Genomic DNA, 57,671 nt, shown 5'->3' on the forward strand with positions numbered 1-57,671 from the left:
AGGGCGACGCGGGGGCCGAGGAAGTGGCGGCTGAGCGCGTAGACGGCGAGCAGGCCTACGGCGCCGATCACGATGTTCGCGCCGAGCACCCCCAGATTCCGCCGACCCATCCGCCCATCGCGATCGTCGCGGGAAGCATCTTGGCTCCCTGCGGCTGGATCATGTCCCCGTTGAGGTTCCAGGCCTGAGAGGCGTCGGCGAGCAGATTCGTCTGGACGGCGGCCGCTTGGTCCGCGCCGAGCACGGGGATGTCGGTTGACGGGTGATCGGTGAGCCAGACGCCGGACAGCGTCAGGAAGCCGGGGTCGCGGACGACGATGAGGTACTCGGACGTGAGCACCCAGTTGAGGACGGTCCAGGCGGCCGCGGCGCCGAGTGCCAACGCGGCGCCGTTGACGTCGGCGCGAGTGACACGGGGCCGGAACGCACGCCACGTGGCCGCGAGCAGCAGCGCGGCCAGTGGCAGCGCCGTCCATGGCCGGAACTGGCCAAAGCTCACCGTGATGCCGGCCGCGAGGGCGAGGGCGACGGCGACGTGCACAATGCGCTCCGGCGCGGCAGCGATCCACACGCGCTCGCGAGTGGGAACGCGCGCCGCAACTTCAGTCACGCTCGCAGAGCCTACCCGGGCGGTGGTCGCGTCCTGGGTCGCGTCCAGCGGAACGCGTCGGATGCCGTCCGGCCACGGCTGGCGCAGCGTCGGCTCTGCGGTACGCACATGAGCGTCGCCCGCAGGCCCCTGTGTCATCCGGTACGCACATGAGCGTCGGAAACACGACCAATTCCGACGCTCATGTGCGTACAGGCACATGGCGGCCGAAAATTCCGACGCTCATGTGCGTACGGGAGGGGTGGACGATGGGCTGGCCTCGCTGGAAGTCACGCCGGACTCGCTGCGGGCGCGCGAGCGCTCGGTCCGGCAAAGTCGGCGGGCACGGGTATCGTGGGCCCATGACCAGAATTGTCTTGGTCGAAGATGACCCGACCATTTCAGAACCCTTGACCCGCGCTTTGGGCAGGGAGGGCTACGACGTCGAGTGGCACGGCACCGGACTAGGCGGTGTCGAGGCCGCCGACTCCGCGGACCTGCTGATCCTTGACCTCGGGCTTCCCGACATCGACGGTGTTGACGTGGCTCGCCGCGTGAGGGACAAGGGACTCCTTGTGCCCATCCTCATGCTCACGGCGCGCGCGGACGAGGTTGACCTCGTCGTGGGGCTCGATGCGGGCGCCGACGACTACGTGACCAAGCCGTTCCGCCTCGCCGAGCTGCTGGCGCGCGTCCGCGCGCTACTTCGCCGCCGCACGGGCGCCGACGGCCACGGCGACGTCGAGGTTGGCGGCGTGCGCGTTGACGTCGCAGGCCACAGGGCGTTCGTCGACGGCAAGGAGCTGCAGCTGAGCGGCAAGGAGTTCGATCTCCTGCACGTGCTGGTGGCGAACGCCGGATCCGTCGTGTCTCGCGAGCAACTGATGCACGAGGTGTGGTCCGCAGAGCCGGGCGCCCCGTCGAAGACGCTCGACATGCACGTGTCGTGGCTGCGCAGAAAGCTCGGCGACGACGCGACCCAGCCCAGGTTCATCACCACGGTGCGCGGCATGGGCTTCCGCTTCGAGAACGACGACTGACCTTGAGACGTCGCGTCCTCATCGCGACCATCTCCGCGGTCGGCGTGGCCGTGGTGCTCTTGGGCATCCCGCTCGCCATTGCCGCGGCACAGTTGGTGCGCGACGACGCGCTCCGCGACCTTGAGGCCCGAGCGGCGACGGCGGGGCGCGCGCTGGAGGTGCGGTACAGCGCCGGTGAGCTGATCTCCGAGCAGACCCTCGAGACGTACGTCGGCTACTCGCCGGACGCGCCCGCGTACATCAAGGTCTCGATGCCGAACGGCGATGTGCTCACCGCCGGGGAGGAACCGTCGCCGTCGTACACCGCGAGCGCCGTCACGGACTCGGGAATCGTCGTGATCATCTACCAGTCGTGGTGGGACATGTTCTGGGAGGCCGCGCGGGCCGTCGGCCTCGTGCTCGCCGTCGGCACGATCGCGGTGCTCGCCGGCATCGCCATGGCGATCTGGCAGGCCAACCGATTGAGCGCTCCGCTCGTCTATCTCGCGGCGAGCGCCGAGCAGATCGGGTCAGGGCAGGTCCGGCCGCGTCTCGAGCACACGGGAATCGAGGAGATCGACCTCGTCGCGGATGAGCTGGCGCGCTCCTCCGACCGCATGGCCGCTCGCCTCGCCACGGAGCGCCAGTTTGCGGCCGACGCTTCCCACCAGCTGCGTACGCCCCTCACCGCTCTGTCCATGCGGCTCGAGGAGATCTCCGCGACGAGCACCCAGGAGGACGTGCGCGACGAGGCCGAGAAGGCGCTCGAGCAGGTGGAGCGCCTCGTAGGTGTCGTTGACGATCTGCTCGGGCGCTCGCGCAAGGCGCTCGGCTCGGGCACGGAGCTCGTGACCCTCGAGGACGTCTTCCAGCAGCAGCGCGAGGAGTGGCAGGGCATCTTCGAGCGCGCCGGTCGGCGGATCGAGATCGTGCCGACGGACGCGATGGCCTTCGCCACGCCGGGAGGCCTAGCCCAGGTGCTCGCCACCCTGATCGAGAACTCCCTGAAGCACGGGGCGGGCACCACGACCGTCTCGGCGCGCGAGTCCAAGGGCAGCCAGGCCGTCGTCATCGAGGTGCGCGACACGGGCGCGGGCGTGCCGGAGATCATCGCGGCGCGCATCTTCGAGAGGGAGGTGACGGGCGGGCGCGGAACCGGCCTGGGCCTCGCCCTCGCCCGCGACCTCGTCACGGCGGACGGCGGCCGCCTCGAACTCGCGCAGCGGGTTCCCGCCGTCTTCGCGGTGTTCCTGCAGGGCGTGCCGCAGATGGTCGATCTCGAGACCGTGGTGCCGCACGGAAAGGCGATCAGGGGGCGTCGGCGCCGCCGCTGACCTCGCCGTCCACCTCGAGCAGCGCCTCGGGCGCGTGATCGACGAACACGAAGACCTTGTACCCCACGTACCGCAGCACGGTGCCGACGCCGATGCCGATCACCGACGCGAGGTTGTCCGCCGCGAGGCTCGTGAAGCCGAGCACGTAGTGGCTCACGGCGAGCGTGCCCGCCTCCGCGACGATCGCCACGAGGTTGACGAGCCCGAACACGACGAGCTCTCGCGCCGGGCGGTGAGTGCGGTGGCCACGGAATGTCCACGAGCGGTGCGCCGCCCACGCGAAGACGATCGACACGAGCGTCGCGATGACCTTCGCCGTGATGACCCTGTCCTGCTCGCCGAGGAAGGTGGCGTCCTCGCTCAGCACGGTCAAGCGCAGCAGGTTGAAGACCCCGAGATTGACGAAGACGCCCGCGATTCCCACTACGCCGAAGCGGCCCAGTTCCCCTGCGTGGGAGCGGATCCAGGCGAGCATCCCCGAAGCCTATCGCCGGTAAGTTGTACGCATGACCGCCCCCATCGTCGCCGTGATCGGCGGCGGCCAGCTTGCCCGAATGATGACCGGTCCCGCCACGGAGTTGGGCGTGACCCTGCGCGTTCTCGTCGAGTCGCCCGACGCTGCGGCGGCCGCGGGAGCCCATCAGGTTGTCGTGGGCTTGCCTGGGGATGCGGACGCCGTGGCCGCCCTGCTGGATGGCGCCACCGTGGTCACATGGGAGCACGAGCACATCCCTCCGGCGGTGTTCGAGGCGGCTGCCGCGCGGGGAATTCGCGCGCTGCCTTCCGCGGAGGCACTCGTGCACGCGCAGGACAAGATCGTGATGCGGGCGCGCATGGACGAGTTGGGGCTGCCGAACCCCGCGTGGCGCGAGGTGCGCACCCACGCCAACGTCGACGCCTTCCTCGCCGAGCACGGCGGCGTGGCGATTCTCAAGACCGCGAAGGGCGGCTACGACGGCAAGGGCGTGCGCGTCATCCGCTCCGCCGCCGAGGCCGACGACTGGCTCGCGGCCCTCGCTGCCGGGGGCCCGCGGCTGCTTGTTGAGGAAAAAGTAGCCTTTACCAGGGAACTGTCCGCGCAAGTGGCGAGAAACCCGTCGGGCGATGTTGTTGCCTACGCCGTTGTCGAGTCCACCCAGCGAGACGGCGTGTGCGCCGAGGTCGCGGCACCCGCGCCCAACCTGGACCCGCTGCTCGCGGCGGCGGCGCAGGGTCTCGCCGTCACGATCGCCATGGAGCTGGACGTGGTCGGGATGCTCGCGGTTGAACTGTTCGAGGTCGGCGGCTCCGTCGTCATCAACGAGCTCGCGATGCGGCCCCACAACTCGGGGCACTGGTCGATGGACGGCGCCGTGACGGGACAGTTCGAGCAGCACCTGCGCGCCGTGCTCGACCTTCCGCTCGGGGATCCACACCCCACCGCTCCGTACTCGATCATGGTGAACGTGCTCGGCGGGCGTCGCACTGACCTCGCCTCCGCGCTGGGCGAGGTGCCCGACGCTGGGGTCAAGCTTCACCTGTACGGCAAGGAGGTGCGGCCGGGCAGGAAGGTTGGGCACGTCACCGTGTCCGGGGACGATGCGACCGAACTGCTCACGCGGGCGCGTACCGCTGCCGATATCGTGAGGGACGGCGCTGTTGTAGTGAGCGCAGAACCGGGAGGCGAGGCATGACCGACGTCGGGATCGTCATGGGCTCCGACTCCGACTGGCCCGTGATGAGCGCGGCAGCGGAGGCGCTCGCCGAGTTCGGCGTGAGCTTCGAGAAGGACGTGGTCTCCGCGCACCGCATGCCCGAGGAGATGATCGCGTACGGGCGCTCCGCTGAGGAGCGGGGACTCAAGGTCATCATCGCCGGCGCCGGCGGGGCCGCGCACCTGCCAGGAATGCTCGCTTCGGTGACGGCGCTGCCGGTCATCGGCGTGCCGGTCCCGCTCAAGCACCTCGACGGGATGGACTCGCTGCTGTCGATCGTGCAGATGCCTGCCGGGGTCCCGGTCGCGACTGTCTCCATAGGGGGAGCGCGAAACGCGGGGCTGCTCGCGGCGCGCATGCTCGGGATCGCGGATCCCGCGCTGCGTGAGGCGATGCGCGCCTTCCAGGAGGACCTGCGCGCCACCGCGCACGCCAAGGGCGAGGCGCTTCGCCAGCAGTAGTCGCTACGCCTTGCAGCTGGCGAGGATCTCCTTCTGCGTCAGGCGCTCCGGAGTGGGAGAGACCGTCGGCGAGGAGCTCACGCTCGGGTTGGGGCTGGCGCTCGTTCCCGTGGACTCCTTGTCCACCATCGGGCGGTCGTCCACGATGCGCTTGAACACCCACTTCGCCGAGTCCAGCGCCAGAACGTCGCCCGACTTGTCGCCCGCGTACTTCCACGGCACCGTCAGGAAGTTGATGTTGTTCTGGTCGATGTTGCGCAGCGAGTACGCGAGGCCAACCAGGTAGGTGAACGAGCCGAGGTCAGGGTCCATCGTCATCGACTGCCCCGCCGACTTCAGCAGCAGCGTGAGCTGCGGCGCGTCCGTGAGGACATTCATCCCAAGGACCTTCTTCGCCAGGTTCGTCATCAGCTCCTGCTGGCGCTCGATGCGCTGCAGGTCCGTGCCGTCGCCGATGTGGCGCACGCGGGCGTAGGCGAGGGCCTTCTTACCCGTGAGGACGTGGGGGCCCGCCTTGATGTGGAGCTTGGACCGGCTGTCGTCGATGTTGTAAGGAACACACATCGGCACCCCGTCGACCGCGTCGATCATCTTCTCGAAGCCCGCGAAGTCAACCACCGCGTAGTGGTCGAACTTGATGCCCATCCAGTTCTGGACGGTCTTCATGGTGCACGCGGCCGCCTCTGCCTCGTTGCCGTTCGAGCCGCCGAGCGAGAACGCGATGTTGAACTTGCCGGTCCAGCCCTTCTTGACCGAGCCGTCGAGCATCTTGCAGTCGCTCACCTTGACGCGCATGTCACGCGGAATGGAGAGGAAGTCGATGCGCGAGCGGTCGGCAGAGATGTGCATGATCATCGTGGTGTCGGAGCGCATGCCCTCGGCCACCTTGCCGCCGATGGACCCGTTAGCGCCCGCGCGGCTGTCTGAGCCGATGAGCAGGATGTTGATGTCGTTGCCGGCCTCGGCGTCGACAGGCGCAGCGTCGGCCGTCACCGAGGCGGTCGGCGTCGCGACGGTCGCGGTCTCCGTCGGATCCCCAACGAGCGCGGAGATGTCCTGCGTGGTGAACGAATGCTGCAGGTTCTCCCAGTACATGGTCCCGCCCACCAGGACGAAGCCCAAGACGCCCGCGATCGTGGCGGCAGTCACGCGCAGCACGGTGTTGCCGGTGCTGGTGGAGCCGTGGCGGATTCGCTTGGCCGCTCGGTCGTTCCTGCTCACACATTCTCCTTGGTCGGGCGCGCCAAAGCGCACGAGGTCTCGTGGCCACAACGTCCGTCGGCGTCTTGAGGTTCCCCTGGATTACGCGTCGCACCCGCTCAGGAGAGCGTCGGTGACGTCCTCGCCGGTCGGCACTGGTTCGGGGAGGCGTCGATCACCTTATCCCACGTGTTGCCCGCGCTCTCCTTGCCGGCCTTGGTGAGCGGCTCGTCCTCGCGCAGCTCCTTCCACATGGTGTCGGCGCTCTTGAGGATGATGACATCCAGATAGTCGTCCGTGAGCTTCCAGGGAACCGTGTAGAAGTTGATGTGCGACGGGTCGATGCTGCGGAGGCTGAAAGCGAGTCCCAGCAGGTACTTGCTGTCCGCGAGCCCCTCGTCCATCGTCAGCGCGGTCGCGGCCGCCTTGAGGAACTGGGTGAGTTCGCCGGCGTCCGTGAGCAGGTTCTTCGAGAGCACCACGCGGCTGACCTGGCGCAGCACCTCGTGTTGTCTGGCGATGCGCTGCAGGTCGGACCCGGAGACGTCGCCGACCTCCGCCGTGCGCATGCGGGCGAGCGCGAGCGCCTGCTTGCCGGTGAGCACTTGAGGCCCCGGGTTCAGCACGAGCTTCGCCTTCTGCGAGCGGATCTTCTCCGGGATGCACATGGGCACGCCGCCGAGAGCGTCAACCATGTCCTCGAATCCGGAGAAGTCGACGACGGCCCAGTGGTCGATCGTCAGGCCCGTGAGCTTCTGGACCGTGTTGATGGTGCAGGCCGCCGCCTCTGCAGCATTGCCGTGGCGGCCGCCGTTTGAGAACGAGATGTTGAAGTCGCCGCTCGTCGCCTTGATCGAGGTCCCGTCGAAGTACTTGCACTTGGGGATCTCCACTTGGGCGTCGCGCGGGATCGAGACCAGGTCCACGCGCGAGCGGTCCGCCGAGATGTGCATGATGATCGTGGTGTCGTTGCGCATGCCGTCAGCGACCTTGCCGCCGATGGCGCCGTTCTCGCCGTCGCGCTCATCGGAGCCCATCAGCAGGAGGTTGATCGCGTCGCCGTCGCTCTCGTCAACGGGAGTGCTCGGCTCGGCGGTCGACGCGCCGTTGGTGGTCACCGGCGCGGGGGCGTCGCTCACGAGGTCCTTGATGTCCGCCGTCTTCGCTGAACTGAAGACTTCGCTCACCACCGTGTTCGCGTAGACGAGCCCAAACCCAACGAGCCCCGCGGTGGCGCACGCGGCCCAGGTCCATACCCGCGACGGTGCACCGCGTCGGGCGTGGGCGGGCGCCGCGGCGCGCTCTCGCTCCGGCTCGGTGGTCATGACACACGAGTGTAAGCATCCGCGCCGCGCCCGCCGCGCAGGCGGGCCGGGGCCGATCGCCGGGCTACCCTCGACCAGTGAGCTCCAGCCTTCCCCCATTCGACTCGCGCGCGAAGGTGCCGGTGAGCGTGATCATGCCGGTGCTCAATGAGGAGCGCTACCTGGAGCAGGCGGTTGGCGCGGTCCTCGACAACGGGTACGAGGGCGACCTCGAACTCGTCATCGCGCTCGGTCCCAGCTCCGACCGCACGGACGAGATCGCGAACGCACTCGCCGCCGACCACCGCGTGAGGCTCGTGGACAACCCAAGCGGCGCCACCCCGTCGGGCCTCAATCTCGCCATCGCCGCCACGCGACACGGCGTCATTGTGCGCGCGGACGGCCACACGCTCCTTCCTCGCGGCTACCTCGCGGAGGCGGTGGGGGCGCTCGCGCGCACGGGGGCGGCGAATGTTGGCGGCCGCATGGTGCCGCGGTCCGACGCTGTGCTCGGCAAGGCGATCGCGGTCGCCATGGCGTCGCCGTGGGGGATCGGCGGTGCCGGCCACCGCGTGGGAGGCGTCGAGGGCAGCGCGGACTCGGTTTTTCTCGGTTCATTCCGGAGGGAGGCTTTGGCGGCAGTTGGCGGCTTCGACGAGCACTTCCGCAGGGCGCAGGACTGGGAGCTCAACTACCGCCTGCGGCACGCGGGGTATGACGTGTGGTTCGTACCGACCATGCAGGTTCCGTACGAGCCGCGGCGCAGCTGGCGGGCGCTGGCGCGGCAGTTCCACGACTCGGGGCGGTGGCGCCGAGAGGTGGTGCGGACACACCCGGATTCCCGGTCTGCCAGGTATCTCGCCGCGCCGGTGGTGACCGTTGGGGTGGCCGCCGGACTCGTGATCGCCCTGTTGGGGCTGGTCACCTCTCTCGCGTGGCTCGCCATTGCGGCACTCGCCCCGCTCGGCTATCTCGCCGGCGTCATCGTCGCGAGCCTCACGCACGCTCGGGACCTTCCGCTGCGCAGTCTGCTGCTCCTCCCGGCCGTCTTCGCCACCATGCATCTCGCGTGGGGTACGGGGTATCTGCGTGGGATCGGCTAGTCTCGACTTGACGTGGAGGGATTACAACGGTGTAATTCCCGTAGGCGGGTTCTCCTGCCTGCGAGAGAGGGAGGGCCTATGTGGGATATCTACGGCGGTTCGGTGCCCTCGGACGCGCGCACTCCCGCACCGACACTGGCGTCGGTGGTGGACATCTTCAGCGGAGTCGACGACGGTCCGCTGGCGTGGCAAGAGCGTGCGCTGTGCGCTCAGACAGACCCTGAGGCGTTCTTCCCCGAAAAGGGAGGATCAACGCGCGAGGCCAAGAAGGTGTGCTCGTCATGCGACGTGCGCGCCGAGTGCCTCGATTACGCGCTCGCCAATGATGAGAGGTTCGGCATCTGGGGTGGCCTGTCCGAGCGTGAGCGACGCAAGCTCAAGCGCCGCGCGGTGTAGTCCGCGCGGGATTCGTCCCGCGCAGAACGCGAGTGTGCGATGACGACGGCACGCATTCTGGTGCGCGCGGTCATCGTCTCCGACGGCCGCTCACCCGTCCTCGCCGACGTCTTGGACGCCATCTCCTCCCAGGAGTACATGCCTGACTCGGTGCACCTCGTCACGCTCGGCGACGCCGAAATCCCCACCCCGCAGGGTCTTGACGTGACCACGAGCGCCGCCCCAGCGTCGGCCAGTCTTGGGGAAGCGTTCGCCGCGGCGCTCGCCGATCTGCCCGCGCAGGAGGCCGAGTACCTGTGGCTGCTGCACGACGACAGCGCCCCGCAGGCCGACGTCCTCGCGAAGCTCGCCGCGACCGCGCGCAAGCGGCCGCGCGCGGCGATCGTCGGTGCCGCGCAGGTCCGCTGGAAAACAACGAGCCGGCTCATCTCGCTCGGCTCCACGGTGTCGCGGGTGGGCGCGCGACGCATCGACCTGATCGACGACAACGACATCAACCAGGGGCAATACGACGCGAGGGACGACGTCCTCGCGGTGTCCATCGCGGGCGCCCTGCTCCGCAGGGATGTGTGGGAGCAGCTCGGCGGCTTCGACGAAGGGTATCGCGGCTTCGGCGAGAGCGCCGACTACTGCCGCAGGGCCTGGAGGGCCGGCTACGACGTGGTGGTGGTGCCGAGCGCCCTCGTGCGCCACCGGCAGCTGAACCTGCACGGCGCGCGGGACGAGGAGACTCGCGGCCGCGGCTCACGGACGTCCTACGCCACCCGACGCACGTCGGAGTGGTACCACGCCCTCGTCTGGGAGCCACTGCTCGCGGTGCCGCTCCTGGTGCTGTGGGCCTTCGCCTCCTCGCTGTTCAGAGCGCTGCTGAGGGTGGCGCAGAACGAGCCGCGCATGGCGCTCGTGGACCTCGGCATTCCGTGGCGCCTGCTGGGGCGCTGCACTGGACTTGCGCGCTCGCGGAGGCGGGCTCGGCGACACGCCACGGTGCCCGCGCGGGCCATCAGCAGGCTCCTCGCGGGGCCGGGCGCCGTGGTCCACCACGTGCGCACTCGGTACTTGCGCGCCTACGACAAGTGGCGCCTCGCCGTCACGCCAACGGGCATGATCCGGACGGAGCTCGCGGCATCCGGTCAGCGAAGGCGCTGGATGCTCGGCGTGGTCGTGGTGGTCAGCCTGGGGCTCTCCGTGGCCGTGTTCGGCGACTGGCTTCCCGACCTCCTCGCGGGGAAGATGCTCTCCGGCGCCGCGCTCGGCGTCACCGACGTTGGCTGGCACGAGCTGTGGCAGCGTTCGTGGACCGGATGGTCAGACGTCGGCTACGGAACGGCGTCGCTCGACGGCTCGTTCTCCGCCGCGCTCGTTCCGTTCGCAATCCTTCCTGGTGGCCTGCGACTCGGGCTTGGACTCGTGCTCGCGTTCGGAGTGACTCTCGCCGCGATCAGCGCGTGGTTCGCCGTCGGGGCCGCGACGCGCGCCGTGTCCGTGCGCGCCGTGGCCGCTCTCGCGTACGCCGCGTGGCCGCCCTTCCTCGTGTCTATCGCCCAGGGGCGGGTCGGGGCGGTGCTCGCGCACATCGCGCTGCCCTTCGTCGCGCTCGGCGTGGCGAGGGCGCTCGGCTGGTATCGAGGCGAGGCCCTCGCTCACGGTGAGGAGTTCACGGCGCGACGCTCCGCGTCGCCTTCCGCTGCCGCGGTCGCGTCCCTCGCCTTCGCGTTCTGCGTCGCCGTCGCACCCGTGCTGCTGGTGCCCGGCGTCGTCGCGCTCGCGCTGGTCGCCGCGTGCGCCGGCAGGCGCTGGCCCCGAATCCTCCTCGCCACCGTTCCCGCGCTTCTCGTGTCTGCGCGGGGCATCATGGCCGCGTCCCATGCAGGCTCGCTGCGCGACGCGTGGGCGGTCCTGGCCCGGGAGCCCGGGCCGGCCGCGCCGTCCGAGGTCAGCTCTCCACTGAAGACCCTGCTCACTCTCGACACCTCCCCAGGGGGACCGAGTGGTTCGCTCAGCCCGGAGTCGTCGGCGCTATCGCCGCGACCGTGTGCGTGGCGGCGCTGCTCGCGCTGCTGAGCAGTCGCGCGACGCGCGCGGTGTGCATCGGCTGGGCCGTCGCCGCGCTCGGGCTTGGCGCCACGTTCGCCGCGCAGCGCGTCACCGCCGTGTGGCCCGACGGATCCGGGTCCGCCGCCGCGAACGGCTGGAGCGGTCCGGGCCTCTCCTTCGCTCTCGTGGGAGCGCTCGCCGCTGCCACCGCCGCGTCGAGCGGGGTGTGGCACGGAAAGGGCGCCGTGCGGCTGCGCCGCGTGGGCGCGGTCATCGTCGTGACGCTTGCCGCGGCGGCCGTCCTGACCTCGGCGACGGCATGGGCATGGCCCGGGAGGGCGCAGGCGGGCGATGTCGCGGCCGTGAACCCTGATGTCCTCCCGCTCGTCGCCGCTCTCGAGCAGGAGCCGCCGGGGTCCGCCCGCGTACTCGTGCTGCAGGACACCGACGCCGGCGTCGCCTACTCCGTTGAGACGTCCGACGGCGCGGTGGCGCTCGAGGGAACCGCCGCCTTTGATGAAGATGGCGTGCCGCTCTCGCGACCAGGAACCGACGCGCCGCCCTCGCCTGCGGGGCTCGCCGACGCGGTCGCGACGCTCGTCGCGGCCGGCGTTGGGGCGGACGAGGATCTCGCCGCGTGGGGCATCGGCGTGATTGTGGCGACGGCGGACTCCACGAAGGTGCTCGCGGGCCTCGCGCAGGTCGACACGCTCGAGCTCATCGGCGCGAGCGGATCCGGCACCGCGTATCGCGTCCCGCACGGCGGGGTTGCCGCGAGCAGGGCATGGATCGAGTCAGATTCGGAACCCGTGGTGGTTCCCATGGATGGCGCCTCTGGTGGCGGCACCGTGAGCGCAGGGGAGGGGGAACCCTCGTGCTGTCGGTTCCGAAGGACCCGGCGTGGAGCGCGACCCTTTCGGGGAAGGACCTTGAGGCCGTGGCAGACGACCAGGGAAGGCAGGCCTTCGCGGTGCCCGCGACGGGGGGACGCTCGTCGTGACCTTCCACGACTCCGACTACCGTGCGTGGTGGTGGGCCGCCGCCATCGCGTGCATGCTCGCGCTCATTGCGGCCCTTCCCCTTCAGAACCGCAGGCTCCTTGGGGTGCGGTCGTGATCGCCGGGGTCGTCGCCAGAGTGCTCGCGCTGTGCGCGGTCGTCGGCTCGCTCGTCATTGGGGGCGCGATCGCCCAGGATCACGGCACGCCCGGCGACGCGGCCACCTCGGTCACCGTGACGCCCGCACGCCAGGATGTCGCGTGCCCCGGCCCGCTCGTGACGCCCGCGGGCGGGACCGGGACGGATCCCGAACTCGGCGGCGCCGCGACCGGAGTGACGCGAGCGTCGTTCCTCGGCGGCGACCTCAGGGACGTCGGCGATGGAAAGGCGTCCGACGCCGTGGTGGGCGCCCAGGTGGAGCGCGTCACGGGCGGCGACATCACGGGCCTCGCCGCGTTTACCTGCACGGCGCCGACGACCGACCAGTGGATCGTCGCGGGCGCCACGACCGTGGGTGCGAGCGCGCGGCTGCTGCTCACGAACCCGTCGCAGGCCTCCGTCGAGGCGACTGTCGTCGCCTTCGGAGAGCTCGGGGAGCTCGACTCGCGGAAGGTCGCCATAGGGCCAGATTCGCAACAGGAGGTGCTGCTCGAGGGCGTCGTGGTGGACGTCGCGAGCCTCGCGGTCCACGTCACGGCGACGGGGACCGGCGTGGTCGCCGCGCTGCAGGACTCGCGTCTCGAGGGCTTCCAGCCAGCGGGTACCGACTGGGGTACGGCGTCGGCCGTTGGCACCTCGCTCGCTATCCCCGGCGTCGGAACCGGCGGGTCGCCAAACCAGGCCGCGACCGTCCGCGTTGTGGCGCCTGACGGGGCCACGGTGCGCCTGGCGTTGTCGACGCCCGACGGCGACGCCGTGTGGGAAGGGGTCGCGTCGCTCGCGCTTGATCCGGGAGTTGTGGTGGAGCTTCCCGTGCCCGCCGTGGACGTGGGCACCATCACCATCTCTGCCGACGCCCCCGTCGTCGCGAGCGCCCTCGTGACCCGCACGCGCGCGGCCACAGCTGGGGTAGAGGGCGACACCGCCAAGGAGCTGCGATGGATCCCCGCGCAGCTGGCTGCGGACGCGAACGAGCGCGCAACCGTCGCGGTTGGCTATGACGAGACCGTTGTCGCCTTCGCGACCAATGCGGGCGCCTTCACGCTGACCGACGCCGATGCCGCCACCGTAGCGACGGCGACCGTGACCGCTGGGGGCACCGCCGTCGTGCCCCTCGATGTGCCGCCGGGCACTGTCCTCACCGCGAGCGGGGGATTCGCGTGGACCGTTCTCGTGGGCAATGGGGACTACCTCACCTCGCTCACGCCGACGCGGACGACGATCGACGACCTCGATGTCGAGGTGCAGCAGGTTCGCTACGCGCCCGTTCCGTAATCGGGGTCGATGTCCTCTGGCGACTTGTTGAGCAGGAAGCCCACGTGCTCGGCGAGCACGTCGCGCACGAGCGCCGGCAGGTCCTGCGGCTCGCAGCGCTGCTCTATCGGGCGCCGATACAGCACGATGCGCGCGGTCTGACCCAGGTCCGCGGGGAAGAGTCGGCCCAAGGGCACGCCCTCCTCCCAGGGCGCGGGCTCCGACGGAGGGACGTCCTCGGTGCCGAACTCGACGCGCCCCCAGTCGCGACCCCAGCGACCCTCGAGCCGCTCCGCCGCCTCGAAGACGAGGTCGTCGAAGACTTCCGAGCGGCTCAGCGACGCCGGCGAGCCGAGAGGGTGCAGCGGGCGGCGCAGGCCTCGATCGTGGCGGTCGCGGCGGCTCATGGGGCCACCCTAACGCGGCGTGGCAGCGGCTCCGCCACGGTCGCGCGAGGTACCGTCCTGAAGGTGATCTCCATGCGCCAGTGCTCCCGCCCCTCGTGTTCGAATGCGGCGGCGGCCACGCTCACCTACGTGTATGAGGACCAAACCGTGGTCGTGGGCCAGCTCTCCGCCCAAGCCGAGCCGCACGCCTATGACCTGTGCGCCCAGCACGCCGACCGCTTCACCGCCCCGCGGGGCTGGGACGTGGTGCACATCCACCAGGAGTTCGTGGAGCGCGGCCCCAGCGAGGACGACCTGGACGCGCTCGCCCGCGCGGTGCGTCAGGCGGGTACGCCGCCCATGGTGGAGCAGGTGGTCGTGCGGCCACCCCTCGCGTCCGAGCCCCGTCGCGGGCACCTGCGGGTGGTCTCCGCCGACGGCTGACCGGCTAACCTGTACCCGTGAAAAACCCGGGCGCGCGAGCCCTCCCCGACCTGTCCAGACTCATCAAGTCCTATGACGTCCGCGGAGTCGTTGGCGAGGACCTCACCGAAGAGGTCGCGACCGCGATCGGCGCGGCTTTCGCGGACGCGATCGTCATCCCGGATGGTGCCTCGCAGGTCGCCATCGGCCATGACATGCGGGAGACCGGACCTGGCCTCGCGGCCGCGGTCGCGAGCGGGCTGACGGCGCGCGGGATCGACGTCATCGACATTGGCCTGTGCTCTACGGACGGCCTCTACCACGCCTCCGGAGTCCTGGATATACCAGGAGTGATGGTCACCGCGAGCCACAACCCCGCCGAGTACAACGGTATGAAGCTGTGCCGCTCGCGGGCGCGCGCGGTGGGAGAGAACAGCGGACTGGCCGACGTTCGCTCCAGGGCCTCTCGACTTCTCGCGGAGGGCTTGGGCGAGGGTTCGGCGACGGCCACGATCGTCTACCGCGACATGGTGGGTGAGTATGGGGCGTTCCTACGGAGCCTCGTCCCGCTTGAGGACATCCGCCCGCTGCGGGTCGTGGTCGACGCCGCCAACGCGATGGCGGGTTACACCGTCCCTCGCGTCCTGGGCACCGAGGCTGGACTGCCCGCGCTGCCGCTCGAGATCATCCCGCTCTATTTCGAGCTCGACGGCACCTTCCCCAACCACGAGCCCAACCCGCTCGATGAGGAGAACCTCCGCGACCTGCAGGCGGCCGTGGTGGCTCACGGCGCGGACATCGGCCTCGCGTTCGACGGCGACGCGGACCGCTGCTTCGTGGTCGACGAGCGAGGTGAGGTGGTCCCCGCATCAGCGATCACGTGCCTCGTTGGCCTGCGCGAGGCCGCCCGCGACGACGCTCCCGTCGTGATCCACAACCTCATCTCGTCGAGGGCGGTTCCTGAACTGCTCGCGGCCGCCGGAGCCACGCCCGTGCGCTCCCGCGTCGGCCACTCCTTCATCAAGGCAGAGATGGCGCGCCTCAATGCGGTATTCGGCGGCGAGCACTCGGCGCACTTCTACTTCCGCGACTTCTTCTACGCGGACTCGGGGATGCTCGCGGCGATACACGTGCTCGCTGCACTGGGCGAGCAAAGCCAGCCCCTCAGCGAACTGTTGGCTCCCTACTCGCCGTATACAGCGTCGGGCGAGATCAATACCAAGGTGAGCGACGTCGCGGAGGCGACCGCGCGAGTCGTTGCCCAGCTGGCGGGCGACGACTGCACCGTTGACGACTTCGACGGCGTGACCATTGACCATTGGGGCGCTGAGCCGCGCTGGTGGCTCAATGTGCGGCCGTCCAACACGGAGCCACTGCTGCGGCTCAACGTGGAGGCCGCGGACCGCGCCGTGATGGAGCAGATCCGCGATCGCGCGCTCGCGATCATCAGGCGGGGCTGAATGTCCACGGAGGGCGGAACCAAGGCGGTGGTCGCGGCGCTCGCCGCGAACCTGGGTATTGCGGTGACGAAGTTCGGGGCGTTCGCGCTCACCGGTGCGTCGTCGATGCTCGCGGAGGCGATCCACTCGGTCGCGGACTCCGGCAACCAGGTGCTGCTGCTCGTTGGCGGGCGGCGAGCCCAGCGCGAGGCGACCGAGGAGCATCAGTTCGGCTTCGCGCGCACGCGGTATCTGTACGCGTTCATGGTTGCGATCGTGCTGTTCACGGTTGGCGGCCTGTTCGCGCTGTATGAGGCCTGGCACAAGTTCTCTCACCCCGAGCCCATCGAGTCGTGGAAGTGGGTGCCCATCGTGGTGCTGCTCCTGGCACTCGTGCTCGAGGGCCTCTCGTTCCGCACGGCCGTGCGCGAGACCAACCACGTTCGCGGGGGCCTGAGCTTCCCGCGGTTCATCGAGCGCTCGCGCTCTCCTGGAGTTGCCGGTCATCCTGCTGGAGGACTTCGGCGCGCTGATCGGCCTGGTATTCGCCCTGTTTGGCGTGTCCATGACGCTCATCACGCACAACGGACGCTGGGACGCGCTGGGTGCGGCGATGATCGGCCTGCTGCTGTGCGCCATCGCCGTGGTGCTTGGGCGCGAGACCAAGAACATGCTCCTCGGCGAGGCCGCGACGCCGGAGGACGACGCCGCGATCCGCTCCGCGCTGGCGGGGTCGGGGTTCGCGGACGTCATCCACCTGCGCACCGTGCACCTTGGCCCCGAGGACATCCTGGTCACCGTCAAGGTGGCGCAACGGCCCGACGCTACGGTCGCCGAGCACTCCGAGCAGGCGGATCGCGCGGAGGCTGCGATCCGCGAGGCGGTGCCCGCGGTGCGACTTATCTACATCGAGCCGGACGTGCGGAGGGGCTGACTTGTCACCCTGCGCGGAGTCGCAGGCTTCGGCGTTGGGTCTGTCAGGAATTCTGTGTAAGTGATTCGGCGTGATGCCACGGCTTGGGGCTGTGGTGGAAGGACGATCACATCATGGACGATATCGACAGGGAGGTCCCGCCGCCAGGGTTGCCGGCGCCGCGGGAGCCTGACATGCAGCGCCTGGCCGAAGAGCTTGTGGCGTCCGCGCAGCAGCGGGGGTTGGAGCTCACCGGTGAGGATGGGCTGCTGACGGCGCTGACGAAGCAGATTTTGCAGTCGGCGCTGAACGCGGAGATGGCCGCTCATTTGGGGTATGACAAGCATGACCCGATGGGTCGTGATGGCGGCAACTCGCGTAACGGGTATGGGGTCAAGACCGTGACGACGGACGTGGGCAAGGTCACGATCGAGGTCCCCAGGGACCGGGAGGGGACGTTTGAGCCGCAGATCGTGCCTAAACGCCAACGTCGCCTGAAGGGCTTCGATGAGGCGGTCATCTCGCTGTATGGCAAGGGCATGACCACGGGTGACATTTGTGCGCACTTGGAAGAGGTGTATGACACCACGATCTCCAGGGATCTGGTGTCGACGGTGACCGCGCAGGTGCTGGAGGACATGCGTTCGTGGTTGTCCAGGCCGCTGGATCAGGTGTATCCCGTGATCCTCATTGACGCAATCTTCCTCAAGGTCCGCTCGGGCACGGTCGCGAATCGTCCCTGCTATGTGGCCATGGGGGTGAACCTGGATGGTCAACGCGACGTGCTGGGACTGTGGATGGGACCGTCCGGTGGGGAGGGTGCGAAACAGTGGATGAACATGCTGACAGAGCTGAAGAACCGTGGCATTGTCGACGTATGCATCGTGTGCTGCGACGGCCTCAAAGGGCTCCCGGCCGCGATCGAAGCGATCTGGCCCCAAGCGACCGTGCAAACCTGTGTCGTGCACCTGGTGCGCCAATCCTTGCGGTACTCGTCGACGAAACACTGGCAGAGCATCACCCCGCAACTACGCCGCATCTACACCGCCCCGACCCTGGAAGCTGCCGAGGACGAGTTCGCTCAGTTCACCGAACGGTGGCTGACGTTGTATCCGGCGATGATCAACATGTGGCGCGCGTACTGGCCCCAGTTCATCCCGTTCCTGGACTTCCCACCCCAGATCCGCTCGATGATCTACACCACCAACGCCATCGAGTCTTTGAACGCCCGCTTCCGTGCGGCCCTGCGACGGCGCGGACACTTCCCCGACGAACAATCAGCGATGAAGGTCCTTTATCTGGCGTGCATCGCCAGGGACAAGCACCTCAAAGCCGGTGGAACCAACCCCACCGGCCAAGTCAGAAACTGGAAAGAAATCCTCAACGTCCTGCTGCTGACCTACGGCGACAGGCTCTACCCCACCAACTAGCCGATGACACTTACACAGAAAAACCGACAGACCCCTTCATGAGGCACGGTGCAGACTTCGATGCGACTTCGCCTGATCACTATGCGAGCCAAGCGTCAGAATTCCTACAGGACGCGTTGAACGGTGGAGTTCCGACGAAGATTGACCCCGATACGGGCGTGATTCGCGTGTATAGCCCTTCCACCAATGCTTTCGGGTCGTTCAACCCGTCTGGGACAACTCGAACCTACTTCAAGCCAAATCCCGAGGTCCATGGCTTCGCATCGAACTGGGACTATTGGATCGCGCAGCCAGGAATTGCGCCGTGAGCGCCTACCGTTGCCCAGTCTGCGGGTTCCCGCTCCTCGTGGAGGTGCCTTGGTCTGGCGGCGCCGGCTCGGATGAGATTTGCCCGTCATGCGGGACCCATTTTGGACTCGATGACGCGGCGGGAGGAGATCTCGAACGCAGGGCGAGCAGACACTTGGAACTTCGAGAAGCTTGGATCAAGAGTGGCACAAGATGGTTCTCGCGAACAACGCCACCTCCAGCGGCCTGGGACCCCCTCACCCAACTTGACACACTCGATTCGTGACCCGCCTCTCAAGGTCTCTAGGCGTTCCTGCGCAATTGGCGGTGTCGGCGGCGCTCGAAAGTCGAACAGTAGCGGTGCCTGAAGGGTGGATGCAAGACGCTGCATGTCAGGCTCCCGAGGCCCGGCAGCCCTGGCGGCGGGACCTCCCTGTCGATATCGTCCATGATGTGATCGTCCTTCCACCACGGCCCCCGGCCGCGGCATCACGCCGAATCACTTACACAGAATTCCTGACAGACCCTAGGCGCGCGGTGTGACCGACGTCGCTCACGCCCATTGAAGCGCCGGTGTGTGTCACGTGTCTCCACTACGGTGGACCACATTGGCCCGCGCCAGCCCGCATGCCGCAGACACGCCGACAGTGGCGACTGAATGGGGACCTAGCGGCCAGTTGCTTCCGATTCTGCTTTGCCGAGCGCTCCTAGCCGTGCGTGAGGTCCTCACGGGATGTGCCATTGGGTCCAGTCGAAGGCCGCGCCGGCCAACTACTGCCTCCAGCGGGATCTCGGGAGTCCCTATTGCCAAACACGCAAGGCGCGGTGTGACAAATCCGCCACTGTTCTCCCTAGTGACGAACCGGGCAAACCTGGCAGTCTGAGCACAAAGCGGGGATGCCGACGCAACCGCCCAGACGAAGGAGCTCACGTGGGGTCGCAGGTCAGCGAGAGCGAGTGGACTGCCCTTCCGACGCGGCCCCTCGCGTCCCACCCCGCGCTCGCCTGGCCCGTGTGCGGCCGCGTGGTCGACGTCGCGGGTGGACTCGGTGGACGCCCGTTGCGATGCCACCTCTCGCACGGGCACCGCGGCGAATGCGACGACCTCGGCTCGTCCGAGCTTGAGTACTGGCAGGCGAGGGCCAACCAGTCTCCGTCTCAGGCGGCTGCAGCCGCCGACGTGCGGGTGATCGCCCTGGCCCACGCCCGCACCTACGAGGCGGTCGCCGAGTTCAAGCGAGAGCGCGGCGCCGACGAAGAGGCGGGGCAGCTGATCGCCATGGCGGACGCACTCAGGCGCCTGGTGCAGGTGCTGGAGCGCCAGACGCACTGACGCCGCGCGTTCCGGAGCGGGCGCGCAATGGGAGACTTGCCCCCATGACCGATTTCCTCGTCGCCGACCTTGCCCTCGCCGAAGCCGGCCGCCACCAGATCCGCCTCGCCGAGCAGGAGATGCCAGGGCTCATGGCGCTCCGCCGGGCGTATTCAGACGAGCACAGCGGGGACGCCCAGCCGCTCAAGGGCGCGCGCATCGCGGGCTCGCTCCACATGACCACGCAGACCGCAGTGCTGATCGAGACCCTCACGGCGCTCGGCGCGGACGTCCGGTGGGCGTCCTGCAACATCTTCTCCACCCAGGACGACGCTGCGGCGGCCATCGTGGTTGGGCGCGGCACGTTCTCGGCGCCCGACGGCGTGCCCGTCTTCGCGGTCAAGGGCGAGACCCTCGCCGAGTACTGGGACTACACGGACCGCATCCTCACCTGGGACGGCTTCGACGGCCCCACGATCATCCTCGACGACGGCGGCGACGCGACCCTCCTTGTCCACGAGGGGGTGAGGTATGAGCGCGAAGGTGCGGTGCCGTCGGCCCTTGAGGAGGAGGACCCGAACTTCAACCCGGAGATCGAGGCGATGCGTGCGGTGCTGCGCCGCTCGCTCGCCAAGGATCCGACCCGCTTCACGCGCATGGCCGCCGGCATCGTCGGCGTGAGCGAGGAGACCACCACCGGCGTGCACCGCCTTGACCAGATGCATGCGCGCGGCGAACTGCTGTTCCCCGCGATCAACGTCAACGACTCGGTGACCAAATCCAAGTTCGACAACCGCTATGGCATCCGCCACTCGATGATCGACGGGATCAACCGCGCCACCGACGTTCTCATGGGCGGCAAGATCGCGTTCGTCGCCGGTTATGGCGATGTGGGCAAGGGCGCCGCGGAGGCACTGCGCGGCCAAGGCGCGCGCGTGATCGTCGCCGAGGTGGACCCCATCTGCGCGCTGCAGGCCGCGATGGACGGGTTCGAGGTGGCGCGCATCGAGGACGTTGTCGACCGCGCGGACTTCTTCATCACCACCACGGGCAACAAGGACATCATCCGCGTGGAACACATGGCCGCGATGAAGGACAAGGCCATCGTGGGCAACGTTGGCCACTTCGACAATGAGATCGACATGGCGGGGCTGGCCCGCTCCGGTGCCAAGCACCAGCCCGTGAAGCCCCAGGTAGACGAGTGGATCTTCCCCGACGGGCACAGCATCATCGTGCTCAGCGAGGGCGGCTGATGAACCTCGGCAACGCCACGGGCCACCCCTCGTTCGTGATGAGCACGTCGTTCACCAACCAGGTGCTCGCGCAGATCGAGCTGTGGACCAACCTGGACGCCTACCCGCTCGGCGTGCACCGCCTGCCCAAGGTGCTCGACGAGCACGTGGCGCGGCTTCATCTCGACGCGCTCGGGGTGCGGCTCAGCGAGCTCACGCGGTCTCAGGCGGACTACCTCGGCGTTCCGGTTGAGGGTCCGTACAAGGCGGACCACTACCGCTACTAGCGCGTCGGGCCGACGCTGGGGCCGGGTTCAGTTCTCGGTGTCGGCAACGCCAAAGGGGAGGGCGCCTATTCGAGCCGACTCAGCGTCGGCCCGCTGGAGCCGTGCCACCTCAAGGGCGTACTCCCTATCCCGGCGGGCGGTGAGCACTGCGGCGAGGAAGTACTCGGGATGCGTGCCGGGTGGCGGCGGGGGAGCGACGTAGCCGGAGACCTGCGCCGCGAGCTGGTTGCCGATGCGGGCGCGTGACTCCGGCCGCATGGCGCCCGCGCGTCCCAGGAAGAGCCTGCCGGTGAGGGCGAGCGAATCGGGGAGGCGCGCGATGTCGGCGGTGTGCGCCCACACCGCGAGGTGGCCGGGCATCTGTAGCGGGGCGAGGCGCTGCCCGCCGCCGCGAGTGCGCATCGAATAGGTGCCCGCGAGGTAGTCGCCGATGCGCTTGCCGCGCGTGGAGAGCATCGAGGTGCCCACGGCGAGCGTCCCGAAGGTCATGTAGATCTCGAGCACGCCAACCAGCGCGCGAATGAACGCGTGGCGCACGGTGACGGGACCGCCGTCGTCGCGGACGATCCTCAGCCCGGCCGCGAGTCTGCCAAGCGATCGGCCCCGAGTGAGCGTCTCGACGGTCATGGGGACGAGCACGAACACGGAGAAGACGATGGCGATGATCGCCGCGTCGGACCACGCGCCGCTCCAGCGGCCCGCGGCCGCATCGAACAGCACAAGCAACAGCCACAGCAGCAGGAACGTCGTGATGACGTCGATGAGGCCGGACAGCATGCGGAGCGTGACGGGGGCGGCACCGGACTCGAGGGCGACGCCCTCGCCGATGAGAATCTCGTCCGCGTCGCTCACGCGCCCCTCCACTCAGCCGTTGTTATGGCATCGTAGCGGCGTGGACATCGATTCCTTCAGCGCGGTGCGCGAAGAGCGCTGGGCGCAGCTGAACCGGCTGTCCAAGAAGCGTCGCCTCACCGGCGCGGAGGCAGACGAGCTCACGCGGCTCTACCAATCCACGGCGGGGGACCTGTCCGCGGTGCGCTCCGCGGCGCCCGAGCCGAGCCTCATCTCGCGGCTCTCCGTGCTGCTCTCCCAGGCGCGAGTCTGGCTAACGGGGGCCCACGGCTCCGCAACCGGCGACTTCGCCCGCTTCTTTGTGCGAACCCTCCCCGCGGCGATGTACCGCGTGCGGTGGTGGGGCGTCACCGTGGCGCTCGCGGTGCTCGTCGCGGGCTTCATCAGCGGCTGGTGGACCCTCAACCACGAGGAGTCGCTCAACCTCATCGGCGACGCCGCCACGCGGGCGGAGATCGCCAACGAGTCCTTCGCGAGCTACTACACGGACTACTCGAACTCGTCCTTCACGGCGCAGGTGTGGACCAACAACGCGTGGCTCGCGCTGCAGTGCATCGCCTTTGGGATCACCGGATTCTTCCCGCTCGTGCTGATGTACAACACCGCCCTCCAGCTTGGCATTGCCGGCGCCATCATGGCCGAGGCCAATGCCCTCGACGTCTTCTTCTCGCTCATCATCCCCCACGGGCTGCTGGAGCTGAGCGCGGTGTTCGTGGCGGCCGGTGCGGGTCTGCGGCTGTTCTGGGTCATGCTGGTGCCAGGGGCACGCGCGCGGGGCGCCGCGCTCGCCCAAGAGGGCCGCACCACGTTCGCGGTGGGGATAGGCCTGGCAATCGCGCTGTTCGCTTCCGGCCTCATCGAGGGCTTCGTGACGCCGTCGTCCATGCCGTGGTGGCTCAAGATCGTGATCGGGATCATCGCGTGCGCGGCCTTCTGGGCGTACGTGTTCGTCGCCGGACGCGCGGCCACGGCCGAGGGTGCGACCGGTGACGTCGACGGCGACTTCGCGACCGACACCGCTCCCGTGGTGGGGTGAACGCGGGCTCGGCTGCAGCGTCGGCCGAAATGGGCGCTGAGGTTCGCCAAATTGCATGTTGGCGGTACTAGGGCACCATTTCAGGTGCAGACGGGCTGGCGGCCCGACGGCTGGGGACGCCTACAGCTTTCCCGCCGCCTTGAGCGCTAGGTAGCGATCGGCGAGGACGGGGGCCAGGTCATCGGGAAGCGCCGTGAGCACGTCCGCGCCGAGCGACCGCAGCCGCGCGCCGACCGCATCCACCTCGATGCCCGTGCGGGCCGCCGCTGCGGCGCCGTAGATAGCGTCCACGGAGCCGCGGCCGTCGAGCAGCTCCTCAACTTCGGGATCGGCGACCGACGCGACCACCACCTGGTGACGGTGCGCCAGCGCCGCGGTGGCCTCCAACAAGCCGGAGTCGATCGCGGAGACCTCCACGGTAGTGAGCAGCACCACGAGCGCGCGCTGGGAGAGGCGCTCTCGCGTGAGGCGGGCGACGGCGGGCCAGTCTGGCTCCACCAGTCGGGACTCCACCGGAGCCAACGCCGTGGCGAGACGGGTCATGAGCGCGGCCCCCGTGGTGGCCGCGGCGCGCGCCTGCTCCTCTCGGTCGAAGGCGCTCACCTGGACGCGGTCGCCCGCGCGCGAGGCCAGCGCGGCCAACAGGAGCGTCGCCTCGATCGATGCGTCGAGCCGGGGCGTGTCGCCCACGCGACCGGCCGAGAGCCGCGAGGTGTCGAGCACGATGAAGACGCGCCGGTCGCGCTCGGGCCGGTAGGTCTTGACGACCACGTCAGCGCGCCGCGCGGTGGCACGCCAGTCGATGGTGCGGACGTCGTCGCCGATGACGTACTCGCGCAGCGAGTCGAACTCGGAGCCAGCGCCCTTGAGCTGAACGGCGGTGCGGCCGTCGATCTCGCGCAGGCGCGCTAGGCGCGAGGGCAGGTGCCGGCGAGACTTGAACTCGGGAAGCACGCGCAGGGTGTCTACCAGGGGGATCGTGCGCTGCCTGCCCGCGAGCCGCAGCGGCCCCGAGGTGCGAATGGTGACGCCCACGGACTTCCGGTCGCCGCGTCGGGTTGGCGTGAGGTGGGTGGTGAGCGCCAACGTCTCGCTGGCGGCGAGCGAGAACTGGTGACGCGTATCGCTCGCCCCTGCCGAGGGCTGCCACGCGTCCCTGATCGCACCGCGCACGCGCCGCTTGCCCGTGTTGATGACGTCGAGCTTCGCGGAGGTGGACTCGGTGAGGCGCACTGAGGCGGGCACCCGACGCTTGGCGCCGATCCGCTGTGGCGACGGCGCCGCCCACACATCTATCGCGACGAGGACGGCCACGCCGAGCACCCACAGCCACGCCACGTTGCGCTGCTGCGTCAGCGCCGCGGGGATGGCCCCGAGCGCCGCGAGCAGCACACTCCAACCGGTGACGAACATGTCAGCGAGGCACCGGCACCGAGCCGAGCACGGACGTCAGCACCGCGGTCGCGGTGACCCCCTCGAGCTCCGCCTCCGCGCGCACGGAGATGCGGTGGGCGAGTGTCCAGGCGGCGAGCGCCTTGACGTCGTCCGGCGCCACGAACGTGCGCCCGCGCATCCACGCCCACGCGCGTGAGGTGTTCATGAGCGCGGTGGCCGCTCGCGGCGAGGCGCCGAGCGCCACGGACGGCGCCTCGCGCGTGGCGCGGCAGATGTCCACGATGTACGCGACCACGTCGTCGGAGATCTCCACCGCCGCGACCTCGGCGCGCGCCGCCTCGATGTCCTCAGCGTTTGCGACGGCGGTCATGCCGGCCGCCGCGAGGTCCCGCGGGTCAAAGCCGGACGCGTGTCGCCGCACCACCTGGGACTCCGCCTCGCGACTTGGCAGGCCCACCACCACCTTGAGGAGGAAGCGGTCGAGCTGCGCCTCCGGCAGCGGGTATGTCCCCTCGTATTCCACGGGATTCTGCGTGGCGATAACGACGAACGGGTCCGGGAGCGGGCGCGTCTCGCCGTCGACCGTGACCGTGCGGTCCTCCATCGCCTCGAGCAGCGCGGACTGCGTCTTGGGAGGCGTGCGGTTGATCTCGTCGGCGAGCAGCAGGTTCGTGAAGACCGGCCCCTCGCGGAACGAGAACGCGGCCGTGCGCGCGTCGTAGATGAGCGAACCCGTGACGTCCCCTGGCATCAGGTCAGGGGTGAACTGCAGCCGCGTGAACTCCATGTCGAGCGTGTGCGCGAGCGAGCGCACCATGAGCGTCTTGGCCACTCCGGGCACGCCCTCAAGCAGCACGTGCCCCTTGCACAGCAGCGCGACAACCAGTCCCGTCACCACCTGGTCCTGCCCAACGACGGCCTTGCCGAGTTCGGTTCGCAGGGCACCAAGAGCGGCCCTGGGGCCGCTGGGTGGGTCCGACGGCGGGGCCGGGTCCGGCGCTGCGGTCGCCTCTGGCTCTGGGGTTGGGTTCTCGGTCACTGTCAGTGCACCTCTCTCTCAAGTTCGTCCAGTGTGTCAACGATGTCGATCATCGCCGCCTCGCTTGTAGGCGGTGGTCCGTAGAGGATTCTCGCGATCTCGGTCGCGGGTCTTCCGGTGGCGCGCTCGATCGCGGCGACCATGCCCTCCCGATCGGTGGTGCGCGGCACGCCTAGCCGCGCACCGATGCGGCGAGCGGTCGACGCGCGGAGCGCGGCCGTCGCCCGGCCGTGGGCGCGCGCCCGCCGGTACAGGCGCGCCCGCCCGCGCGTCGCCTCCGAGGCCCGCACCACCACAGGGAGCGGCTCCACGGCAAGGGGACCAAAGCGTCGTCCCTTCCACAGGGCGCCGACGAGCGCCGCGAGCGCGAGCGCGTACAGCGCCGTGCCGAATCCGGGCGGCAGGAAGTCCGGGGTGAGGCTCACGTCATGGGGCTCGCCGGGAGCGCCGAACAGCGTCGGGTCGTCCCAGGACGAGAGATACCAGGCCACGTTCTCGTGGTGTCCCGTGGTGCGCAGGGCGAGCGCGGCGTTGCCGTCGTTGAGGAGGCCGCCGTTCTCGAACACCGCCGGATTGGTCACGATGGTGCGCGTGCCATCTGGCGTGGAGATGACGGCCATGCCGGCCACGTCGGAGCGGTTCGGGAAGCACATCGTCGCGGTGCTCTCGCCGGTGATCTTCAGTCCCGTGTATTCGACGCGCATGCGCTCCGCGGCCGTCGCGTCGGGGTCCGCGCACGCGGCCTCCACGGTCTCCGGCAGGAAGTCGTAGACCACAGCGATGCCGGCGTCGAGGCCGTCCACCACGGCGTCCCCCGCGCCGATGAAGACGATGTCGCCGGTGTAGGCGAGGAGGGAGGCCACCTGCGCGTCCGAGAGGTACCCGGCATCGGCGATCACGAGAGTCGTGGTCGCGGGGTCCTCGACGTAGACGCTCGCGAGCCTGCCGTACTGCTGCAGCGTCACCCCCTGATCGCGCAGGATCTGCGCCAGAGCGTGCGTTCCCGTGTCGCCAAGGTTGCCGGTGGAGAGGTCGCGGTAGTCGCTCGGGCGCGACGTAGCCGCGATCATGCCCATGAGGATCAGCACGAGCGCGATCCCGACGATCCACCACTTGCCCCTCGCGGTGCGGGTGCGCACGCTCTCGGTCTTGCCGGGGGCGGTGTAGACGGCCGTCACGCCGGCACCTCGGCGCGGCTCGAGCGCGCGGCGTCACGCGTGGCGAGCACGTGCTCGTAGTGCGAACGGGTCGCGGTGAGGTGGCCGTAGCGAACGGAGTCGAAGACGTCGGCGTCCTCGTGAACGTCCTGAGCGATCGAGGGCAGCGCCGCGGCGGCGACGAGGGCCGCCTCGAAGGCGGTCATCCCTGGTTTCGCGTCGATGATCTCGCGTTCCGCGAGGGAGCGGACCAGCGCCCGGTAGGCCTCGATGACTGCGAGATTCCAGTCTCCTGCCCGCGCCGCGGCCGACGCTGAAGCGAGCAGATCGGAGGCGCTGAGCGTCGGGTCGCCGAGCTCCTCCTCGACTATGGCGCGGCGGCGCGACCTGCGCATCGGCCCCACGACGAGCCACACGGCCAGCGTGAGGATCGCCGCGCAGACGATGACCGTGACCACAAGGCCCCACCCGCCCCACGCGCTGCCGATGCCGTTGCCGAGGCTGTTGAGCAGATTGTTGATCCACTCGAAGAAGCGGTCGACGAGGTTCCGGCCGGTGCCCGGGGTGTACTCGCGCTTGCTGAGCTCCTCTCGCGCCCACTCGCGCGCGGTCTCGGCGTCGGGGTCGACGGGAACGTCCAGGCGCATATCAGCCGCGCCGCGCCTCTGCCGCACGGGCAAGGTCCATGTCGAAGCCCTCGTGCCGAATGCGCAGGTCTATGTAGATGAGCGAGTAGACCGCGCCCATGTAGGCGTAGGTGACCACGTACGTGACGACGGCGCCAAGGACGTACACGGCGACGCCGATCGCGGTGGCCACCCACTCGCCGCTGACCCCGATCAGGATCGCGACGTTTCCCACAGTGCCCACGAGCTGCTGCACGACTCCCGTGACGATGTTGATGATCAGCCCGGTCACGAACACGATGAGGAACGACCACCAGAAGCGGCCCTTGATGAGGCCCACCGTTCTGCGGACCGACTCGACCGCGCCCGTGCGCTCGAGGACGATCACGCAGCGCGCGACCGTGGAGATCAGATAGACGGGCACGCCGATCACGAGGCCAAGCACCAAGGCGGCCACAACGCCGAGGGCGACCACGCCGCCGTCGCCGTTGACGCCGCCGAGCCAAGCCGCCGCGATTCCCGGCGCGAGCGCCAGGGCGAGCGCGAGCGACGTCAGGAGCCACAACAGCAGCAGCTGCCAAACGCGGGAGCCCACGGCGCGAAGCGCCTCGCCAACGGGGATCCTCTCGCCGAGCACGGCCCGAGCCACTCCCGGTGCGACGATCGCGGACGATAGGGCGTCGGCGAGGATGAGGGTCACGAGCGCCGCGACGCTGACCGCGATCGTGGATCCCTGGATCCCGCTGAACTGGCTCGTGGGGGACAGCAGCCCAAGCGAAGGGTCGGTGAACGCCAGCCACAGGGCCGCGGCGAGCACCACCATCGACCCGCCTACGAACAGCAGCGGTCCGCCGATGACGACCGCCCTGTTGAAGCGCATGGCCTTGAACGGCACCGAGATGAACTCGCCGAAGCTCATGGGCCGCAAGGGGATGATTCCCGGTTGCCACGAGCGGTAGGTGGGCGCCGCCTGGGCGGCCCGCACCGCGGTGACGACCACCGGCGCGGGGGCGCGTAGCTCGCGGGGGAGCCGAGTTGGGAAGGCGATTCCGGCGTCGGCCCGACGCTCTGGTCACCGGAGCCGCCGGGCGTCGCCCAGTCGTGCGGACCGGTGCCCAAGGTGTCGCTCACGTGAAGTCCTCCCCGACGTGCGGCCCGGTGCCTCGCCTTGCTGGGCATAATATCCGCATGACGGCACGAATATTGGTGGTCGACGACGACCCCGCGGTGGCGGAGATGATCGGCATCGTTCTTCGTGCCGACGGCTTCGAGACAGAGTTCTGCGACCACGGCGATCGCGCCCTCGACGTTTTCCGCGAAACCCACCCAGACGTCGTGCTGCTTGACCTCATGCTCCCTGGTAGAAGCGGCATCGATATCTGCCGCGACATTCGGGCGGAGTCGGGCGTTCCTATCATCATGCTGACCGCGAAGTCGGACACGGTGGATGTGGTGCTTGGGCTCGAGTCCGGCGCCGACGACTACGTGCCCAAGCCCTTCAAGCCGCGAGAGCTCATCGCGCGAGTTCGTGCGCGGCTCCGCCGCAATGACTCCGCCGCGCCGTCCGTGGTGCGAATCGGCGATCTGGAGATCGACGTCACCGGCCACCGCGTCAGTCGCGACGGCGAGGTCATTCAGCTCACCCCGCTCGAGTTCGATGTGCTCGTCACGCTCGCCCGCTCGCCCGGCCAGGTGTTCACGCGAGAGGTGCTCCTCGAAGACGTGTGGGGCTACCGCCACGCCGCGGACACGCGCCTCGTCAACGTGCACATCCAGCGGCTGCGCGCGAAGATTGAGCGCGACCCTGAGAACCCAGAGATCGTGGTCACCGTGCGCGGCGTCGGCTACAAGGCCGGTGGCGTGTCCTCGTGAGCCCGCGCAGGCGCCGTGCTCGCGCCGCGGTGACGGCGCCGCCGCTGATGGCCGCCGTCCAGGCGCCGCGGCGGCGCTTCGGTTTGAGGTGGCGGCGCTCCCTGATGTTCCGGGTGGTCGTCACCACCCTTCTCATTGGCTTCGGCACGGTCGCACTCCTTAGCGCGTACGTGAACTCGCAGATCCGCGACGGGCTGGTCGACAAGCGCGTTGACCGGGTGCTGCAGCAGTCCGCGCAGGATGCGGCAACGGCGCAGCAGGACATCGACGCGTCCGCGGCCGAGAACCCCAACGACCTGACTGACCTCGTGCTCGACCTGGTGGGAAAGCTCAACGTGCTCGGCGGCGAGGACCGGGTCACCGTGCTCCTGCGCACCCCGGACAACACGTCTGGCGTCTTCATTCAGACGCAGGCGCCGGACCAGTCGTACGTCGACATCATCAGTGACGACATGCGGGCGGCCGTCGAGTCGGGTACCACGCAGCCCTGGCAGTTCGTTGAGCTTCCCGACGGCACCCCAGGGGTCGTCGTCGGGGAGAGCTTGACGTCAGGGCGGCCGGCACGTGGGAGCTCTACCTCATCTACTCGCTCTCGGACGAGCAGCAGACGCTCACGCTGATCCAGCGCGTGCTCGCGCTCGGCGGCGGCATGCTCGTCGCGCTCGTCGTGTTCATGACTTGGTGGGTCACGAACCAAGCGGTGCGCCCCGTTCGCGATGCCGCGCGTGTCGCGTCCCGCCTCGCGGAGGGCCGTCTCAGCGAGCGTATGAAGGTGCGAGGCAATGACGAGATGGCTACCCTCGCGCGCACCTTCAACGAGATGGCGGAGTCGCTGCAGCGCCAGATCACGCGCATGGAGGAGTTGTCACGCCTCCAACGACGATTCGTGTCCGACGTCTCTCACGAGCTCCGCACGCCGCTCACCACCGTGCGCATGGCGTCCGACGTTCTCTACGACGCGAGGGACGACTTCCCACCGGAGGTCGCGCGCAGCGCGGAGCTGCTCAGCGGCCAGCTGGACCGCTTCGAGACCCTCCTCGCGGACCTCCTGGAGATCAGCCGCATCGACGCGGGCGCGGCCCGCCTCGAGTTTGAGGACATCTCGCTCGCGGATGTGGTGCGCGACGAGGTGGAGGCCATGAGCCATCCCGCGGCGAACGTGGGCGTCGAGTTGCGGCTGTGGGTCGCGGAGGGCGAGCACGTCGCGTCCGTCGATCGTCCTCGCGTTGGCCGGATCGTACGCAACCTTCTCTCGAATGCCATCGAGCACGCGCAGGATCACCCCGTGGATATCGGCGTCGCCTCGAACGGCCGGGCCGTTGCGGTGGTGGTGCGCGACTACGGCATCGGCCTCACGCCACAACAGGTGGAGCGGGTCTTCGACCGCTTCTGGCGGGCCGACGCCGCGCGCGCCCGCACGATGGGCGGCACGGGTCTTGGCCTGTCGATTGCCAGGGAGGACGCCCGCTTGCACGGCGGCAAGCTCGAGGCGTGGGGCCGTCCCGGAAAGGGAGCGAGCTTCCGCCTGCTGCTTCCGCGCACGTCCCGCGGTCTAGGCCAGGACGCACCCCTCCCGCTGGCGATGCGGGAGAGCGAGTTCGAGGCGCTGGGTCCCCACGAACCCGCCCCGTCCAACCCCAACGGCGCCCCAAGCCACGCCGTCACGGAGACCTCGCCATGACGGCCCGACGCCGTGCTGGCCTCGCCTCGCTCCTCGCCTTGGCGTCGCTCGCCCTCGCTGCGTGCACGACCATTCCCTCGTCCGGCCCTGTCAACGAGGGCAACGGCGTGGTGGCGTCGTCGCGCCCCGTTGTGCCGATCGCCGAGGGGCCGCGCGAGGGTGACAGCCCCACCGCGATCATCAACGGCTTCGTTGCGGCCTCTGCCGGCGGCTTCCAGAAGGACTTCACCGTCGCTCTCGAGTACCTCATGCCCGCCGCGGCGGCAACGTGGGACCCCGTGGCCAAGGTGACGATCGCCGACTCGGGAGCCGTCACGGCCGACTTCGACGCCGCCGAGAGTGCCGTCACCTACGACATCCCCGTACAGGGGACGCTTGACGATGCCGGTCGCCTCACGGAGGCGGCAGACGGAACTCGAGAAACCTTCACCTACACCATGGCCAAGAACGAGGCGGGCGAGTGGCGCATCGCCGATCTCGAGGACGGCACCGTCCTCCCTGGCGCGTTCTTCGGCAGGCTCTTCACGCCGGTGAGCCTCATCTTCGCGAGCATCGACCTGACCACGCGGGTTGCGGAGCTTCGTTGGCTCCCCACCACCAAGGCGGCCACGCTCGCGGCGCGAGAGTTGATCGACGGCCCGTCGGACCCGCTCGCGCCGGCAGTTGTCACTGGCTTCCCCGCGACGTCGGCCCTTGAGGTTGACTCCGTCGTCGTGACCGACGGGGTGGCAGCGGTCCAGCTCACTGCCGGGTCCGCAGGCAACGCCGCCGAGCGCAGCCTCGCCGAGGAGCAGATGCGCCTGACGCTCTCCTCCATCCCGGGAGTCCGCGATGTCAAGGTCACCGTTGGCGGTGTGGCGATCGGCGGCGACGGCTCCGCGGACCTTGAGCCGCCGCCGCTTCCGACGACCGACGCCGCCGCGTTCGTGAACGGGCGCCTGGGCCTGTGGGACGGGGCGCAGGTGTGGCAGACCCCGGACTCGGCGGGCGCCGTCCCCAGCGGCTCCTCGGGGCTCACCCAGAGCTTCGGCACGCCCACCGCCGCCTGGATCGTCGGCGGCTCCGATCTGGTCGCCTCCGGCGCGCTCGCGGACGGCACGTCCGCGCTGAGCAAGGCCGACGCCGATGCCTCCATTCCGACCGACGTGCTGAAGACCGACACGCTGTATCGGGGAACCAACCTCGTCGCGCCATCCGCGGACCGTCACGGCTGGTTCTGGACGGCGGAGCAGGGCGGCGGCAACGTGTTCATCGCCGTCAAGGCCGACGGCACGGTCACCAAGGTGGCCGCCGATTGGCTGCGCGGCACCACGGTGCAGGCGATCTCCGTCGCTCGAGACGGTGTGCGCGTCGCGGTCCTGTCGAGCTCTGGCGGCAAGCAGGCGCTCGAGGTCGCGTCCATTGTTCGCAGCGAGGACGGGACGCCGCTCACGATTGGCGAGCCGGTGCCGATCGGCGTCGACATCGGCTCCTCGATCGATCTCGCGTGGCTCGACGACCTCACCGTCGCGGTGCTCGGCGAGGGCGGGGGCGATGTACCGAACGATCTGTGGTTCGTCGAGGTGGGCGGCCTCACCACGGCCACGAAGGCGACCACGGGCGCGGTAGACATCACGGCTCGCGAGCAGGCCCGCTCGCTCATCGTCGTCGACGGCTCGCAGCAGGTCTTCACCCGCTCTGGCTCGGGATGGGCCAAGGTCACCTCCGGCCCTTCGGAGCTCGCCTACTCCGGCTGAGTTCTCCACAGGCGGCGCCCTCGCGCGCCGCGCATGCCCGACGCTGTTGTCATGTTCGTCGCCGACCTCGCCAGGGACGCGGCCCGCCTTCTGGTTCCGGTGGCGTGCGCCGGCTGCGGGCTCGACGACGTTCCGCTGTGCGAGTCCTGCTCGGCTCCGTGGTGGGAGGAGCCGTTCAGGGCCGAGGAGGGAGCTGGCCGCCTCGCGGTCATGGGGCGGGTGCCGCTTCCCGTGTGGGCGATCGCGCACCTCGATGGCGCGGAGCAGAGGGCCATCGGCGTGTGGAAGGACGGCCGCAGGCGGGACCTCGACCGCTTCTTCGCGGGCGCGGCCGCGAGGGCCGCTGCGAATGTGAAGGCGTTCGTCCCTGGGGGCCTCGTCGTCGTGCCCGTGCCGAACAAGCCGCGATCGGTGCGCAGGCGCGGAGTGTCCATCGGAGCCCTGCTTGCGGGGGCCGTCGGGCGGGAACTTGGCGCCCCAGTGGAGGCCGCCCTCCGCGCGGCGGGCGCCACCTCGAAGGGCCGCTCAAGCGTTGGCCGATGGGACGCGGCGGGGGTCGGCGTCGCGCGACGCGTGGGGACTCGACCGGTGCTGCTCGTTGACGATGTGATGACCACGGGGGCAACTCTCGCGCGCGCCACGGACGCGCTGGAGGCGTCAGGAACGCCCGTCGCGGGTGCGCTCGTGCTGGCCGCGACGCCTCGGCGTGACGTTCCCGCAAAGGCGGGTTAGGGTGTGTCTACGGACGGCAACCGTCCCTCACTCTTCGATGCCGGGGAGGTGATGTCGGAGGCGCTAGGCGCCTCGCTCACCATAACCGGGCCAACGCGGCCCAGGCACCCCACTAGAGCGTGAAGGAGCACCGCCATGGACATCGCAATCGTCGGCAGGCACACCAAGGTCAACGAGCCACTGCGCACCCGAATCCAGGAGCGCATGGAGAAGATCACCGAGCTTGCACCGCGCGCAACGCGCGCAGAGGTGCACGTGTGCCACGAACGCAGCCCAAGGGTTGTCAGCGAGAAGGAGCGCGTGGAGATCACGCTGCACGGCCGCGGCGTAGTCCGCGCCGAGGCCTCCTCGATGGACCGGGAGGCGGCGTTCGACGCGGCGTACGCGAAGCTCACCGCGCAGCTGCGCAAGCTGCACGAGCGGAAGGTCCACCGACACCAGGGGAAGCAGGGCCTGCGCGCGGTGCCGACCCCAGCGTCGGGCGTGCCGGTGGTCACGGGTGACGCCACGGCGTCCGATGCGGTGGAGAGCGTCGAGACGTGGGAGGGCGCGCCCGCAGACGCCACCCGCGAGGTGCCTATCGACGGCACCCCGATCGTCATCAGGTCCAAGACCCATGAGGCCGCGCCGATGACGGTGCCCGAGGCGATCGACCAGATGGAGCTCGTGGGGCATGACTTCTTCCTGTTCCACGACGTCGAGAGCGATCTCCCGTCCGCCGTGTACCGCCGGCGCGGGTGGACCTATGGCGTGATCCACCTCGCGGCAGCCGAGAGCGACGAATCCAGGGAGAGCGCATAAGTACCGGCGGCGCATCCCCCGGGATGCGCACCAGGGACTTTCTCTTCGCCGTCGCCGCCGCCTGTCTCTGGGGCGGCGGCGGTGTCGTCGGTGTGCTCTTCGGCAAGCACGAGAGCCTGCAGCCCGTGGGCATCGCGGTGTGGCGCATGGGCCTCGCCGGGGTGTCGTTGCTGCTGGTATTGGCCCTTATGGGCCAGTTTCACCCTGGGCGCTGGACGCGGCCGATGTGGGTCCGGATGCTCGTCACTGGCGCCCTCACCGCCGCGTTCGAGTTCGCCTTCTTCACCTCCGTGACTTTCGCGTCCGTTGGGCTGGCGACGCTCGTGGGCATCGGTTCCGCGCCGGTCGTCGTCGCGGGGTACGACGCTGTGGTGACCCGCGAGCGGCCGCCTGCCAGGTCTGTGGTTGCCCTCTTGCTGTCGCTCGCGGGACTCGGGCTGCTGGTTGGCGGCAGCGTCGGGCAGGGAAGTGCGATGCTGCTCGGCGTCGCCGTCGCTCTCGGCGCCGGAGTCGCGTTCGCGGCGATCACCATCGTGAACCGCCGGCCGGTGCCGGGGCTGCACCCGGTGGCGCTCACGGGCGGCGCATTCGCGGCCGGCGCGGTGATCCTGCTGCCGCTCGCTCTCCTCGCCCACACGGGCGTCCCCCATGACCTCGAGGGGTGGGGGATCGCGATCGTGCTCGGTGTGATCATCACGGGCCTCGCCTATGTGCTGTTCCTCACGGCGCTGCAGACGGTGCCGCCGTTCGTCGCGACCATCACGACGCTGCTGGAGCCGCTCCTCGGTGCCATCTTGGGCGCGATCGTGTTCGGCGAGCGCCTCGGAGCCCTCGGCATCGTCGGCGGCGCGCTCATGGGAGCGGCCGTACTGCTGTTGCGCCCTCAGCGTGACGAACCGGAGACCATCCACTGACCGCCTAACATGGTTCCCGACCCAAGGAGGAGTACCAGTGGCTGTCATCGACCGCATCATCCGCATCGGCGAGGGGCGCGAGCGTCGGCGTCTTGAGAAGGTCGTCACCCTGACCAACGCTCTTGAGGACGTGTACCGCGAGTTCTCCGACGAGGAGCTTCGCGCGCTCACGGACGAGTTCAAGCAGCGCGTCGCGGACGGCGAGAGCCTCGACTCGATGATGCCGGAGGCGTTCGCCGCGGTGCGCGAGGCCTCCCGCCGGACCCTGGGCCTTCGCCACTTCGACGTGCAGATCATGGGTGGGGCCGCCCTCCACTTTGGGAACATCGCCGAGATGAAGACCGGTGAGGGCAAGACGCTCGTCGCGACCCTTCCCGCATACCTCAATGCGCTCACGGGCAAGGGCGTGCACGTCGTGACGGTCAACGACTACCTGGCCTCCTATCAGTCGGAGCTCATGGGTCGCGTGTACCGCTTCCTTGGGCTGGAGACCGGCTGCATCCTCGTGGGTCAGAACCCCGCAGAACGCAAGGTGCAGTACGCGGCCGACATCACCTACGGCACCAACAACGAGTTCGGCTTCGATCACCTGCGCGACAACATGGCGATGGAGCCGGAGCAGCTCGTGCACCGCGACTACAACTACGCGATCGTCGACGAGGTGGACTCGATCCTCATCGACGAGGCGCGCACGCCGCTCATCATCTCTGGGCCGGCCGCCGGCGACAACAACCGCTGGTACGTGGAGTTCGCTCGCCTTGTTGACGGCATGAAGGTGGACGAGGACTACGAGGTCGAGGAGAAGAAGCGCGCAGTCGGCGTGCTCGAGCCCGGCATCGAGAAGATCGAGAAGGCGCTCGGCATCGAGAACCTCTACGACCCCGCGAACACGCCGCTCATCGGCTTCCTCAACAACGCCATCAAGGCCAAGGAGCTGTTCAAGCGCGACAAGGACTACGTGGTGCAGAACGGCGAGGTGGACATCGTCGACGAGCACACGGGCCGCCTGCTCAAGGGCCGACGCTATTCCGAGGGCCTCCACCAGGCCATCGAGGCGAAGGAGGGGGTGCAGATTCGGGCAGAGAACCAGACCTACGCCTCGATCACGCTGCAGAACTACTTCCGCCTGTACGACAAGCTCGCGGGCATGACCGGAACCGCCCAGACGGAGGCAGCCGAGCTCAACGGCACCTACGGCCTCGGCGTGATCCCCATCCCCACGAACATGCCGATGATCCGCGAGGACCAGCCCGACCTGCTGTACAAGACCGAGGCCGCGAAGTACGACGCGGTGATCGAGGACATCCTCGAGCGCAACAAGAACGGCCAGCCGGTGCTCGTCGGCACGGTGTCCGTGGAGAAGTCGGAGCAGCTCAGCAAGGAGCTGCGCAAGCGCGGCATCCGCCACAGCGTCCTCAACGCCAAGCAGCACGCCCAGGAGGCCACCGTCGTGGCCGAGGCCGGGCGCAAGGGCGCCGTGACCGTCGCCACCAACATGGCCGGTCGTGGAACCGACATCATGCTCGGAGGCAACCCGGAGTTCCGTGCCGTCGCCGAGATGCAGGAGCGCGGCCTTGACCCCCACGAGAACCCCGAGGAGTACGAGCGGGTGTGGGACGAGGTCTTCGAGGCCGCCCAGGAGGCCGTGAAGGCCGAGCACGACGAGGTGCTCGCCGCCGGTGGCCTGTACGTGCTCGGCACGGAGCGCCACGAGTCTCGCCGCATCGACAACCAGCTTCGCGGCCGCTCCGGTCGTCAGGGAGACCCGGGCGAGTCCCGCTTCTACCTGTCGCTCGAGGACGACCTCATGCGCATGTTCCAGTCGGGGCTCGCCGCCTCGGTGATGAACTCCGCCGTGCTGCCCGATGACCTGCCGATCGAGTCGAAGACGCTCACGCGCGGCGTGCGCAGCGCGCAGGCGCAGATCGAGGGCCGCAACCACGAGATCCGCAAGAACATCCTCAAGTACGACGACGTGATGTCGGACCAGCGCCTCGTCATCTTCAAGGAGCGCCGCCGGGTGCTCGACGGCGAAGAGATGCGCGATCAGGTGATGCAGTTCATCGACGACGTGGTCAGCGCGTACGTGCGCGCGGCCACGCTCAACGGGTCGCCCGACGATTGGGACCTCGACGCACTGTGGAAGGACCTGCGCACGATCTACCCCGTGTCGCTCACGGAGGAGGAGCTCACCGAAGAGGCGGGCGGGCTCAGCGGCCTGTCCACCCAGTTCCTCGAGCGCGAACTCACCGCCGACGCGCGCATCCAGTACGAGGCCGTCGAGGAGCGCATCGAGCCCGAGCTCATGCGCCAGGTCGAGCGTCAGGTGCTGCTGCAGGTCCTCGACTCGAAGTGGCGCGAGCACCTCTACGAGATGGACTACCTCAAGGAAGGCATCGGGCTGCGTGCCATGGGCCAGCGCGACCCGCTCACCGAGTACCAGCGCGAGGGCTACCAGCTCTTCGAGGCTATGACCGACTCCATCAAGGAGCAGTCGGTGCAGGTGCTGTTCCGCGTGGAGAAGCGACTGGTCCCGGCTGAGGGCTCTGAGGCGCCCACGGAGGCCGAGACGCCGCAGCGCGTGCCGGCGATGTCCGGTGCCACCTCAACGGGCGGCACCGCCACGGGCGGTGGCGGCGGCATGACCATGAACATGGGCGCGCTGACCTACTCCGGCCCCGCGGAGGACGGCTCCGGCGCGGCGACCACCAAGAAGGCGACGCCCAAGAAGGCCAAGCCGAGCGACGACGGCGGGACCTTCCCCGGCACGCCGAAGAACGCGCCCTGCCCGTGTGGTTCCGGCAAGAAGTACAAGATGTGCCACGGCAAGAACGAGGCCGCCTAGGCGTCATCCCGCGCGAAGCGCGTAGCCGGGTCACTTCTGAAGGGCAACCGCCCAGATCGGGTGTGGTGGTCGCGAAGCCGCGACTTCGCGACCACCGCACCCGGAATCAGGCCCACCGCTCGCATCCTGATGCTGGAATGGACGCTCAGTATCGCGAAAACGCGAGTTGGACGCACTCAGAGCCCATTCGGGGCGCCGGGAGGGCGCGTGCCGACAGCCCGAGAGGAACTCGGCTCCCGCGATCCGTTGTCGCGGACGCGGGATGACGGTGCTGTCGCGCCGTGTCGCTAGACGATCTCGATCACGGTCGCGAGCCAGCGGCCGCGGATCTCCTCGAGACGCATTGCCACGGCCAGCGCCCGGCCGCGCGCGCTCGCGACGATGCTGACCTCCGCGGCGCGCTGCGACACCCGGCAGACCCGGATCCTGTCGATGCTCGCCAGCGCGCCCGTCTGACCCGCCCTGCGCGCGAGCGACTGCTGGGCCGCGAGCGACTCCCGCACGTCCGTCGCGACCCAGCGCGTGAGGGTCTCCAGTCCGCCCCCACCGAGAGTGAGTTCCACGGCCGTCTTCGCGAGCGTGCACGCGAGCGGGGTTGGGTCGCCCAGCGGCGCCTGCCGCACCCCGTAGCGGGGGATCGCGGGCGCGCCGCCAGGGATCGCCCGCAGCCCGCCCGACGCCAGGGCGGCTTCCGCGCTCATGCCGCCACCTCCTGGGGGATCGTGAGCTCCTGGCCGGGAAGGATCAGAGAGGGGTCGTCACCGATGGTGGCGCGATTGGCCTGGTAGATCAGCGGCCAGGCCCGCGCGATCTGCGCGTTGCTGGCGTCCGGACCCAGCAACTCCGCGGCGATGCGCCACAGCGACTCGCCGCGGACAACGACGTGCGTCCCGACGTGCACGTGTTCGGCGACCGGCGGTGCCGCGGACTCCGCGTGCAGTTCCACGGTGGGCACGGGGGCTTCGGGCACGGTGGTCGTGGGCTCGGCCGGCGCGGGCGAGAGCGCCACGGTCGGCACGGGCGAAGCCACCACCACCGCCGAAGGCGAGGGAGAGGGCGTGGGCGACGACAGCGTCGGGCCGGAGGGGCTGGAAGGGGAGACGGCGGGAGCCCAGCCGGGGTAGGCCTCGTCCGCGCTTGCCGGGACGGCGAGCCCCGCGGCGAGAGCCACTCCCAGCGAGCCGACGAGGAATCTCCGAGCGGGCGCGGGCAGCGCGCCGATGGCGCGGGGCCGCCAGCCCAGTGCCGACTCGGCGAGGGCCGCGATGGTCAGCAGCGCCACCCCAAATGCCGCCGCGGCGCCGGCGAGCAGCACGGCGGCGGCCACGAGCGCGTCGAGCGAGGCTATCGCCGCCTCGGCGCCCGCGGAGGATGCGAGCCACCATCCCGCGGACGAGCAGCAAGCCGCGAGCGCGATCGCCCGCGCCGGATGCACCTTCATCGTCATTGTCAGACCACCTTAATAGCGTTTGACGTACTTTGATGAAAGAAGGTGTACATGAATGCAGTTCGCTTGTCCAGCGGAGCCGACCCCGGCTGTGGACAAACCGCTACCGTTGGCGCATGCGCTGGGACCACCTCTTCGACGATCTCGAGGCGCAAGTGACGCGCGCGGAGCGGGAGGAGTTCGAGGAGGAGGTGCGCGCTCGCGCCCAAGGGGAGAGCGCCGCGGTCACCCTGGGGGCCGTGCTCGCGGCAAGCGACGGCGCTACGGTGCGGCTCACACTGCGCGACGGCGGCGCGGTCTCGGGAACCGTCATGGACTGCGCGGCGCAGTGGCTGCACATCGCCGACGGCCCGCGCGAGTTCCTGGTTCCGGTCACCGCGATCTCGGCCCTCGACGGCGCGCCGCCGGCGGCGCCGGAGCCGGGGGTGATCGCGAGCCGCCTCACGCTCGGCCACGCGCTGCGGGCGCTAGCCGAGGACGGCGGGGCGGTGCTTGTCAGTGCCGTGGGGACGCAGTTGCGAGGGGTGATATCGGCGGTGGGCGCCGACTACGTGGTCATCGCGGGGGGCAAAGTGGTGCCCTTCGCCGCGATCCTCACGGTCACCCCAGCGCCATAAAGCCAACCCCCGCGAAGGCGACGTGCTACGTGGAGGCGTGCTCGCCGTCCGGCAACGAGAAGCGCTCACGCGTGGCCGCGTACTGGCGCTGAATGTAGGCCTCAAGCTCGCTCGCCTCGACGCGCCACTGGTTGCGGCCGCCGATCTGAATCGCGGGCAGGTCCCCGTTGCGCACCAGCGAGTACGCCTGGATCTGCGAGATGTTGAGCGCCTCTTGCACGTCAGGGAGAGTGAGGAATCGCTTGGCCACGTGCCCATTCTGGCACGGGACCTCTGACAAGCAGAGTTATCCACAACGGTGGCACTGAAGCGGCGGTCACGGCATGATGGGCCCAACTGAAATGGGGGGTGACCCGTGGCGAAGACGTCCGACGCAGTGGTGGGCAGGGTGCGCAGGCCGTCCTGGCGCGATCCGCGACTGCTCGTGGGCCTGGTGCTCATCGCGGTGGCCGTCGCGGCCGTGGTCGCGATTGTGCAGCGCTCCGACACGACCGAGCCGTTCTACGCCGCCGCGCACGACCTGGCGCCGGGCACCGTCCTCTCCGAAGGGGACCTGGTGGTGGTCCACGTGCGCGTCTCGTCCGGTGAGTACGTGCCCCAGCCCGACGCTGTGGTTGGGCGAGTGCTCGGCCGCACCGTTGACGAGGGGGAGCTTCTGCCTGCGTCAGCGCTGGTAGATGGCGATGCGTATTCGGCGCGATCCATAGCCGTGCAGACGTCTATGCCGCTCGCGGACGGGGTGGGCGTTGGGTCCTCGGTGGATCTTTGGGTCACCGTGAGCGATGACGCGGGGCCGCACTCGACCCTCGTGGGCTCTGGGCTCGCGGTGACCGACGTGCGCGAGGCGAAGTCCACGCTTGGCGGGGGCGGCGGCCAGACCGTGTACGTCGCGGTGCCGCTCGCGGACGTGGCGAAGGTGCTCGACGCGGTGTCCTCCGAGGGCGAGATCGCGATCGTGGCGGCGGGGAGCTGAGTCGATGACGGGAGTCGTCATTGCGGTCTCCGCGCACGGCGAGGACGCGATCGCCGCCGCGATCGCCGCCCATCCGGAACTCACGCTCGTCCGACGCTGTGCGGACCTCGCGGAGGCGCTCGCCGCGGCGTCGGCTGGGGTGGCGGGCGTGGTGGTGGTGTCACCCCAGCGCCACCTCGATCGGGTCACGCTTGGCGAGTTCGCGCACATGCGCGTGCGCGTCGTCGGCGTCGCGGGAGACGAGCGCGAGGAGCGAGCGCTCGCGGCCCTTGGGCTCGCGGCGGTGTCCGCCGCCGATCCGTTCGCGGTCGCGGAGGCCGCGGCGACGGCGCCGGAGGCGGCGGTGGTCGAGGAGGAGCCGGAGGTTGCCGGGCCCACGGGGAAGGTTGTCGCCGTGTGGGGGCCGACCGGAGCGCCGGGCCGCACCTCGGTGGCGGTGAATCTCGCCGCGGCCCTCGCACGTGATCGGTCCGCGCTGCTCGTTGACCTCGACACCTACGGGGCCGCGGTGTCGCAGACGCTCGCTCTGCACGACGATGCGCCTGGTATCGCGGCCGTTGCGCGGGCCGCGGCGCAGGGCGAGGCCGACGCGGCGACGGTGCGGCGGCACGCGATTCGCGCCGCGGAGGGCCTCGCGGTGCTGACGGGACTGCCGCGGCCGGGTCGGTGGGCGGAGATCCCGTCGGCGGCGCTCGAGGCCGCATGGCCCGCGATGCGGGCGGCCGCGGCGGTGACAGTGATCGACTGCGGCTTTGGGCTGGGTGTTGCGGACTCACCATCGCGAAGGGACGCCGCGACCATGGCCGCGCTGACCGAGGCGGACCTCATCGTGCCCGTCGGCACCGCAGAGCCCGTGGGAATGCAACGACTCGTCGACGCTCTCGGGGACCTGGGTGATGCGCTGCCCGGCGTCAAGGAGCGGATGATCGTCGCCGTCAACAGGGTGCGCCGGTCCGTCGCCGGACCCAACCCAGAGCGCCAGGTGGCGGATGCGCTCGCACGGTACGCCGGCGTCGGGCAGGCGTGGATGATTCCGTGGGATCCCCGCACGGCCGACCTCGCCGCGTTACGAGGGGCGACGTGGCGGGAAGTGGCGCCCCGAGGTGCAGCCAGCCAGGCCGTCGGGCGGCTGGCGGAGGCTGTGCTGGCTCGGCTGCGCGAGGGAGACCTTGACGACACTCCGGCGCGGTCGAGCGAGGTCGAGCCGGCGCTGACAGACTGAAGGCATGCGAGTCTTTGTGCCGGGGGTTGTCGCGGACATTGCGCGCTACACCTCGGGGCATTGGGAGCCCGAGCGGGGGTACGCAGTGACCGAGCGGCTCATGGACATCAGCGCCTACGACGATCCGGACGAGCTCGCGGAACAGGCGCGCGATGCGGCTGCGGAGGACTCGATCGTGGAGTTGGGGTCGTCGCTGCGCTTGGTTGTCGCCATTGACGTGTCGCGAGCCGATTGCGCGCCCGTGCCGGACGCGCACCCGGCGGCCGTGACTCTGACCGGTCGCGTGATGCCGGACTCGATCGCGTGCGTGTTCCTCGACGAGCCTGGCGCCGCCGCGGATGCGCGCGCGGCGGCTGGGGGAGATGAGGATGCTCTCGAGCGGCTCGAGGTGCGGGACTTGCTTTGGTATGACGTGAGCGAGTTGGACCGGCTGCCGGTCTAGCGGTCGCGGTTCAAGAAGCTGATCCGAGAACTCCTAGACGTCCGCCGTCCCAATTATCCCGAGCGCCGCCTCGTGCAGCAGCCCGTTGGTCGCGATCGCGTCAACGCCCCACGGCCCCGGCGCGCCCGTGAGCGAGGTGAATACGCCGCCAGCCTCCTCGACGATGGGCACCAGGGCGGCCATGTCGTAGAGCGCGAGCTCCGGCTCGGTCGCGACCTCGATCAGGCCCTCGGCCACCATCATGTAGCTCAGGAAGTCGCCAAACGCCCTGGTGCGCCACATGCGGCGGGTCAGTTCCAGGAAGTCGGGCAGCAGCCCACGCTCCTCCCAACCCGAGAGCGAAGAGTAGGAGAGCGTAGCGTCGGACAGCTGCTGGCGAGTGGAGACGTGAATGGGCCGCGCGCGCTTGAGCGAGGCGCCCTTCCACGCGCCGTCGCCCTTCGCCGCGAACCAGCGCATGCCAAGGGCCGGCGCGCTCACCACCCCCACCACGGGCTTGCGGTCGTCGTAGAGCGCGATCAGGGTGGCCCAAACGGAGATGTCGCGGATGTAGTTCTTGGTGCCGTCAACTGGGTCGATGATCCATTGCCGCGCCGAGCCGCCCTTTGAGCCGAACTCCTCCCCGTACACCGCGTCCGTACGGCGCTCGCTGTCGAGGATGGTGCGGACCATGCGCTCTGCCTCGCGGTCCACGGCGGTGACGGGAGTCTCGTCGTCCTTGAGTTCAACCGTGAGGTCCTCGCCGTTGAAGCTCTTGAGGGTGAACTTGTCCACCGCGTCGGCGATGCGCATGGCGAGCTTGAGGTCGTCAGCGTAGTGGCCGGTTGGCTGCATGGTTCCAGGGTAGTGGCGGCGGGCCCGACGCTGTTGTTGGCCCGACGCTGCGGCTGGGTGCTGCGCTAGCGTGGCGGCATGGGAGGGGTTCAGTGAGGCGACCGGGGCTGGGTTCGGCGGTGGTGCGGCTATTAGCCATCGCCAATGCCGCACTGTGGGTCTTGGGGATGCCCGAGATGCTCGACGTCTGGGGCGACGCGTACACGATTCCCTCCCAGCTGGACTTGCCGTCCGTCACGATCTGGATCGTGGCCGGGGTGCTCGTGGCAACAGCGGTGCTCGTGGTCGTGGGGTTTGTGCGGCGACAGCGGGCGACGGTGACGCCATGGGTGCGCATCGCGGACTGGGTCGTCGGCGGGCTGCAACTGGCCTGGGCCGGCCTGTACGTGTGGTCGTTCGTGCTGTTCTATCAGGAGCTGACCGCGCCCAACACCGACCACAACGTTGCTGTTCAGGCGCTGTACTTTGAGCCGCTCCTGGCGCTGCTCAGCATCCTGAGCGCGGTGGTGTTGTTCCGGGATGCGCGCGCCGTAGCGCCGCCGCCTGCTCGAGTGGCCGCGCGAAGGGTTCCGGCTGTCGGCAGCGCGGTCATGAGGAGCGTGCTCGCGGCGTATCTCGCGGTTCTGCTCGTGTATTCGCCGGTCTACCTGGCCGGTTGGAACCATCAGTTGGCCCAGCACGCGCCGGGACCTGCGAACGTGCCGTGGGGACCTTTCTTTGTCATGGTTGTTTGTGCCCTGTCTCTTGGGCTGCTGGTCCTTGGGTGGTGGTGGCGGCGACGTGGCGCGCCCACGACGGGGCGCGTCTGGCTGCGCGTGGGTGCGGGGCTGCAGGCGCTGTGGTGCGTGCTGCTTGTGTGGGGGTACATCGCGGACCCGATCGGCCTTACGCGCGAGATCGCCTTCGACGCCACTCAGCGTGGCTCCGAACTGTTTGCGCTCTATGGAGCGTTCGGGATGGCGGTGCTTGCCGGCGTAGTTGCGTGGGTTCATGACCGGGATGCCCGACGCTTGGCGCCGGTTTCCGCGGAGCCACGCCCCGAGTTTGCGGTTGCCTAGGCGGTTTACGAGGCGCGTTGTTGGGCGCCGCCGGGTGCCGCAACCTGCGTCCCCAGGGGAGCATTTCTGGGTGGTTTATCCACATTCGTAACGGTTTGGTAACGGTGCTGTGAGGGTGGCGGATTTTGGGGTGTTTTTGTCAGACCCCTTGGGTTGGCTGGGGTCATGACCTTCTCGCTGACCGATGTCGATGCCCGGACCGCGCTGCTGCGCGCGTCCGAGGGCGCCGATCTCGCGTCGCTTGCGCGGGCGGAGTTGGTGGCGCTCATGCGCACCGTGGGGGATGCGAAGGGGGCGATGGATCGCCTGGTGGCGTCCGTGGCAGGCGAGGTTGCCCGGCGCTCCACCCCTGAGGATGGAGCGGGAGGACTGGCACGCCAGCACGGCTTCGCGAGCCCGCAGCGCATGGTCGCCGCAGCGGTCGGCGCCGCCCCCAGTGAAGGGTTCAAACTCGTCACCGCGGGCACCCTCATGAACCAAGACCGTCCCCTCGCCACCGCGCTTGGGGACGGACTGCCGGTGGGCAAGGCCGACCTCATCGCCCGCACGTTGGCGTCCCTGCCGGGTGACACGCATGACTTGGAGCAACGTCTCACCCGTGCGGCCCACAGCTTGGACTACGCCCGCCTGAAGCTTGTGTGTTCGCGTGAAGCGGCCAGGTTCGATGCCGCGCACCAAGAATCGGTGGAACGGCGCCACCATGAGCAGCGGTCCCTGGACATCAGCGAACGCGCCTTCGGGCAGGTTCACATTGAAGGAGACCTGCCCGCCGCCCAAGGCGCGATCCTCATCACCTACCTCGAGGCGCAAGTCAAAGCCGCCTACCAAGCCAAGCGCGACAGCGACGACACCGGCACTCTCGACAACCGCACCGCTGCGCAGATCCGTGCCGACGCGCTTGTCGCGTTGGCTGCCCACGGCCTGGACTGCACATCCCCCGCCAGCGGTGTCAAAGCCACCATCATCCTGCGGGTGAACGCCGACCAGGTGGACAAGCCCACCGGTCTGGCCACGTGTGACGCCCTCACCACCCCCATCTCCCTGACCGCCCTCAAAGAACTCGCCATCGACGCGACCATCGCCCGCATGGTCGTCGATGCCAAGTCCCACGTGCTGGACTTCGGCCACGACCAACGCCTGTTCACCTGGGCCCAACGCATGGCGTTAGCCGAACGCGACGGCGGCTGCGCCAAATGCCACGCCCCCATCTCCCACTGCATCGCGCACCACATCCGCTGGTGGCACCGAGACACCGGCCCCACCGACATCACCAACGGCGTCCTGCTCTGCGTGAGATGCCACACCAGCGTCCACCGCGACCGCTGGAACATCGACGTCGACAACAACAACCACGTGTGGTTCACCCCACCCACCACCATCGACCCCGAACGCAAACGAATACTCGGCGGCCTCGCAGCCCTCACCGTGTGAGGGCCGCGAAGCATGCCCACGGAGGCACGCTCGCGCCCCTCAGTACCCCTCACCCGCGGCGCGCGAGGCCAGCAGGCGGCGGATCGAGTCGATGCGGGCACGCCGATCAGGTGAGTCCGCCGCCCACGCGTCCAGCTCGCAACCGAGTTCCGCGGACTCGTGGGTGCAGCCGCGAGGGCAGAGCTCATCGGCGGCCGCGGCCACGTCGGGAAAGGCGAGGATGAAGTGCGCAGGATCCACATGCGCGAGCCCAAACGACCGCACACCAGGGGTGTCGATGATCCAGCCGCCGGTCGGCAGCTCGAGCATGACCGAAGAAGTCGAGGTGTGGCGCCCACGGCCCGTCACGTCGTTCACGCGGCCAACCGCCCGGTCCGCATCCGGCACCAGCGCGTTCACCAGCGTCGACTTGCCCACCCCAGACGGGCCCACGAAAACCGTGCGCTCCCCGAAGAGCTCCTGGCGAAGCCGCACGAAGCCGGGATCGGCGTCTGGCCCGCCCGCACGTCTTACGGAGGTCTCGATGACCGTCACCCCGAGCGGCTCATACATCGCGCGCAACGGGTCGGCGGAGGCGAGGTCCGCCTTGGTGAGCACAAGCAGCGGCAGCAGCCCCCCATCAAAGCCCGCCACGAGGCACCGATCTATGACGCGCGGATTCGGCTCCGGATCGGCGAGCGCAGCGAAGATCGCGAGCTGCCGAGCATTCGCCACGACCACTCGCTCCGCGATGTCCGTGTCGTCCGCCGTGCGGCGCAGGGCCGTGACGCGCTCGTCTCGGCGCACCACGCGGGCCAAAGTGTCGGCAGTGCCAGAGACATCGCCAACGACCCCAACCCAGTCGCCAACCACCAACCCGCGCCGCCCCAACTCGCGCGCCTTCACCGCGCTGACCACGGCGTCGGCCGTCTGCACGGTGTAGCGGCCCCGGTCAACGGCGATCACCGTCCCGTCCACGGCGTCCGCGTGGGCTGGCCGCTGCTTGGTGCGCGGCCTGGACCCTCGGCCGGGACGCACCTTCGCGTCCGACTCGTCGTAGCGACTCCAGTCCGTCACGCGGCGGGCGCCCCCGCCCCCAGCATCTCCGTCCACATCCGGGGGAAGTCCGGCATGGTCTTGGCGGTCGTGGCCACATCGCGAACCTGCAGCCCCGGCACGGCCAGGCCAAGGATCGCCGCGAACGTGGCCATCCGGTGGTCGTGGTACGTCTCCATCACCGCGGGCTTGAGCCCACCGGCTGGCATCCCACCGAACTTCAGCGAGTCGTCGCCCGCAACGCAGTGCCCGCCGATGCGCGTCACCTCGGCCGCGATCGCCGCCAGCCGGTCCGTCTCGTGCCCCCGCAGGTGGCCGATGCCCGTCAACTGTGACGGGCCATCGGCCAGCGCGCACAGCGCCGCGATGGTCGGCGTGATCTCGCCGGCCGCGCTGAGGTCGGCCTCGATGCCAATAATCCGATCGGTGCCGGTCACGGTGAGGAACCCATCCTCGACGACGCATGCACCGCCCATCTGGCTGAGAATGTCCGGGAACAGCGCCCCCGGCTGCGTCGTCGACGTGGGCCAGCCCGGAATCCTGACCGTCCCTCCCGCCACGAGCGCCGCCGCGAGGAACGGCCCGGCGTTGGACAGGTCGGGCTCGACCCGCACCTCGCCCAAATGCAGCGCCCCCGGGTGCACCACCCACGTGCGCTCGTCCGGCTGGTCAACGCGAACCCCGGCATCACGCAGCGCGGCGACCGTCATGTCGATGTGCGGCAGCGACGGCAAGCTCTCGCCCGTGTGGCGAATCGTCAGCCCGCGCGCGAGCCGCGGCGCCACCATGAGCAGCCCGGTCACGAACTGCGAAGAGGTCGATGAGTCCAGGGAGACCTCGCTGGGCATCACCTCGGGATCGCTGGGGAGCGCCATGAAGATCCCGCCCGACGCTGTGCTCGCCTCCGGCACGGGCGTCACCGTGAACGGCAGGGTGCCTCGGCCGCCGTCATCGACGGTCGCCCCCAGGTCGCGCAACGCTCCGAGCAAGGGCCCCATGGGCCGCACCCGCGCCCCGTGGTCGCCATCGAACGACACGGCGCCGTCGGCGAGCAGCACCAGCGGCGGGACGAACCGCATGACCGTCCCGGCGAGTCCGCAGTCGATGCGCACCCCGCCCTCGAGGGGCGCCGGCGTCACCACCCAGGCGTCGGGGTCGGTTGTGGACACGTCGATGCCCAGCGCGTCGAGCGCGGAGATCATGAGCGAGGAATCGCGAGACGCGAGGCCACCCCGAATGGTGACGGGGCCGTCGGCCAGCGCGGCGAGCACAAGGAAGCGGTTCGTGAGCGACTTGGAGCCCGGCACCGAGACCCGTGCCGAGAGTGGCCCGCTCGCCGCGGGCGCGTCCCAGATCTCGCCCGGACCCGTACCGGGCGCCCCCGTCACCAGAAGTACTTCTTCAACTGCACGGATGCGGCCTTCTGGGCCTTCTCAACCTTGGCCTGGTGGGCTTTCGACTTCTTGGCCTTCGCCTTCGCCTTGTGGTGCGACGAGTGGCCCGCGGTCGCCGCGATCAGCACACCGCCGATCAGCGCGGCCCCCTTGATGAAGTTCTCGAGGCTCTCGCGCCGCTTCGCAGGGTCCGTCTCCTTCCAGAAGGGATGGTCCACGGAGAGCGTTCCGGAGGAGAGCAGGGCAAGTACCAGGGCCGATGTGCGGGGCGTGCGCGAGAGCGCGGAGACGCCGCGGCCCCCGTCGTGGCGATGGCCTGCGCCTTCACCACGTCGGTGGCGCTGAGGTCGGGAATGCCGAGGTCCGCGAGCGCGGGCTCCAGATCGGATGCCACCTTCGCCGCGCGAACCTCCGGGCTGAGGTAGTTGGTCACGCCTTCGTAGACGAACCATGACGCGAGCAGGGGCCTCGCAAAGTGCCGCAGAACCATATCCCTACGCTACCAAGCGTTTCGGGAAGGCGTGAGGGGCCGTCGGGCCGCAGGGGTCCGGGCAGGAATGTCACGCAACCGGAAAGCGTTACGAACACCATGACAGTGACGCTCGAACGGGAGCTGGGGGTAACCTCTCTGGTGATGACTACCGAGCAGTTGACATTCGAGACCGAGGCGTTGTCCTACATGGACCAGCTCTACGCCGCGGCTTTGCGCATGACGCGCAACCCCGCCGACGCGGAGGACCTGGTTCAGGAGACCTACGCCAAGGCTTTTGCTGCCCAGGACAAGTTCCGCATGGGCACCAACCTGAAGGCGTGGCTGTACCGCATCCAGACCAACGCCTTCATCAACACGTACCGCAAGAAGCAGCGCGAGCCCAAGCGGTCCGACGCTGAGCGCGTGGAGGACTGGCAGCTCGCCGCCGCCGCCGAGCACACGAGTTCCGGCCTCGCGTCCGCCGAGGACGCCGCCCTCGACTCCCTCGGCGACGAGGACGTCAAGCGTGCCCTCTCCGAACTCAGCGATGACTTCCGCATGGCCGTCTACCTGAGCGACGTCGAGGGCTTCGCCTACAAGGAGATCGCCGAGATCATGGACACCCCCGTTGGCACCGTGATGTCACGCCTCCACCGAGGGCGCAAGTTGTTGCGCGAAAAGTTGAGGGACTACGCAGCGGAGCGTGGTCTGTACGAGAAGGCCCCTGAAGAGTGCGCCACTGGGGAGCAGTGCAATGGCAAAGCATGAGTGTGAGGAGGCGCTGGACCGCCTCTTCGAGTACATCGACGGCGAGCTGACGCCCTCCGAGCTGGAGCACGTCGCGACCCACCTCAAGGAGTGCCCGCCTTGCGAGGCCGAGCACAAGCTCAACGAGAAGATCAAGTCTCGCGTCGCCAAGACCGGCGGCGACTGCGCCCCTGAGACGCTCAAGCTCAAGGTGCTCGCGACCCTCCGCACCGCCCGTGAGGGCTGAGCGGCTCTCCCGCGTACCCGGCCCGACGCTGGCAACAGCAAAGCCCGCTTCCCTGTGAGATTTCATCTCACGGGACGCGGGCTTACCTGTGACGCTGGCTTTAGGCGTTGGGACGCTTGCCGTGGTTGGCGCCGGACTTTGCACGCGACTTGCGCTTGCGGCCCTTCTTGCTCACGGGGATCCCCTTTCTGACGTTGCTGTGACCTCGCGATGGCGAGTGAAGACCATCAATCATCCCACACGAGCCGGATTAGTCACACCGGCTTTGTGCGCGCCATACGCACCCGTAACCTTCCTCAAGAGACATAGCGGACATGCCGATGGAGGAACCGTGAGCGATCAGCCGGCTTCTGTGATCCCGTTCCTGCACGCCCTGGCTTCCACGGGCGGCTCCGACCTGCACTGCAAGGTGGGCTCCCCGCCGCGAGTGCGCGTGAACGGGCGCCTGCGCAAGCTCCAGGTTCCGCCGCTGCGCCCAGAGGACACCCGCAACATGGTGGCCCAGGTGCTCCCCGAGGACCTCGTCTCCAACTTCCGCGACACCCACGAGGCGGACTTCGCGTTTTCGCTCAGCGGCGTCGGCCGGTTCCGCGTCAACGCCTACGTGGCGCGCGGCACCGACTCCCTCGTCTTCCGCCGCGTCGCCGTTGGCGCCCAGAGCTTCGAGGACCTCGGCGTGCCGCCGGTCATCGCCGACCTTGCGCTTGAGCCTCGCGGCCTCGTGCTCGTGACCGGGCCGACCGGCTCCGGCAAGACCACCACGCTCGCCGCGATGATCGACCTCATCAACACGTACCGCGAGGTCAACATCATCACCATCGAGGACCCCATCGAGGTGCTGCACGCGGACAAGAAGGCGATCATCTCGCAGCGCGAGATCCGCTCCGACACCCTCGACTTCACGAACGCGCTCCGTGCCGCAATGCGCCAGGACCCCGACGTCATCATGGTCGGCGAGATGCGCGACATCGAGACGGTGCGCGCGGCCCTCTCTGCCGCCGAGACCGGCCACCTCGTGCTCGCGACCCTCCACACGGTGGACGCGCAGGACACGATCAACCGCATCGTCGACTTCTTCACGCCCCACGAGCAGGGCCAGGTGCGCGCTACGCTCGCCCAGACCCTCCGCGGAATCGTCTCGCAGCGCCTCGTGCGCCGCTCGGACGGAACGGGCCGCACGCTCGTCGCCGAGGTCATGATCAACACCGGCCGCACGCAAGAGGCGATCATCGACCCCTCCAGCCAGCCGCCCATCACGGACCTCATCGCCGAGGGCGAGTACTACAAGATGCAGACCTTCGACCAGCACCTGTTCCAGCTGGTCCGCGACGAGCAGGTCACGTTCGACGATGCGCTGTCCATCGCGTCTCGTCCGCACGACCTAGGCGTCGCGCTGCGCACCTCCGGCGTCATCTAGACGGCGGGCGCCGTCTAGACCGCAGGGGCCTCGATACCCAGCCAGTCGTGCCACGTTGAGTTGAGCACGAGCCACGCCATGAGACCGTAGCCGGCCTGCAGCGGCAGGTTCCCGTCTCCGAGCGTCATATCGTGCTGCCACTGCTCGTGACGGGCGAGCGGGCCGTACATGTCCACGTAGGGCGCGCCCCGCCGCGACGCGGCGTCCTCGCACAGCGCGGCGAGCTCCGCGACGGCCTGGTTCTCGTCCCCGCTCGCCGGCGGCGGGCCGACGACCATGGTGCTGAACCCGAGCGACTGCGCGCGGTCGAGCGCGTTCGCGATGTTGAGCCGCGTCATCGTGGGGCTCACGCCGCGCCGCAGGTCGGCGCGACCGATCGCGAACACCGCGTACCTGGCGTCCCCCTCATCGTGAGCGAGGCGGCGCAGCGCCTCCTCGTCCCACCGGGCCGAGAGCTCTCCCGTGGTCTCTCCGGGAACGGCAAGCACGTGGAACCGGCAGTCGGGGGCCACCGCAAGCGTTCGGGCCGCCACGCGTCCCGCCCACCCAAGCGCCTTTGGGTCGCCGTGGCCGGCGACGAGTTCGTCGCCGATGAGGAAGATGTTCCTCATCGGTCGAACGCCCTTGCGACAAGTTCGGCCTGCTGAGCCGCGTGACGCGACGCGAGGCCCGACGCTGTGGACGCCGATCGCGGTCGCGAGACCACGCCCACCACATGGGAGATCTCTTGCGGCAGGGTGGTCGTGATGTGGCCCCAGAAGCCCTGGTTAAGCGGCTCTTCCTGGACCCAGAGCAGCTCGGCGTTGGGGTAGGAAGCGAGCACGGCGCGCAGGGCCTCGCCGTCGAGCGGGTACAGCTGCTCGAGGCGCACGATGGCCGTTGCGGTGTCTCCGCGCTTCTCCCGCTCGGCGACAAGGTCGTAGTAGACCTTGCCCGCGCACAGCAGCACCCGGTCAACGCCCGCCGGGTCGATCGGGTCCGGGATCACGGGCAGGAACGTGCCGGAGGTAAAGTCCTCGACCGAGCTCTGCGCCGCGCGAAGTCGCAGCATCGACTTGGGGGTGAACACGATGAGCGGCCTGCGCGGCCGGTCATAAGCCTGGCGGCGCAGCAAGTGGAAGTACGAAGCGGGAGTCGTGGGCGCGGCCGCGATCATGTTGTCCTCGGCGCACAGCTGGAGGAAGCGCTCGATCCGCGCGGACGAGTGGTCCGGTCCCTGGCCCTCGTAGCCGTGGGGGAGCAGCAGCACCACGGAGGACGACTGTCCCCACTTCTGCTCGGCTGAGGAGATGAACTCGTCGATGATCGTCTGCGCGCCGTTGACGAAGTCGCCGAACTGGGCCTCCCACAGCACGAGCGCGTCTGGGCGCTCAACGGAATACCCGTATTCGAAGCCGAGGCACGAGTACTCGCTGAGCGGCGAGTCGAAGATGTGGAGTCGTGCCTGGTCCGAGGCCAAATACAACAGCGGCGTCCACTCGGCGCCCGTGTTGCGGTCGTGGAGCACCGCGTGGCGCTGGACGAAGGTGCCGCGACGCGTGTCCTGGCCGGCGATGCGCACCGGCACGCCCTCCTGCAGCAGCGTGCCGAACGCGAGGATCTCGCCGTAGCCCCAGTCGATGCCGCCCTGGCGGCTCATCTCCTCGCGCCGCTCGAGCAGCTTCTCCAGCTTCGGATGCACGGCAAAGCCCTCCGGCGGGCGAACATGCGCCCGCCCAATGCGCTCAACCTGCGCCGCACTCACGGCGGTCTTCCAACCAACCATGACCCCAGCGTCGGACGATTGCGAGGCGGGCGGCTCGAGGCCGCGAACAGCCTCCGTGTCGCCGCCCGGCTTGAAGCCCTCGCGAGTCTCGACGAACACGCGCTCGAGCTGCGACAGGTAGTCCTTGGAGACCGCCTCCGCCTCGTCGGTGGTGATGTCGCCGCGGCGGATGAGCGCCTCGGTGTAGAGGTGGCGCACTGAGCGCTTGGCCTCGATGAGGTCGTACATGCGCGGCTGGGTCATCGACGGGTCGTCGCCCTCGTTGTGGCCACGGCGGCGGTAGCAGACCATGTCGACGATCACGTCGCGGCCGAACGCCTCGCGGTACTCGAACGCCAGCCGGGCCGCGCGCACGCATGCCTCGGGGTCGTCCCCGTTCACGTGGAAGACGGGGATCTGGTAGCCCTTCGCCACGTCGGTGCAGTAGCGCGTGGAGCGCGACGACTCCGGTCCCGTGGTGAAGCCGACCTGATTGTTGATGACGACGTGGACCGTGCCGCCCACTTTGTAGCCCTTGAGCAGAGCCATGTTCAAGGTCTCCATGACGATGCCCTGGCCCGCGAAGGCCGCGTCGCCGTGGATGAGGATCGGCAGCACCGGGTAGCCGTCGGTCTCCGGGTCGGCGCCCAGGACGTCGAGCTTGGCCCGCACGATGCCCTCGAGCACCGGGTTGGCGGCCTCGAGGTGCGAGGGGTTCGCGGCGAGGTACACCGCGGTGGTCGCGCCCGACTCGGCCGTGAACGTGCCCTCGGTGCCCAGGTGGTACTTCACGTCGCCCGAGCCCTGCACGGAGCCGGGTACGGCGGTGCCCTCGAACTCGGAGAAGATCTGCGAGTACTTCTTGCCGGCGAGGTTCGCGAGCACGTTGAGGCGCCCGCGGTGCGCCATCCCGATGCACACCTCCTGGATGCCCGCCTCCGCGGCCGACGACATCACGGCGTCCAGCAGGGGGATGAGCGACTCGCCACCCTCGAGCGAGAAGCGCTTCTGGCCAACGTACTTGGTCTGCAGGAACGCCTCGAAGGCTTCCGCGGCATTCAACCGATGCAGGATGCGCAGGTGCTCCTCGCGGGCGATCTTGGTGTACCCGTACTCGAGCCGCTCCTGGAACCACGCACGCTGCTTGCGGTCCGCGATGTGCATGTACTCGAGCCCGATGGTGCGGCAGTACGCGTCACGCAGACGCGAAAGCACCTCGCGCATCTTCATGCGCTCCTTGCCGCCAAAGCCGGGAGTTGGGTAGACGCGGTCGAGGTCCCACAGAGTCAGGCCGTGGGTCTGCACGTCCAGATCCGGGTGCTTGCGCGGCCGCGAGGACAGCGGGTCAACGTCCGCCATGAGGTGACCGCGCGAGCGGTAGGCGTGGATGAGTTCGGCGATCAGCGCGGGCTTGAGGATCTCCGCGTCCGCGGTGGTCGCGGAGTCCTGGACCCAGCGCACCGGCTCGTACGGCACGCGCAGCGCGAGGCACACGCGGTCGTAGAACCCGTCGAGGCCAAGCAGCTTCTTGTGCACCAGCCCCAGGAACTCGCCCGACTGCGCACCCTGGATGACCCTGTGGTCGTAGGTGGACGTCAGCGACATGACCTTGGAGATGCCGAGGCGAGTGATCGTCTCTTCGGAAGATCCCTGGTATTCGGCCGGATAGTCCATCGACCCGACGCCGATGATCGCGCCCTGACCCGCCATCAGCCGCGGCACGGAGTAGACGGTGCCCAAGGTCCCCGGGTTCGTCAGGGTGATCGTCGTTCCCTGGAAGTCGATCGCCTGCAGCGCGCCCGAGCGCGCCTTCTTGATGAGGTCGTCATACGCGTGCCAGAACTGCGCGAAGTCCATCTGGTCGGCGGCCTTGATGTTCGGCACCAGCAGCTGGCGGGTGCCGTCTTCCTTCGCGAGGTCGATCGCGAGGCCAAAGTTCACATGCTCCGGCGTGAACATCGCGGGCTTGCCGTCCTCGAGCGCGTACGCCACGTTCATCGCGGGGAACTCGGCGAGCGCCTCGACGATCGCGAACCCGATCAGGTGCGTGAACGACACCTTGCCGCCGCGCGTGCGCGCCAAGTGGTTGTTGATGACCACGCGGTTGTCCATGATGAGCTTCGCGGGCACCGTCCGCACCGAGGTAGCCGTCGGCACCTCGAGGCTCGCCTCCATGTTCTGCACCACGCGCGCGGCGGGCCCGCGCAGGCGCGTCACGCCTTCCTCGACGTCCTTCGCCGCGCGTGCGTGCTCATCGACCTTCTGCAGGTAAGCCGCGGTGGGCGCCTGGGCGGTGGCGATCGGCTGGGTTTGGGGCAGCTCGGCATCGCTGTCCGACGGTGGGGTTGGCTCTGGCGCCGCGCTCGCCGGAGCAGTGGTGACCACCGCGTCGGGCTGAACCACGGCGTCGGGCTGGCCGGGCGGCGGCGCCGAGCCGAGCACGAGGGACGCCACGGAGGGGGCGTCAGGAGCGTGAGAGATGGCGGTGCGCTCAGTGTGGGGCGCGGTGGTGTCGGGGGACACGATCTATGCGGTCACTTTCTACGCGCGAGCGCGGCTGCTTACGTTGCTAGTCTCCAGCCTAAACGGCCCGTGAAGTGGCAACGTCCCCGGGTTTGGTGAAATCGTTACCTGGGCCGCCGAGAGGGCGCCCGGTATAGTGGCGACACCCATGGACGACCATAGACGGGGCCGGATATGACCCCCTGGCTGCTCATCGGTGCGGGCGTGCTTCTCACGCTCGGCACCGCGTTGTTCGTCGCGGCCGAATTCTCGCTCGTCGCCCTTGACCCCTCTCACGTCGACGGCAAGCGCGCCGGTCGCGTTCGCCGCGCGCTCGCGACGCTGTCTACGCAACTGTCCTCCGCGCAGGTGGGCATCACCCTCACCACGATCCTGCTCGGCTACACGGCGCAGCCCGCGATCACCGAGCTGCTGCGGATCCCGTTGAGCGACTCCTCGCTGAGCCGTGCGGCCGTCGGAGCCATCGCCGGAACGCTGTCGCTCATCATCGTCAACGCCTTCTCGATGATCGTGGGCGAGCTGGTACCCAAGAACTTCGCGCTCTCCGAGCCCATTCGCACGGCTCGAGTGGTGGCGCCGATGATCCTGGCCTTCACCGCGGCCCTCGGCCCGCTCGTGCGCCTGCTGAACGCGGCGGCGAACGGCGTCTTGCGCGCGATGGGCATCGAGCCCAAGGAGGAGCTGAGCGGCGGAAGGTCACCGCAAGAGCTCGCCACGCTCGTTCGCCGCAGCGCCGAGGCCGGCACCCTCGACGCCGACACGGCCCGCCTGCTCACCAACACCATCGAGCTCGACGAGCTGAGCGGCGTCGACGTCATGACGGACCGCACCCGGGTGGTCATGCTGCAGGCGAGCGCAAAGGCGAGCGACGTGCTCGCGGCGGCCAGAGCGTCGGGTCATTCTCGTTTCCCCGTGACGGGCGACGGTCCCGATGACGTGCTGGGCATCGTCACGCTCGCGAGCGCGATCGGCGTGCCCGTTGGGGTGCGGGACGAGACGCCGGTCACCGAGATGATGGTCGCCGCGCATCGCGTCCCGGAGACCATCGCGCTGCGACCCCTGCTCGTGGAGCTGCGTGGGCTCGCGCTGCAGTGCGCGATAGTCGTCGACGAGTACGGCGGCACGGCGGGGATGGTGACGCTCGAGGACCTCATCGAGGAGCTGGTCGGCGATGTCGCGGATGAGCACGATCGCCGCAGGCCAACGATGTACCGCGCTCCGGGTGGCGCATGGATCGCCCAGGGCGACCTGAGGCCCGACGAGGTGGTTGAGCACTCCGGAATCGAGATTCCCGAGTCGCCCGCCTACGAGACGATCGGCGGCTTTGTGATGGCGCGCCTCGGTCGCGTGGCCGAGGCCGGCGACGAGGTGGAGGTCGACGGCGTTCGCGTCACCGTGGAGCGCATGGAGGGGCGACGCATCGACAGGGTGCGGATCGAGCGCGTGGGGGAGGAGCCGTGAGCCTGGGACTGATCTTCGGCGTCATCGGGCTGCTGCTCGTGAACGCCTTCTTCGTTGGGGCCGAGTTCGCGATCATCTCCGCGCGGCGATCGTCGATTGAGCCGCGAGCGATCGCAGGATCACGGTCGGCGAAGACGGTGCTGTGGGCCATGGAGCACGTGTCGCTCATGCTCGCATGCGCGCAGTTGGGCATCACGGTGGCTTCCGTATCGCTCGGTGTGGTCGCCGAGCCCGCGATCGCGCACGGGCTCGAGCCGCTGTTCCATGCGCTCGGGCTGCCCGGATGCGTGGGCGCACGGGGTCTCGCTGCTCATTGCGCTCGCGATCGTCGTGGCGCTTCACGTGATCTTCGGCGAGATGGTCCCCAAGAACGCGGCGGTGGCGAACCCCGACAGGGCCGCGATGGTGTTCGGGCCCCCGCTCGTCGTGATCGCGCGCGTGCTGAACCCGATCATCGTGGCGCTCAACTGGATCGCGAACTGCCTCGTGCGACTGCTCGGGGTGGAACCGCGCGACGAGGTGGCGAGCGCGTTCACCGCCGATGAGGTGCAGTCCATCGTGGAGCGCTCGAGCGCGGAAGGCACCATCTCCGATGATTCGGGGCTGCTGACGGGCGCGATCGAGTTCTCTGAGCATGCGGCTCAGGACGTGATGGTTCCCCTC

52 protein-coding genes and 3 pseudogenes (2 of these 55 running past the window's edge) are annotated in these 57,671 nt (G+C 69.2%); 34 read left to right on the plus strand and 21 right to left on the minus strand.

Going from position 1 to position 57,671, the window contains the following annotated elements; translation table 11 throughout:
* Together NVV57_08490 and NVV57_08495 are read right to left on the minus strand one after the other, a co-directional pair.
* Nucleotides 1-89: the beginning of a hypothetical protein gene (locus tag NVV57_08490; protein ID MCR6712719.1), read on the minus strand. The gene continues 1,195 nt to the left of window position 1, outside the view; 89 of the gene's 1,284 nt are visible here — the first part of the coding sequence; the start codon lies at nt 87-89; the stop codon falls past the left edge of the window.
* Nucleotides 68-610: a hypothetical protein gene (locus NVV57_08495; protein MCR6712720.1), complete on the minus strand. Its 543-nt coding sequence runs from the start codon at nt 608-610 to the stop codon at nt 68-70. The genes NVV57_08490 and NVV57_08495 overlap by 22 nt, the downstream gene beginning before the upstream one ends.
* Before the next feature lie 341 nt (nt 611-951).
* On the opposite strand from NVV57_08495, the gene NVV57_08500 reads away from it, so the two are divergent.
* Complete coding sequence (locus NVV57_08500) at nt 952-1,629, plus strand: response regulator transcription factor (protein ID MCR6712721.1); 678 nt, start codon at nt 952-954, stop codon at nt 1,627-1,629.
* Nucleotides 1,630-1,631: 2 nt separating this feature from the next.
* On the plus strand, nt 1,632-2,942 hold the full coding sequence (locus NVV57_08505) for an ATP-binding protein (GenBank protein ID MCR6712722.1): 1,311 nt from the start codon (nt 1,632-1,634) through the stop codon (nt 2,940-2,942).
* Here the strand turns inward: NVV57_08505 and NVV57_08510 are convergent.
* Nucleotides 2,917-3,417 (minus strand): GtrA family protein, encoded by a 501-nt coding sequence (locus tag NVV57_08510; GenBank protein MCR6712723.1) that lies wholly within the window; start codon nt 3,415-3,417, stop codon nt 2,917-2,919. The two genes, NVV57_08505 and NVV57_08510, sit on opposite strands and share 26 nt — an antisense overlap.
* Nucleotides 3,418-3,448: 31 nt before the next feature.
* On the opposite strand from NVV57_08510, the gene NVV57_08515 reads away from it, so the two are divergent.
* Both NVV57_08515 and purE read left to right on the plus strand, forming a co-directional pair.
* Nucleotides 3,449-4,615, plus strand: a complete 1,167-nt coding sequence (locus NVV57_08515) for a 5-(carboxyamino)imidazole ribonucleotide synthase (protein ID MCR6712724.1) — start codon at nt 3,449-3,451, stop codon at nt 4,613-4,615.
* On the plus strand, nt 4,612-5,097 hold the full coding sequence (gene purE / locus NVV57_08520) for a 5-(carboxyamino)imidazole ribonucleotide mutase (protein ID MCR6712725.1): 486 nt from the start codon (nt 4,612-4,614) through the stop codon (nt 5,095-5,097). The genes NVV57_08515 and purE overlap by 4 nt, the downstream gene beginning before the upstream one ends.
* A gap of 3 nt (nt 5,098-5,100) precedes the next feature.
* Here the strand turns inward: purE and NVV57_08525 are convergent, their stop codons facing one another.
* Both NVV57_08525 and NVV57_08530 read right to left on the minus strand, forming a co-directional pair.
* On the minus strand, nt 5,101-6,318 hold the full coding sequence (locus NVV57_08525) for an LCP family protein (protein MCR6712726.1): 1,218 nt from the start codon (nt 6,316-6,318) through the stop codon (nt 5,101-5,103).
* A 98-nt stretch (nt 6,319-6,416) separates the two neighbouring features.
* Nucleotides 6,417-7,622 (minus strand): LCP family protein, encoded by a 1,206-nt coding sequence (locus NVV57_08530; GenBank protein ID MCR6712727.1) that lies wholly within the window; start codon nt 7,620-7,622, stop codon nt 6,417-6,419.
* Between the two features lie 77 nt (nt 7,623-7,699).
* On the opposite strand from NVV57_08530, the gene NVV57_08535 reads away from it, so the two are divergent.
* The 4 genes from NVV57_08535 to NVV57_08550 all read left to right on the plus strand — a co-directional run bounded on the left by NVV57_08535 (nt 7,700) and on the right by NVV57_08550 (nt 13,569).
* On the plus strand, nt 7,700-8,704 hold the full coding sequence (locus tag NVV57_08535) for a glycosyltransferase family 2 protein (GenBank protein MCR6712728.1): 1,005 nt from the start codon (nt 7,700-7,702) through the stop codon (nt 8,702-8,704).
* 78 nt (nt 8,705-8,782) lie between these two features.
* A complete protein-coding gene (locus tag NVV57_08540; protein ID MCR6712729.1) occupies nt 8,783-9,100 on the plus strand; it encodes a WhiB family transcriptional regulator in 318 nt (105 codons plus the stop codon).
* Between the two features lie 39 nt (nt 9,101-9,139).
* Nucleotides 9,140-11,164 carry a glycosyltransferase gene (locus tag NVV57_08545; protein MCR6712730.1) on the plus strand — a complete coding sequence of 675 codons (2,025 nt, stop codon included), beginning with the start codon at nt 9,140-9,142 and terminating at the stop codon, nt 11,162-11,164.
* Entirely contained in the window at nt 11,140-13,569 is a 2,430-nt protein-coding gene (locus NVV57_08550; protein MCR6712731.1) for a DUF5719 family protein, read from the plus strand. Before NVV57_08545 ends, NVV57_08550 begins: the two co-directional genes overlap by 25 nt.
* Here NVV57_08550 and NVV57_08555 read toward each other — a convergent pair.
* Nucleotides 13,551-13,955, minus strand: coding sequence for a metallopeptidase family protein (locus tag NVV57_08555; GenBank protein ID MCR6712732.1), 405 nt, complete (start codon nt 13,953-13,955; stop codon nt 13,551-13,553). The genes NVV57_08550 and NVV57_08555 overlap by 19 nt on opposite strands.
* A 63-nt stretch (nt 13,956-14,018) precedes the next feature.
* Here NVV57_08555 and NVV57_08560 point away from each other — a divergent pair, with 63 nt between their 5' ends.
* The 6 genes and pseudogenes from NVV57_08560 (at nt 14,019) to ahcY (ending at nt 21,258) form a co-directional block, all read left to right on the plus strand.
* Entirely contained in the window at nt 14,019-14,378 is a 360-nt protein-coding gene (locus tag NVV57_08560; protein MCR6712733.1) for a DUF3499 domain-containing protein, read from the plus strand.
* Between the two features lie 17 nt (nt 14,379-14,395).
* On the plus strand, nt 14,396-15,817 hold the full coding sequence (locus tag NVV57_08565; GenBank protein MCR6712734.1) for a phosphomannomutase/phosphoglucomutase: 1,422 nt from the start codon (nt 14,396-14,398) through the stop codon (nt 15,815-15,817).
* Nucleotides 15,818-16,730 (plus strand): annotated as a pseudogene (locus NVV57_08570) (cation diffusion facilitator family transporter).
* A 113-nt stretch (nt 16,731-16,843) separates the two neighbouring features.
* Entirely contained in the window at nt 16,844-18,139 is a 1,296-nt protein-coding gene (locus NVV57_08575) for an IS256 family transposase (GenBank protein MCR6712735.1), read from the plus strand.
* Between the two features lie 1,219 nt (nt 18,140-19,358).
* Nucleotides 19,359-19,760, plus strand: a complete 402-nt coding sequence (locus NVV57_08580) for a hypothetical protein (GenBank protein MCR6712736.1) — start codon at nt 19,359-19,361, stop codon at nt 19,758-19,760.
* Nucleotides 19,761-19,804: 44 nt separating this feature from the next.
* A pseudogene (ahcY, locus tag NVV57_08585) lies at nt 19,805-21,258 on the plus strand (adenosylhomocysteinase).
* 27 nt (nt 21,259-21,285) lie between these two features.
* Here ahcY and NVV57_08590 read toward each other — a convergent pair.
* Nucleotides 21,286-22,110: an RDD family protein gene (locus NVV57_08590; GenBank protein ID MCR6712737.1), complete on the minus strand. Its 825-nt coding sequence runs from the start codon at nt 22,108-22,110 to the stop codon at nt 21,286-21,288.
* Between the two features lie 40 nt (nt 22,111-22,150).
* On the opposite strand from NVV57_08590, the gene NVV57_08595 reads away from it, so the two are divergent.
* Complete coding sequence (locus NVV57_08595) at nt 22,151-23,146, plus strand: stage II sporulation protein M (protein ID MCR6712738.1); 996 nt, start codon at nt 22,151-22,153, stop codon at nt 23,144-23,146.
* A 120-nt stretch (nt 23,147-23,266) separates the two neighbouring features.
* Here NVV57_08595 and NVV57_08600 read toward each other — a convergent pair whose 3' ends face one another.
* From NVV57_08600 to NVV57_08620, 5 genes are read right to left on the minus strand one after another with little or no spacing between them, the layout of a single operon-like run.
* Nucleotides 23,267-24,559, minus strand: a complete 1,293-nt coding sequence (locus NVV57_08600) for a DUF58 domain-containing protein (protein ID MCR6712739.1) — start codon at nt 24,557-24,559, stop codon at nt 23,267-23,269.
* 1 nt (nt 24,560) lies between these two features.
* On the minus strand, nt 24,561-25,580 hold the full coding sequence (locus NVV57_08605; GenBank protein MCR6712740.1) for a MoxR family ATPase: 1,020 nt from the start codon (nt 25,578-25,580) through the stop codon (nt 24,561-24,563).
* Between the two features lie 2 nt (nt 25,581-25,582).
* Entirely contained in the window at nt 25,583-26,758 is a 1,176-nt protein-coding gene (locus tag NVV57_08610) for a DUF4350 domain-containing protein (protein ID MCR6712741.1), read from the minus strand.
* Nucleotides 26,755-27,411 (minus strand): DUF4129 domain-containing protein, encoded by a 657-nt coding sequence (locus NVV57_08615; protein MCR6712742.1) that lies wholly within the window; start codon nt 27,409-27,411, stop codon nt 26,755-26,757. Before NVV57_08615 ends, NVV57_08610 begins: the two co-directional genes overlap by 4 nt.
* Nucleotides 27,386-28,363 carry a hypothetical protein gene (locus tag NVV57_08620; protein MCR6712743.1) on the minus strand — a complete coding sequence of 326 codons (978 nt, stop codon included), beginning with the start codon at nt 28,361-28,363 and terminating at the stop codon, nt 27,386-27,388. Before NVV57_08620 ends, NVV57_08615 begins: the two co-directional genes overlap by 26 nt.
* 188 nt (nt 28,364-28,551) lie before the next feature.
* On the opposite strand from NVV57_08620, the gene mtrA reads away from it, so the two are divergent.
* The 8 genes from mtrA to secA all read left to right on the plus strand — a co-directional run bounded on the left by mtrA (nt 28,552) and on the right by secA (nt 37,944).
* Entirely contained in the window at nt 28,552-29,235 is a 684-nt protein-coding gene (gene mtrA, locus NVV57_08625; protein MCR6712744.1) for an MtrAB system response regulator MtrA, read from the plus strand.
* Complete coding sequence (locus tag NVV57_08630; protein ID MCR6712745.1) at nt 29,232-29,855, plus strand: hypothetical protein; 624 nt, start codon at nt 29,232-29,234, stop codon at nt 29,853-29,855. Before mtrA ends, NVV57_08630 begins: the two co-directional genes overlap by 4 nt.
* On the plus strand, nt 29,816-30,916 hold the full coding sequence (gene mtrB, locus NVV57_08635) for an MtrAB system histidine kinase MtrB (protein ID MCR6712746.1): 1,101 nt from the start codon (nt 29,816-29,818) through the stop codon (nt 30,914-30,916). The genes NVV57_08630 and mtrB overlap by 40 nt, the downstream gene beginning before the upstream one ends.
* The gene (locus NVV57_08640) at nt 30,913-32,652 is read left to right on the plus strand and encodes an LpqB family beta-propeller domain-containing protein (protein ID MCR6712747.1); all 1,740 of its coding nucleotides are present in this window, start codon (nt 30,913-30,915) and stop codon (nt 32,650-32,652) included. The genes mtrB and NVV57_08640 overlap by 4 nt, the downstream gene beginning before the upstream one ends.
* 51 nt (nt 32,653-32,703) lie before the next feature.
* Nucleotides 32,704-33,384 carry a phosphoribosyltransferase family protein gene (locus NVV57_08645; protein MCR6712748.1) on the plus strand — a complete coding sequence of 227 codons (681 nt, stop codon included), beginning with the start codon at nt 32,704-32,706 and terminating at the stop codon, nt 33,382-33,384.
* A 135-nt stretch (nt 33,385-33,519) separates the two neighbouring features.
* The gene (raiA, locus tag NVV57_08650; protein MCR6712749.1) at nt 33,520-34,185 is read left to right on the plus strand and encodes a ribosome-associated translation inhibitor RaiA; all 666 of its coding nucleotides are present in this window, start codon (nt 33,520-33,522) and stop codon (nt 34,183-34,185) included.
* A gap of 23 nt (nt 34,186-34,208) precedes the next feature.
* The gene (locus NVV57_08655) at nt 34,209-35,099 is read left to right on the plus strand and encodes a DMT family transporter (GenBank protein MCR6712750.1); all 891 of its coding nucleotides are present in this window, start codon (nt 34,209-34,211) and stop codon (nt 35,097-35,099) included.
* A 37-nt stretch (nt 35,100-35,136) separates the two neighbouring features.
* Nucleotides 35,137-37,944, plus strand: coding sequence for a preprotein translocase subunit SecA (gene secA / locus NVV57_08660; GenBank protein MCR6712751.1), 2,808 nt, complete (start codon nt 35,137-35,139; stop codon nt 37,942-37,944).
* Nucleotides 37,945-38,231: 287 nt separating this feature from the next.
* Here the strand turns inward: secA and NVV57_08665 are convergent, their stop codons facing one another.
* Together NVV57_08665 and NVV57_08670 are read right to left on the minus strand one after the other, a co-directional pair.
* A complete protein-coding gene (locus NVV57_08665) occupies nt 38,232-38,645 on the minus strand; it encodes an Rv3235 family protein (GenBank protein ID MCR6712752.1) in 414 nt (137 codons plus the stop codon).
* Nucleotides 38,642-39,391, minus strand: coding sequence for a LysM peptidoglycan-binding domain-containing protein (locus NVV57_08670; protein MCR6712753.1), 750 nt, complete (start codon nt 39,389-39,391; stop codon nt 38,642-38,644). The genes NVV57_08665 and NVV57_08670 overlap by 4 nt, the downstream gene beginning before the upstream one ends.
* A gap of 116 nt (nt 39,392-39,507) precedes the next feature.
* Between NVV57_08670 and NVV57_08675 the strand changes: the two genes are divergently transcribed.
* The gene (locus NVV57_08675; GenBank protein ID MCR6712754.1) at nt 39,508-40,008 is read left to right on the plus strand and encodes a hypothetical protein; all 501 of its coding nucleotides are present in this window, start codon (nt 39,508-39,510) and stop codon (nt 40,006-40,008) included.
* Nucleotides 40,009-40,033: 25 nt separating this feature from the next.
* Here the strand turns inward: NVV57_08675 and NVV57_08680 are convergent, their stop codons facing one another.
* The gene (locus tag NVV57_08680; protein MCR6712755.1) at nt 40,034-40,258 is read right to left on the minus strand and encodes a helix-turn-helix domain-containing protein; all 225 of its coding nucleotides are present in this window, start codon (nt 40,256-40,258) and stop codon (nt 40,034-40,036) included.
* Nucleotides 40,259-40,363: 105 nt separating this feature from the next.
* Here NVV57_08680 and NVV57_08685 point away from each other — a divergent pair, with 105 nt between their 5' ends.
* From NVV57_08685 to NVV57_08695, 3 genes are read left to right on the plus strand one after another with little or no spacing between them, the layout of a single operon-like run.
* Nucleotides 40,364-40,981, plus strand: a complete 618-nt coding sequence (locus NVV57_08685; protein MCR6712756.1) for an SAF domain-containing protein — start codon at nt 40,364-40,366, stop codon at nt 40,979-40,981.
* A 4-nt stretch (nt 40,982-40,985) separates the two neighbouring features.
* On the plus strand, nt 40,986-42,203 hold the full coding sequence (locus tag NVV57_08690; protein ID MCR6712757.1) for a hypothetical protein: 1,218 nt from the start codon (nt 40,986-40,988) through the stop codon (nt 42,201-42,203).
* 4 nt (nt 42,204-42,207) lie between these two features.
* Nucleotides 42,208-42,645 (plus strand): hypothetical protein, encoded by a 438-nt coding sequence (locus tag NVV57_08695; protein MCR6712758.1) that lies wholly within the window; start codon nt 42,208-42,210, stop codon nt 42,643-42,645.
* Between the two features lie 33 nt (nt 42,646-42,678).
* On the opposite strand, the gene NVV57_08700 is transcribed toward NVV57_08695, so the two are convergent.
* Entirely contained in the window at nt 42,679-43,479 is an 801-nt protein-coding gene (locus tag NVV57_08700) for a histidinol phosphatase (protein MCR6712759.1), read from the minus strand.
* A gap of 122 nt (nt 43,480-43,601) precedes the next feature.
* Between NVV57_08700 and NVV57_08705 the strand changes: the two genes are divergently transcribed.
* On the plus strand, nt 43,602-44,537 hold the full coding sequence (locus NVV57_08705; GenBank protein ID MCR6712760.1) for a hypothetical protein: 936 nt from the start codon (nt 43,602-43,604) through the stop codon (nt 44,535-44,537).
* 267 nt (nt 44,538-44,804) lie between these two features.
* Nucleotides 44,805-45,968: an HNH endonuclease gene (locus tag NVV57_08710; protein MCR6712761.1), complete on the plus strand. Its 1,164-nt coding sequence runs from the start codon at nt 44,805-44,807 to the stop codon at nt 45,966-45,968.
* Between the two features lie 39 nt (nt 45,969-46,007).
* Here the strand turns inward: NVV57_08710 and rsgA are convergent, their stop codons facing one another.
* The 3 genes from rsgA to NVV57_08725 are packed head-to-tail and all read right to left on the minus strand — an operon-like array spanning nt 46,008 to nt 48,615.
* A complete protein-coding gene (gene rsgA / locus NVV57_08715) occupies nt 46,008-47,024 on the minus strand; it encodes a ribosome small subunit-dependent GTPase A (GenBank protein ID MCR6712762.1) in 1,017 nt (338 codons plus the stop codon).
* Complete coding sequence (gene aroA / locus NVV57_08720; GenBank protein ID MCR6712763.1) at nt 47,021-48,391, minus strand: 3-phosphoshikimate 1-carboxyvinyltransferase; 1,371 nt, start codon at nt 48,389-48,391, stop codon at nt 47,021-47,023. The genes rsgA and aroA overlap by 4 nt, the downstream gene beginning before the upstream one ends.
* The gene (locus NVV57_08725) at nt 48,388-48,615 is read right to left on the minus strand and encodes a hypothetical protein (protein ID MCR6712764.1); all 228 of its coding nucleotides are present in this window, start codon (nt 48,613-48,615) and stop codon (nt 48,388-48,390) included. Before NVV57_08725 ends, aroA begins: the two co-directional genes overlap by 4 nt.
* A 416-nt stretch (nt 48,616-49,031) precedes the next feature.
* Between NVV57_08725 and NVV57_08730 the strand changes: the two genes are divergently transcribed.
* The 3 genes from NVV57_08730 (at nt 49,032) to NVV57_08740 (ending at nt 51,280) form a co-directional block, all read left to right on the plus strand.
* On the plus strand, nt 49,032-49,637 hold the full coding sequence (locus NVV57_08730) for a sigma-70 family RNA polymerase sigma factor (GenBank protein ID MCR6712765.1): 606 nt from the start codon (nt 49,032-49,034) through the stop codon (nt 49,635-49,637).
* A complete protein-coding gene (gene rsrA / locus NVV57_08735; protein ID MCR6712766.1) occupies nt 49,624-49,863 on the plus strand; it encodes a mycothiol system anti-sigma-R factor in 240 nt (79 codons plus the stop codon). Before NVV57_08730 ends, rsrA begins: the two co-directional genes overlap by 14 nt.
* 331 nt (nt 49,864-50,194) lie before the next feature.
* Nucleotides 50,195-51,280 (plus strand): PilT/PilU family type 4a pilus ATPase, encoded by a 1,086-nt coding sequence (locus NVV57_08740; GenBank protein ID MCR6712767.1) that lies wholly within the window; start codon nt 50,195-50,197, stop codon nt 51,278-51,280.
* 14 nt (nt 51,281-51,294) lie between these two features.
* On the opposite strand, the gene NVV57_08745 is transcribed toward NVV57_08740, so the two are convergent.
* Both NVV57_08745 and NVV57_08750 read right to left on the minus strand, forming a co-directional pair.
* A complete protein-coding gene (locus NVV57_08745; GenBank protein MCR6712768.1) occupies nt 51,295-51,891 on the minus strand; it encodes a GDSL-type esterase/lipase family protein in 597 nt (198 codons plus the stop codon).
* Nucleotides 51,888-55,547, minus strand: coding sequence for a multifunctional oxoglutarate decarboxylase/oxoglutarate dehydrogenase thiamine pyrophosphate-binding subunit/dihydrolipoyllysine-residue succinyltransferase subunit (locus NVV57_08750; GenBank protein MCR6712769.1), 3,660 nt, complete (start codon nt 55,545-55,547; stop codon nt 51,888-51,890). The genes NVV57_08745 and NVV57_08750 overlap by 4 nt, the downstream gene beginning before the upstream one ends.
* Before the next feature lie 174 nt (nt 55,548-55,721).
* Between NVV57_08750 and NVV57_08755 the strand changes: the two genes are divergently transcribed.
* Both NVV57_08755 and NVV57_08760 read left to right on the plus strand, forming a co-directional pair.
* A complete protein-coding gene (locus NVV57_08755) occupies nt 55,722-57,008 on the plus strand; it encodes a hemolysin family protein (GenBank protein ID MCR6712770.1) in 1,287 nt (428 codons plus the stop codon).
* Nucleotides 57,005-57,671, plus strand: a pseudogene (locus NVV57_08760) (hemolysin family protein); it runs 354 nt beyond the window's last position. Before NVV57_08755 ends, NVV57_08760 begins: the two are co-directional and overlap by 4 nt.

The organism is Demequina sp., from assembly GCA_024707205.1.
Classification (GTDB): domain Bacteria; phylum Actinomycetota; class Actinomycetes; order Actinomycetales; family Demequinaceae; genus Demequina.

Bases quoted from the DNA above. Each gene is read 5' to 3' on its own strand.
- NVV57_08540 (MCR6712729.1), top strand. From the start codon at position 8,783: ATGTGGGATATCTACGGCGGTTCGGTGCCCTCGGACGCGCGCACTCCC.
- NVV57_08695 (MCR6712758.1), top strand. From the start codon at position 42,208: ATGCGAGTCTTTGTGCCGGGGGTTGTCGCGGACATTGCGCGCTACACC.
- purE (MCR6712725.1), top strand. From the start codon at position 4,612: ATGACCGACGTCGGGATCGTCATGGGCTCCGACTCCGACTGGCCCGTG.
- NVV57_08710 (MCR6712761.1), top strand. From the start codon at position 44,805: ATGCGCACCGTGGGGGATGCGAAGGGGGCGATGGATCGCCTGGTGGCG.
- NVV57_08700 (MCR6712759.1), bottom strand. From the start codon at position 43,479: ATGCAGCCAACCGGCCACTACGCTGACGACCTCAAGCTCGCCATGCGC.
- NVV57_08545 (MCR6712730.1), top strand. From the start codon at position 9,140: ATGACGACGGCACGCATTCTGGTGCGCGCGGTCATCGTCTCCGACGGC.
- NVV57_08675 (MCR6712754.1), top strand. From the start codon at position 39,508: ATGCGCTGGGACCACCTCTTCGACGATCTCGAGGCGCAAGTGACGCGC.
- NVV57_08755 (MCR6712770.1), top strand. From the start codon at position 55,722: ATGACCCCCTGGCTGCTCATCGGTGCGGGCGTGCTTCTCACGCTCGGC.
- NVV57_08530 (MCR6712727.1), bottom strand. From the start codon at position 7,622: ATGACCACCGAGCCGGAGCGAGAGCGCGCCGCGGCGCCCGCCCACGCC.
- NVV57_08645 (MCR6712748.1), top strand. From the start codon at position 32,704: ATGTTCGTCGCCGACCTCGCCAGGGACGCGGCCCGCCTTCTGGTTCCG.
- mtrA (MCR6712744.1), top strand. From the start codon at position 28,552: ATGACGGCACGAATATTGGTGGTCGACGACGACCCCGCGGTGGCGGAG.
- raiA (MCR6712749.1), top strand. From the start codon at position 33,520: ATGGACATCGCAATCGTCGGCAGGCACACCAAGGTCAACGAGCCACTG.
- NVV57_08745 (MCR6712768.1), bottom strand. From the start codon at position 51,891: ATGAGGAACATCTTCCTCATCGGCGACGAACTCGTCGCCGGCCACGGC.
- NVV57_08575 (MCR6712735.1), top strand. From the start codon at position 16,844: ATGGACGATATCGACAGGGAGGTCCCGCCGCCAGGGTTGCCGGCGCCG.
- rsrA (MCR6712766.1), top strand. From the start codon at position 49,624: ATGGCAAAGCATGAGTGTGAGGAGGCGCTGGACCGCCTCTTCGAGTAC.
- NVV57_08665 (MCR6712752.1), bottom strand. From the start codon at position 38,645: ATGAGCGCGGAAGCCGCCCTGGCGTCGGGCGGGCTGCGGGCGATCCCT.
- NVV57_08655 (MCR6712750.1), top strand. From the start codon at position 34,209: ATGCGCACCAGGGACTTTCTCTTCGCCGTCGCCGCCGCCTGTCTCTGG.
- NVV57_08600 (MCR6712739.1), bottom strand. From the start codon at position 24,559: ATGTTCGTCACCGGTTGGAGTGTGCTGCTCGCGGCGCTCGGGGCCATC.
- NVV57_08690 (MCR6712757.1), top strand. From the start codon at position 40,986: ATGACGGGAGTCGTCATTGCGGTCTCCGCGCACGGCGAGGACGCGATC.
- NVV57_08730 (MCR6712765.1), top strand. From the start codon at position 49,032: ATGACTACCGAGCAGTTGACATTCGAGACCGAGGCGTTGTCCTACATG.
- NVV57_08510 (MCR6712723.1), bottom strand. From the start codon at position 3,417: ATGCTCGCCTGGATCCGCTCCCACGCAGGGGAACTGGGCCGCTTCGGC.
- NVV57_08640 (MCR6712747.1), top strand. From the start codon at position 30,913: ATGACGGCCCGACGCCGTGCTGGCCTCGCCTCGCTCCTCGCCTTGGCG.
- NVV57_08500 (MCR6712721.1), top strand. From the start codon at position 952: ATGACCAGAATTGTCTTGGTCGAAGATGACCCGACCATTTCAGAACCC.
- NVV57_08670 (MCR6712753.1), bottom strand. From the start codon at position 39,391: ATGACGATGAAGGTGCATCCGGCGCGGGCGATCGCGCTCGCGGCTTGC.
- NVV57_08515 (MCR6712724.1), top strand. From the start codon at position 3,449: ATGACCGCCCCCATCGTCGCCGTGATCGGCGGCGGCCAGCTTGCCCGA.
- NVV57_08555 (MCR6712732.1), bottom strand. From the start codon at position 13,955: ATGAGCCGCCGCGACCGCCACGATCGAGGCCTGCGCCGCCCGCTGCAC.